This is a genomic window from Bartonella birtlesii IBS 325 (assembly GCF_000273375.1).
GTDB classification, from domain to species: Bacteria; Pseudomonadota; Alphaproteobacteria; order Rhizobiales; family Rhizobiaceae; genus Bartonella; species Bartonella birtlesii.
This window is the reverse complement of sequence record NZ_CM001557.1, coordinates 1,375,312-1,416,949: the sequence shown is the minus strand read 5'-3', so window position 1 is coordinate 1,416,949 and position 41,638 is coordinate 1,375,312. Positions and strand designations below refer to the sequence as shown.

Here is a 41,638-nt window from a genome sequence, read left to right as displayed (position 1 = left end):
TCCTATGCGCTTCATCACAAATAATCAGATCAAATTCGGGTAAACCATGGTCTTTTTGTGCATCCGAAATCACTTGAATAGAATGATAGGTTGAAAAGATGACCGTCATTGCATCTGTGAGGTTTCACAAGCTTCTTTGGCAAGGGCTTGTGCATCCGTGGTAGCAGGGAGAACAAGATCTGATGTTTCCATGCCAACAATATCATCTTGATTTTTACGACGCTTGCCTACTTTTGTATCCGAACACACAGCAAAAGAACGCAAGGGGACTTGTGCATCGGCTGTCCATTCACGGATCGTTTGCGAGACTAAAGCCAGAGAAGGCACCAGAAACAAAACACGCTTGCCTTTTCCTGCTATGGTCTCTGCTATCTTAAGGCTTGTGAAAGTTTTACCCGTTCCACATGCCATAATCAGCTTGCCACGGTCTGCTTCTTTTAAACCTTCACAGATTTTCTTGATGGCTTCTTCTTGATGGGGACGAGGCTCTTTTGTTGATTTCAGAACAATTTCTTTTTTCGTTGCAAATATTTTCCAGTCTATACGACTGTTTTCCATATGACGAAGGTCAATGCGATAAACGGGTATCGCTTGTCCTTTGATCATGGCATTCACATTGTCACTTAATTCCACTTCAGTGGTATCGACAAGAAGACGATATTTAAAGATGTCTTTTCCAGAGGCAGCGATAAAGCTATTAATATCCTTTTTACTGATCTGATGGTCAGCTTTATAAAACTTACATTGAATAGCCACATATCCCTCTTGATGACGAAGCTTTGCTACCAGATCAATGCCGATATCATTTTTATTCCAACCTTCGCGCTCTGTTGCCCATTCATAATAGCTCTCAACCGTTTCATATCGTCCAAAATGGAGAGGGTCATGCATAAGATAAGCCATGACAAGATTTTCAAACAATGTTCCCAATTCACGGGGTGATTTAGCTTGTTTGCGATAATATTCCAACAGAGAGCGTAAGGTGACATGTTCATTATCATAATGATGAAAGTGAGGCATATTACAACAGAGCTCCGTTTTCTTATTATTGGATTAATTCTTATCAAAAGAATCAAAACGCAGCTTATTAAATCCATTTTGAATGAATAGTGTGAAAAATGCGGAAAATGCTAAAAAGCGGATAAATTTTTTCAAAAGATTTTTTAAAGGCTGTTTATCCACAGCCCATGAGAGAGATCAGACCAGCAAAATAGTGAAATTTGCTGTTTATTTGATGTGTTCATCATGACAAATGTACCATGGGCTTTAAAATATCAGAATGAGTATTTTGATAAGTTTTATGAAGCATTGAAAGGGTAACTTTTGTCAGTTCAATTTACTGACACAAACTGACAAGTTTTAATCAATTCACATCATTGGTTATCTTTAAAGATTGTACTTTTGATATGAGTTATATTTTAAAGACATTAACCACTTGAAATATAATGTTTTTAATTTTTTTATCATTTAAAAAAATAATATAGGCCCTAAAAGGAACTGATTAAACTCTTTTCCCAAAGCAATTTCAATCAATTCTTTGTTTAATATGCTGTATTTTTCCAAATAAGAAGGTGTGCACGGGATAGCTAGCAATACGAATATCAATTTCTATGGACCAGTCTTTAATATTTTGGCTGTATCAGGTTTGATAAGCTATGTGAGTGATGGCAAACAAACCACTGTTGGTTTTGATGAGCATAGATATGATTTTTAAGCAGATGGATTGGTGGTAATGACTTTACCTATGAGGCAGTACTTGCTGGCAGCAAGATGTTGAGAGAAATATGATACATGTTCACCGATCTTTATAATCCTCGTACTTGTCTTGGAGATGCGGGGCCAAAACGTCAAGATGTATATGGATCTTCCCATTTTTTGGCAAGTCCTTTCAAGAAGTAAAAAATGAAACAAACCTTAAAATTATTGAGTTGCATAGCTTTATTCGTTATAATTGGGTGTCAGTTTAATAAACCTCCTGCAGGATACTTCACTGTGTGAGAGAAATCAGAAGCAGATTTTACTGAGGTAGGAAAAGCATTGCTAGAATGTGGTCTGCCGAGACTTAATTATCTTGAGAATGATGTTCAAAAGCTAAGCAAAAATGAGAATGCAACGATTGATGTTTGTATGATTCAGGCAGGATTCCATTATGAAGGGAGAAGTGGGTGGTGTGAAAATTTTAAAGAGAAAAACCTTCCCATTTGTCAGCCTGATGCTGTTATTCCTCAAAGAAGCGTTGAAAAGCGCTTAAATAACCTGTTTTGTAAAAGGTGTAAAATGCGGATAAATGCCTACCTTAAGCTTGCTGCTGGTGATGATAGACAATCCTCCATACTCGTTTTCGCTTGAAATGGCAGGATTGTTGCCTCAATCCACCATCTCAATATTATTTACTATTATTTTAAATGATGGTAACAAAAAATGTCAACAGACTTATGAACTTTTTTATCGTAAATCAATCCATTGAGAGAGGGGAGAAATGAAAAAAATTTTAAAATTATTGAGCTGCATGGCTCTGTTAAGTACAGCTGGATGTAAGCTAGGCAATCCTCCCCCATCGACTTTGGCTTTATGGGAAAAGCCTGAAACAGATCGGGTTGTAATTGAACAATCACTTTTAAAATGTGGCTGGAAACCGGTTTATGCTTCTTCTAGTGATATGAATTCGTATGCGAGTGAATTTTCCTCAGTTTATGAATGCATGAAAAAAGCAGGCTTCCGATATAAATTGCAGGATTCAAAGGGAATTTATTTTACACAACCTCCGAAAAGTGATTCGTTCCTAACCGATCTCATGATAGCTGGATATCAACAATTTATGGATAACGACACTTTTGGCCTAAGCAATACGAGCAAAAAGGAACGAGCTATGATAGCTCATTTTGAAAATGAAAGAAAACGTCAGCAAACAAAAAAAGCTTTACAAAAGCGACCATCAAAGCGTCCTAACCATTCTTAAAGAGGGAATTGGATAAAAGTACGAATGATGAAGGGTATCGAAATAATACCCTTCTTTATTTAAGCGGGTGACATGTTAAATCTAGTCGTTGATTAACTCACTAGCCAAACAGCGGAAGGTTTCATTACAGGGGAACGCACATTTTGAGATACAAGCCATTGGAGTGATTTCCATTGAAGGCTCGACGATGCTTATCTCTAGAAAAGATCTCAATGTTCTAGGCTCTGATGTTCAAACAAAGGATAATCTTCTCTTAAAAGCTGAGGGCAATGTTTCGATTGATGCTACCCGCAACAGCATGGACAATCATACGCAGGATGGGCAAACCTCCCATGTCGCCTTACACAATGGCTCTCATTTAAGCTCTGGAAAAGATACCACGGTCCTATCCGATCAAGATATCCATATTGCTGCTTCCGATATAGATGCCAAGGGCAATGTTGGCCTTGGCGCGAAAGGAGAAATAACAATAGGGGTAAGAGAAGATGAGATGGAATATCATCTTCAGGACAACAATCTTAAAGTGGATATGCAAGCCTCTCATGCAGTTGGCTCTTCGATAAAATCTGGGGGTGATACCACGGTTGTTGCGGGGCAGGATGGAAAGGCGCATGACCTTAGCATCACGGGCAGTTCCATTGCTGCTGAGGGCAAGGTGGGGTTGAAGTCCAGCAATGATATCCTGATCACCAATGCAGAAAATAGCTTACACTACGAGATGTCGTATCATAAAGAGGGTGGAACATTTAGTAGCAGCAAATCCGAGCATAACAAGATTGATGCGACAGAAGTTGAGAGTTCGCTCATCACTGGAGGCAAAGGTGTTGCCCTTGAATCGGAAAAAGATACAACAATCATTGGCTCGATGCTGCTTGCTGGCAAACAAGAGAAAACACTGGGAGAAAACGCACAGGCAGAAAAAACACCAGAAGAACAGGTAAAAGCGGATATTACCATTCACTCTGGTGGAAATATTCTCATAAAAGGCGCGCAAGAACACTACGATCAGCAACAACAATCTTCAGAAAGTGGCTTTTTACACGAGAAATCCTCCAATAGCTCTCAATCGCATAGCACAACGGTTTCTTCTATTTTGGGTGCAACGGGCAATGTTGATTTGCAAGCAGAAAAAGAGACCACAATTACTGCTTCTCATCTGCTTTCAGGTCAAAACATCAATGTGAGTGCAGAAAGCGTGACGATTGATGGCATGACAGATCATCATAAGAGCCATTCAGAAACCCATGAAACAGGTTTTGGTGTGGGTTCAGGCAAGGGCTTTGCATCGATATATGGGAGTGAGGGAAAAACAAAAAATGAAGAGAGTTTTGAACATCAAGGCTCTTCTCTGAATGCGGATGGCAATTTAACATTAATGCCACGCAAAAAGATGTGAATGTGGTGGGTTCTGATTTTTCTGCGTAAGAAAATATTCATGTTTCGATCGCCCATGATATCAATGTTTTACCTGGTCATAATAGCCATAAGTCAAACAGCCAAGAAGAGCGCTCAGGTTTTGGTTTTCAGTTTGAAAAGGGCACCAGCTCCGTTTATGATGTGTAAGAAAATTGTTTTGATTGATTCAACATAAACAGATTTTAAATGAGAGAAACTTATGATATTTGGGTGATTAATTCAATATAAAAAACAGTAAATTATTATAAATCAATGTGTTGCTAGTTTATAATAAGCCATTAGGATGGAAAATGAAAAGTATTTAACCATAAAAAGTTTGTTATGAACACTGTAGTAAAAAACACTTCCGTTATCTCTAACATTGCAAATAAAACCGCATCTGTTAATAAAGCAAGATCCTGTAAAAAAATACGAAATTATTGATGATTATGAATATATAGATGGTCATTTCTTAACTCGCATTCGTGCTTTTTAAGAAATTTTGATGATATGCAAAAAGTAACCTTGGTGGCTATATTGAAAATGGAAATAATTCATCTCATGAGGGGAGTTGTTGGGTTTATGATAATGCCTGTGTGTCTGTAACAATGCCCATGTTTATTATGATACTGTGGTGTTTAATTATACAAGGATTTATAGGCGTGCCAAGGTTTATAATTATGCCGTTATTAATGGTCGTGCAAGATTTATGGCAGGCTCTATGCCACTACTAGTGTGGATGACTCTTTTGAGGTTTATGGCTCTGTTTATGAGAATGCCAAGATCTCATATTGTGTCAAGATTTAGGGAAAGGCATATGGCAATGCAAAACTTAATAAAAAAAGCAAAGTAAGGTTGATTTTAAAAAGTTGTGAAGTTTATGAAAGCGATAATGTTATCAAGATTCTTGATTAAACAGAGTAAATGACAGACGAGAGAGGGAAGCGCTTTTCTTATGAATATAAACGCATCGTAAAAGAGAAAACCAAAAAAGAAAGCCGTGCCCAGTGATATAACGCAGCTTTCAAATATTGTTTCCGAAAGATTCAAGTGAAAATCATCTACAGTGGAGTAATGAACCATGTATATACAAAACGTATTAATATTACAAGAGCTCTATTGATTAAAACTTATCAAAAGGAACGTAAATGATGGGTACGATCTTGATAGCATTTATTTGAATAAGAGAGACTATAAACGCTTTTAATTGCTATCAAACATATTAAGAATAACGCACTTATTTTGAATTAGTTCATTTTAAACAAAGAACATGATCAAAATGCTTATTAAGTTCATATCAATACAATCAAAGTAAATGTGTATTAAGTGACAGCTTTTCATAACATTCTGCACTAAATGTAACTTATTTTGCAAATAAGCTGGTCTGTTTTTTGGTTGGCAAGGTCAACCATCCAACTTTAGAGGCGTTATCTTTAAACATTGTCGCTTTTGACTCAAAATTGAGTAAAATTCCGTACCTTTATGATATGATTACAATCCTTTTGAAATTTACTTACTTATCTATTGTCTCAATAGGTGTCCTAAAATTTAAGGGAATTAAAATCACTCAATCCAAATTTAGATTAACCTCATTTGGTTTCGTATTTTTAAACTATAATTTTTAAAACGTTTATTGATACTTGCTTGTATATAGCATTAAAAGGCTTTTAATTATCATAAGATATAACATTATGAATTCTTTTACATTTATTTTCTACTCTGGTAAAAAATACCGTGATTATAAAATCATCTTTTTTAAAATTCTTTTATGCGTTCTTAATGAATTAAAATCTATAACTCTTATGACAGTTTCAAACGATTATTTTTTTTCAAGATTTCATTCATTTAGCTTTGGAAGAAAATGGATGGCAGAGTTTAATCCCGACAAGCTTTTAGTAAGGATGAGACATGTTAGAAAAAAATTGTTTGATACAACGTTTTAAATTTATCACGGGAGCGTGGTATCGGGCTTTTTTATACGCCAGACAGTTTATTTTATTTAGATCCTCCTTATTCTTTACAAAAGAAATATTATAGCTCTGGGAATTTTGTTGAAGATGATTTTGTGGGTATGGCAAAAAAACATCCCGAACAGAAATTCTGATTCGTAATGATTGAGAAAGAAATTTGGAAATTTTTGTTAGAATAAAGATGAAATGATTATTTTTTCTAAAAGATTTTTTAGATGTTAACGCCGTTTGGTAAAGTCTTACACAAACGCACATTGATCGCTTAGAACGCCTTTTAGATATGGCTGAAAATTAGATATATCTAAGCTTTATAGCAGTTTTATCTCTATAGAGATTGGAAAAAAGCCTGTGCCGGTTGGCATGGAAGAAAAGATCATAGAACTATATGGTTTAGATGAAAAGATCGCTTTTCTTTCGAGAAAAGAAGCGAGAGTTTGTCGTAGGAATTTTGTAATAAACTCTTTTGATCACTTAGACTATGAAATTGTTGATATATTTATTAAAAATTCGCACAGTTTTTACAAAAGAAGATGCGCTTTGTAGAGAAATGTTAAAATCCTATTCCCTAACTTTTATCCACGTATCCCGTACTTTAAAAAAGATATATAAAATCAATATATTGTGTACACTAAAAAACAACATGGTACGCCCAAGGGGAATTGAACCCCTGTTTCCGCCGTGAAAGGGCGGCGTCCTAACCGCTAGACGATGGGCGCAAACCAATGATGAGGCTTATAGAGAGGATCTTTTTACTTCGCAAGCCCTCTATGCGATTTTTTTTAAAAAAATATATTTTATTGAATAATTTTTAGATACCTCTTTTTAAAAAGCAAAAATAAATAACGGCTTTTCTCCATTTTACATGAGTGAATTGAGAAATCTGATAAAAGAATGAAGGCTGACTATTTTATGCTTTGTTTGTTAAGTTTTTTATAAAAAGCTTTTATTTTGGCTAAAAAATAAGGCTATTTCTTTGATATAATTTGCTGATAACATCTACATCTGTAGCTTTGCAAGTCCCCATTGAGAGTGTCTATAACAGTTGAATTTATGTATAAATATTTTTTCTTTATATTGCTGTTGCTTGAAAGATATATAAAAAGGGATGTAGTGTTAGTGATTTGGAAGTTTTTGATGCCATGTTGTCTTCATTCTCTAAATTGATCATTTTATAGAGATTCCTAGCTTTTAAAAAAGGTAAATCTTTTTGTTCTTAGAAATTTTTTTAAATGAATGCTATTATTGTACAAAAGAAAGAATTGGTTTAAATAGAGTAAGGGAACTTCTTTAGATTTTATTCAAAATTATAAACAGTATTTGCTATTAGTTTGTAGGTTATTTTAATATTTTTCAGAGAAAACTTAAGGGTAAGTATTTAGATAATGGCAGAAGCTTTAAAAGTTGGCATTGCGGGTCTTGGTACGGTTGGTACTTCAGTTGTTAGAATTCTACGTGAAAAAGCTGATAGTTTGGCTTGCCAATGTGGACGTTTAATAGAAATTGTTGCTGTTAGTGCGCGTGATAAAGGCCGTAACCGTGGGATTGATCTAAGTAATGTAAAATGGTTTGATTCGCCTGTGGAAATGGCAGCTTCTGATGAGATTGATGTCTTTGTTGAATTAATTGGTGGCGAATTAGATGTCGTATATGCAGCTGTAAAAAAAGCGCTTGAGATGGGACATCATATTGTTACTGCCAATAAAGCGCTTCTCGCTCGGCATGGAGTAGCGCTTGCTATAAATGCAGAAAAAAAAGGCGTGTTTCTACATTTTGAAGCTGCTATAGCAGGAGGAATTCCTATCATCAAAGCGATGAGAGAATCACTTGTCAGTAATCAGATATCGCGGATTTATGGCATTCTCAATGGAACATGCAATTATATATTAACACGCATGTTTATGGAAGGTCTTTCATTTAAAGATTGTTTGGTAGATGCACAAAGGCTTGGTTATGCTGAAGCTGATCCAACTTTTGATATTGGAGGCAATGATACCGCTCATAAATTAGCTTTATTAACAAGTTTGGCATTTGGAACCGCGGTTTCGTTAGATGATGTTTATGTTGAGGGAATTAGCAATATTTCGCAGATTGATATTCGTGCGGCTGATGAACTGGGCTATCGGATTAAGCTTTTAGGGGTTGCATTAAAAACTGATACTGGAATAGAACAACGTGTTCACCCAACAATGGTACCATCATCATCAATGCTTGCACAAATTCATGGTGTAACGAATGCTCTTTCTATTCAAAGTGATTTGTTAGGTGAATTATTGTTTTCTGGTCCTGGCGCTGGGGGGGATGCAACAGCATCGGCAGTTATTGCTGATTTGGCTGATATAGCAAAAGCATGTCCTCATTTTCAATATGCACCTGTTTTAAGAAAACCAGCATTAGAGCTTATTCCTCACAAAAGGGCACGTATTTCTCACCATGCAGGTGGTTATTTTATTCGTTTGAATGTTCATGATCGCGCTGGTGTTTTTGCAGCAGTTGCAAGGCATATGGCTGATAATAATATTTCATTAGAGTCAATTGTTCAAAAGCCTTTTATAGAAAGTCAGGTTGTGAAAATAATCATTTTAATAACCCATGAAACAACAGAAGTGAATGTACGACAGGCGCTTGCCGCAATTGAAAAAGATGGCCATCTTGTTGCCAAATCACAATTCATTCGTATAGAACCTATAGCGTAGTTTTAATAATCTTGTTTTGGAATGGTAAGAAAAGCTTAAATATTTTTCTTTTGTGGAAAGTTTTCATCTTTACCAAAAGCTTGCTTCTTAATATTGAGCAATCAGTGCTAATATTCGTTGCTAGTGTTATTTCAGTAGGATTTTTATATGCTCGCAACTGAGAAGACTTTAAATGGACTTGATCGTATTCTAACGCTTGAGTTGGTACGCGTAACTGAACGTGCTGCTGTTGCAGCTGCACGCTGGCGTGGGCGTGGTGATGAAAAAGCTGCCGATCAAGCTGCTGTAGATGCAATGCGTCAGGAACTTAACCGGTTGCCTATCGATGGCACAGTGGTGATTGGTGAAGGTGAGCGCGATGAAGCTCCTATGCTTTATATTGGAGAGAAAGTAGGTTTTCAAAATGGATTGGCGATTGATATTGCACTGGATCCACTTGAAGGAACAACGATTTGTGCAAAAAATCTTGCTAATTCTTTGGCTGTGATTGCCATTGCTGAAAAAGGTAACCTCCTTTATGCTCCTGATGTTTATATGAAAAAAATTGCTATTGGTCCTGGTTATCCAAAGGGGATTGTTGATATAGATGCTTCTCCTGCTGACAATATTCATGCTCTTGCAAAGGCTAAAGGTGTGACTGTTAGTCAGATTGCTGTTTGTATGATGGATCGGCCACGCCATACAAAACTGATTGAGGAAGTGCGAGCAACAGGTGCATCAATTCGTTTAATTGGTGATGGCGATGTTGCGGCTGTTATTGATACAACTTATCCAGAAGAAACGGGTATTGATATCTATATGGGGATTGGTGGAGCACCAGAGGGTGTGTTAGCAGCTGCTGCCTTACGTTGTATTGGAGGACAGATGCAAGGGTGTTTGCAGCTTGATACGGATGAAAAAATTGCACGTGCGGCTAAAATGGGGATTGGTAATCCTAATAAAGTTTATACCATGGAAGAAATGGTAAAGGGTGATGTGTTATTTTCTGCAACAGGTGTAACGGACGGTAATATGCTTTCTGGTGTTAAGTTTACCTCCCGTTATATTCAGACAGAAACTCTAGTGATGCGTTCACATACAGGTACAATCCGTAATATTAAAGCACAGCATAGAGATTATTCAAAATTTTATTAATACGCTCTTTTTCTGTCGTTCTTAGAAAATAAAAAGCAAATTGAAAAAATACTTCCATGGAAATTCTAAAAGATACCCTCGTGGAAGGATTGGTGGTTTTTAAAAGATATATTTTTATTTTATAAGAGTTCTACAGAATGCATCCAACCATTTTTATCTTCTCTATTGCCTTTTTGAAGATCAACAAGATGGGTGCGAAGTTGTTTTGTTACCTCGCCAACCATCTCATTTCCAATAATGATCTCACCACTTTTGTATTTGAAACGACCGATTGATGTGATAACAGCTGCTGTTCCACAAGCAAAAACTTCTTTAAGATGGCCATTTTGTGCATCTTCTTTGAGTGATGCAAAAGAATAAGGGCGCTCTTCTATTGTTAACCCCATTTGTTGAGCTAACTGTAAAACAGAATGGCGTGTTATTCCAGGAAGGATGGTACCATTAAGTACAGGTGTTACAAGTGTATTATTTGCCATAATAAAACAAACATTCATACCACCAAGTTCTTCAATCCATTTATGTTCCACCATGTCCAAGAAAAGTACTTGGCTACAATTGTTTTCAGCTGCAATTTTTTGTGCAAGTAAGCTTGCTGCATAGTTCCCACCACATTTTGCAGCACCTGTGCCACCAGGACCAGCACGGCTATAATCTGTTTCAAGCCATACATTAACAGGCTTTTCTTCTCCTTTAAAATAGGATTCAACAGGAGATGCTATGATACAAAAAATATATTCTTTAGAAGGGCGAACTCCCAAAAAGTTTTCATTACCAAACATGAAAGGGCGTATGTAGAGGCTAGCAGTAGGATTTCCAGAAACCCATTTTTGATCAATTTTTACCAATTGATGAACAGCATTTAAAAAAATGTCTTTTGGTAATTCAGGCATGGCTAATCGTCTTGCTGATGTTATAAAACGCTCTGCATTGGCATCAGGACGGAATAACAAAATACGTCCATCTTTGGTACGATATGCTTTTAGACCTTCAAAAATCTCTTGCGCATAATGCAAAACAGCACTTGCAGGGCTAATTTCCAAAGGTTTGTATTGAGAGATGATAGCGTTATGCCAACCTTTGCTTTCAGTCCATTGGATGGTGCACATATGATCTGTAAAAAATTGACCAAAACCAGGATTTTTAAGAATTTCTTCACGTTTCTCATCTGACAGGGGCGATGTGTGTTGTTCGATTTTTAATGGAAGTGATAATGTAGGAGATTTCATCAGTAAAACCTTTGGAGTATGCTTTATTTTTGGATATTATTTATTATAAAAATAACGAGATGCTTTCATCATAACTTTATTATTAGCAAATCATTTATGTCAATGCCTTATTATAGGATTAAGAGAAAAGACTATTAAGATACCTTCTTGTTGTTGTTTTCATGCACCTTTTTCTCAATTATTATTAAATAACTCAGGAACTTTTATACATATTTGTCGTTTTTCAAGGGAACTGTCTGGATCATGTCATATATGCATATCTTATAACTTTAAGGCAGGGGAGTTGAGAAAAGGAATTTTTACTATGATTGATAGAAATTACCACACATACGAGGAACGTATGGCTGCAGAAAAAAAAGAGCGTGAACAGCGTAATTCGATTGGTAAAGGCATTCTTGCCATTCTTCTTGCACTCTTTATTATCTGGCTTATTTTTGGATTTTTTGGATCTTTTTTTGCGAAATCTCCTGAACGTCTATCTCATTATAATACAACAAAATCAGGTCAAATAATACCAAGTATAAAAACAGATCCTAATTCAACAATTACAGTCCCTTATAGCTATAAGGGACAGGGGGCTCCTTTATCTCATGAATAAAATCTTTGAAAAGGATCAATTCAACACTAGATAGACAACGATTTTCTCAGATCTATGGAAAAGAAGAATTTAAGAGAAGAGATGTTAACTTTTGAAGTTAATTGATAAATTAATTTTCATAAAAATAAATAAGGCAACGGTTTTAACAGCTGTTGCTTATTTATTTAGCGTGTGATGAAGCAACTTCCTCCAGAATTTTTAATGCTTTCACAAAGGTTTATAGCATCATTCCTGCTTTGTGTTTGAATACGAACACGATAATAGGTTCCTTTTCCTGGTATGAGAGCAGGCTGAATATTGAAAGGACGAGTACCAATAAGAGCTGCAAATTTCAATTGCATTTTCTTTAAAGAATCCCTAGCCAGCGCGTGAGTTGGCTGGGATGCAAGTTGCACGTAATAACCTTCTGAATTTTGTGAGGCTACTTGATTTGGTGATGTTGGGTGAGAATACGAAGGAAGAGGTATAACTTTTTCTTCCACATGAGAAGTAGAAGCGTTTTCCGCTATTATTTTATCAATATCATTCGTCAGGTCATTTTCTGTTTCTTTGTTACTTATATCGGATTCGTGTGAAGTAGCAGGAAAAGAATCTCCAAATTGCTCCACAGTTGTTTGATCAATTGCCTCTTTTTCTTTATCAGTGTTTTTCTTTTCTGGCTGATGCTTTGATTCTAATATAATTGTACCGTCTTGGTTTACAATAACAGTTTGTACTTCTCGCGTTGGAATGGTGTGATTGATGGCTTCAGTGACGGCATCTTCAACCTCAGCTTCACCAAAAGAAGGAGATGAAGAACTTGTAAATTCTTGTTGGTCTATTTCTGATAATTTTTCAGGCTGTTCAGAGTTATCAATAAGAAATTGCTGTGTATTGTCTTGTTTTTCATTTTGCTCAGTTGCTTGTTTATAAATATCTAAATTATGTGCAACATCATTTTTTGTTTCAGCTGTTTCTTGTTTAAATTTAAAAGGTGTATTGTCTGCATGGATAATGGGAGTGCCTTCATTTTTTTGTGGTGGTGTAAAAAAATGAGAATAACCAAAAAAACCAATCACTATTAAGATGAGAATAACAGCACTTCTAGTAAGAGTTTTACCAACCATAAAATTTTTCGAATGAGACGTGGTTGCGTGCGTAGGGATTTCGTCTATGCCTCTGTGTAATGAGTTTTCAGTCAAAGAGGAGGAATTATAATCCATATTGTCAGTGGGAAAATAGCTGGCGTTTTGAGTTTGCGAATTTGTATATGCACAATCTCTTGGATTGTACGTAGTTTGATGAAAAATTTCATTGAAGATTTCGTTTTGTTGCTGCTGCGAAAAACGTTCTTCTGAAATATGTCCAACATTTAGTATATCCGCAAATTCTTCTTTCAAACCATCGGTTGGTACATCATATTCTGGAGCTTCATAAGGAACTTCAGGAACCATAATTGGTCCGGTTTTTTCCACGGTTTCTTCTGAAAGTTTATAAGTATCAACTTTTGGAGGAGGAGTGCTTCGATGCGTATAGTTATGAGCAAAAAAATTGCCCGTTTGTTTTATTGTAGGAGTTGCTGATGAGACATGTGTATCATTCAAATTATTTTGTTTATAAGGCACTTCTTTTTTATTGTTTTGTTCAGAGTTATTCTTTGCGTTATTAATGTATTGGGTTTGAGCATTACGATATTTTTCTGAGGAGACTACATAGGCTTCTTGTTGTAAAGACTCTTCTTCATAAAACTGGGAATAATTGCTCGTACGGTGTTCTTGTGGATAGCCTTTTAAATCAGATTGTTTACCTCTTTCTGTTGAATCCAAAGCTGATGTGAAATCTTTCGTTATTTTATTTCTCTCAGTATCTTCTTTTTCTGAAATGAACTCAGAAGAAGAGAACAACATATCCGTAGAGGGGAGTAGGGGGGCTGTATGATATTCATAAGTCTGATTTTCTTGATCAACCGAAACTTTATAAGGATGGTTTACATAGGTGTCGTAAAAGCTTTGATTGTCGTCATAATCTTTTTGTATATGCGCAGTACTTTCCTCCTGAGAGACTGTTGGTGAAAAAGGGCTAATTTGTTCAGCGTTTTTTATCAGGGCTGTTTTTTGAGCGTGTTTATCAGTTTCATCAAAAAAGAAATCTTCCGATTGTATACTAAAATCATTTTTTTCAAAAAAAGAATCAGTATGGGTTGATGTTGTTTTATTTCGCTGTGATTGATTTTTTGGGATAGGTAAAGGAGAGAGTGCGTCTAAAATTTGTTCTTCATCGTGACACATCGGTGAAGAGTTTTCTTCTTCAGATAAAAAACGTTTTCTTTTTACATGAGAAGAAGTCGCTGTAGTATCTAAGGTTTGGTCAGGTGTGTGGGAGGGTAAATCCCACTGTTTCTTTTGATCATTAAGGGGAAAATCATCCGTTAAATCATTTTCAAGTTGTGCTTCTAGAAAGGACAAATCAAAATCATCATAGGATGAAATTTCAGGGGATAAAGCTTTAGAGGAATGAGATACCGACTGATCAGTCTGTGTGGGAGATTGATCATTTCGATTTTCGCTTTGTTTGTACGGGTTAAAAATTCGCGTAAGTCTTTCTAAAGGATCATGATGTTCATGATTTTGCTTTATTTCGTGCGGATTTTTGCGATCGTTATCGCTCATAGCTTTTCTCACATGATGAACTGCATCTGCGTGCAATAAATGGTTAATTTTGATTTTGTTATACTAAACTATCAATTTCCCCCCTCCTATGACACAGATATACGAAAAAGTTTATCAATAAAGTACCTATTTTATGTATTTATAGAACTTTTTCAACGCATTTCTATTGGCACTTCTACTCCTACAATTGTAAGCCCCGATGTTAAAATATTCATAACAGCTTGTATTAATCCTAGTCTAGCAAGTGAGAGTTCTTTATCATGAGGTTGAATAAAGCGTAAATTGAGATTATCACTGCCTTTATTCCAATGGGTATGAAAACTGGAGGCAAGGTCATAGAGATAAAAAGCTAATCGATGTGGTTCTTTATGAATAACTGCTTGTTCAATAATACGTGGATATTCAGAAAGTTTACGTATTAATAATATTTCATTGTCATCTGTTAATCGGTTAAGATATGCGGTCATTGTATCATTTGAAAGATTTTCAATATGAAGAGCTTCTTTCGCTTGACGAAAGACTGAATGACAACGTGCACTTGCGTATTGTACATAGAAAATAGGATTATCTTTTGATTGTTCTGTCACTTTTGCAAAATCAAAGTCAAGGGGAGCTTCACATTTACGATACAGCATCATGAACCGCACTGGATCACGACCGACTTCTTCTACAACGTCACGCAAAGTAACGAATGATCCTGCTCTTTTTGACATGCGTACAGGTTGACCGTTGCGAAAAAGTTTGACTAATTGGCATAAGAAAACACTTAATTTAGCTTTATTGCTAGAGATTGCTTTTGCCATCGCTTCTAACCGCTTTACATAACCAGCGTGATCTGCACCTAGAATATAAATCATTTCATCAAAATGGCGATTGAATTTATCATGGAAATAAGCAACATCGGCCGCAAAATAGGTGTAAGAACCATCAGACTTAATCAAGACACGGTCTTGATCATCTCCAGCATCCGTTGAACGGAATAAAGTTTGCTCATTTGGCTCCCAATCTTCTATATTTTGCCCTTTTGGCGGAGGAAGTTTTCCTTTGTAAATATAACCATTTAAAGTGAGATCATTAATGGTATTACGAATAGAACGTGCATTATCTGCATAAAGCATTCGTTCTGAGAAAAAGATATCATGATAAATATTAAGGGCAGCTAAATCTTCGCGAATCATTGTCATCATTGCATGAATTGCGCGTTCCTTCACAAGAGATAAAGCTTCATCGTTATCAATAGTGAGAAGTTTATCACCAAATTCTTGAGCAAGTGCTTGTCCCAATGGTATCAAATATTCACCAGGATAGAGACCTTCTGGAATTTCATTGATTTTTTCTCCGAGAGCTTCGCGATAGCGCAAGAGCACAGAATGAGCGAGTATTTCGATTTGTTGACCAGCATCATTGATGTAATATTCTTTTGTAATGCTATATCCGGCAAATTGCAACAAATTGGAGAGAACATCGCCAACAACAGCACCTCGGCAATGTCCCACATGCATTGGCCCTGTTGGATTTGCTGATACATACTCAACATTGATACGTTTCCCTTGTCCCATAGAGATACGACCGTAGGAAAGACCTAATTCAAGCATTGATTTTATGACATCTTGCCAAAATAATTTAGTAAGTTTTATGTTGATAAAACCAGGACCTGCAACTTCAATATTTTCAATAGAGAGATCATTTTTGAGGAGATTTATGATTTTTTCTGCAAGGGTGCGGGGATTTAATCCAATAGACTTTGCAAGAACCATCGCAGCATTGGTTGATAAATGGCCATGGGAAGAATCACGTGGAGGATCAACGGTAATTTTTGATAAATCTAAATCTTCTCCATTCTTTCCTTTTATATCAGATGATTCGAGTATTTTTTTAATTTTTTCTCGAAATTTTTAAAGACATTCATATTTAACTTCCATAACGGTATTCAAAAGTAATTAAATAAAATTATCTGTGTGGCCAAACAAACGGTTATATTCACGCAAAGCATAGTGATCGGTCATACCTGAGAGAAAATCCGCAATGAGACGTGCTAATGCATGATCTCTTAAGTGTATTGTTTTTTTGCACCAACTTTCAGGCATTATATTCGGATTTTTATAATAACAGTCGAATAATTTTTGTACAATGCATTTTGCTGCAGTGCGACGACTAAGAACTTGATCATGATAATAAAGATTTTTAAACAGAAAATCTTTTAGTTCTTTTTCGTAAATTGCCATTGTGGGTGAAAAGGTTACAATAGTTTGTCCTGCATGGTGAATATCATTGATGCTTGTTGGTTTGATTCGTGTTAAATTTTCTTGTGATTGTTTGATAACATCTTCAACCATGCTTGTTATTTGTCTTCGTACAAGTGTGTAGCCACATCGTGTTTGATCAAGCTGTGGATATTCATCTGTTATCTCTTTCAATATTGAAGCTGTCAGTGAAACCTGTTCTAACTGAGCAAGTGTTAAAAATTGCGAACGCAGTCCATCATCGACATCATGCGCATTGTAAGCAATGTCATCAGCAATAGCTGCACATTGTGCTTCTAGTCCGGCGAAGCAGTCTAACTCAAGATTTTGTTTTAAATTGTATTGTAGGATGTCGATAGGGATATTTTTATTTTTCGCATAAGGACCTAAAAGAGGACCATTATGTTTTACAAGTCCTTCGAGAGTTTCCCACGTGAGATTAAGTCCATCAAAATTCGCATAGCGCTGTTCTAATTTTGTGACAATACGTAATGCTCGTGCATTATGGTTAAAACCGCCATAAGATGCCATTGCTTCATTAAGGGCATCTTCTCCAGCGTGGCCAAAAGGCGTATGTCCAAAGTCATGAACAAGGGCAATGGCTTCAGCAAGATCTTCATCAAGAAAGAGTGCACGGGCTAATGTTCGGGCGATTTGAGAAACTTCTATTGAATGTGTCAGTCGTGTACGATAGTGATCGCTTTCATCAGCAATAAACACTTGCGTTTTGTGTTTAAGGCGTCGAAACGCATTAGAATGAATAATACGATCTCTGTCTCGTTGGAAAGGTGATCGCGTAGTATTCACAGTTTCATGGAATAATCTACCACGGCTTTTTTGTGGGTTGGCACTATAGACCGCTCGAGATTGGTAATTGATATTGTTTATATCCATTGCAAGCTGTCCATTCCCATTTTAAATTGAGGTTGGTTTATACAAATAAACTTCTTTTTTATTGTGGATACTCTTTCTTGATAGTTTAATGCAAGGATATATAGGAATGCATGTGAATATTTCAGATATTGCAGCCAAGCGGATTGCACAGATACTTGCGAATGAACCTGATAAAATAGGATTACGTGTTTCCATTGAGGGTGGTGGATGTTCGGGGTTTTCTTATAAATATAGTTTAGTTTCTGAAAAACGTGAGGATGATCTCGTTCTTAAAAAAGATGGGGCAATGGTTTTTATTGATTCTCTCTCTCTGCCTTTCATGGAGGGGGCTGAGATTGATTTTGTTGATGATCTTATGGGACAGTCTTTTCAAATTCATAATCCCAATGCTGTTTCATCTTGTGGGTGTGGTGTGAGTTTTTCAATTTGAAAGTGATAACTTTGCGATATTGTTTCTTGAAAAAATTATCACTTTGGTCAAGAATATAAAAATGGGTATTTTTGCAAAAATATTGCGTCGATGGTTGCATGTGGTGATTGCTTTGCTAGTCTCGATTAACGCTGTCTTTTCTGAAGAAAGAAAAGAGCAAGATCATCAACAAGAATACTCAACGCATTTTGTTATAAAGTCTCAAGATTACGAAAAAGCAAATGCCATTTCTCAAAGCCAACTCATCTTAAATGCTCGATTAAAAAACAGCAATGAAGATATTATGAAAGGGCTCGTATGGCGTGTCTATGCACCCATCCTAGGGATTGATAATAAATTACCACTCATTGCAACTTATGAAGGTGGAAGTGCACATTTTGATTTAGAGCCAGGGAATTATCTTGTTCATGTCTCATTTGGTCATGCAAGTGCCGTGCAGCATGTGAATTTAGAAACTGGACAAAATCTCATTAAGAAGTTTAACCTTGATGCTGGTGGTGTTATTTTAAATGCCACATTGTTAAATGGTATCATTAATGAAAAGGAACTGCGTTTTACTATTTATGAGGATGAAAAAGAAAATGATGAAACTGGTGTTATTTTATCTAATATTAAAGCTCAATCCGTTATACGTTTGAAAGCTGGTCATTATCATGTTGCTTCTCATTATGGCTCTATCAACGCAACTGTTCGTTCCGATATTGAAGTAGATGCAGGTAAAGTTACTGAAGTCACTCTTGAACATCAGGCAGCCCAAATTGTCTTAAAGTTGGTTCGGCAAGTAGGAGGAGAAGCCCTTGCAGATACAAGTTGGTCTATAACGAACGATTCTGGTGATATTGTTTATGAAACTGTTGGTGCTTATGTTTCGCTTGTATTAGCTGAGGGAGAGTATATTGCTATTGCTAAAAATAAAGATAAAATTTACCAGAAAGTTTTTTCTGTTGTTTCTGGTCATGATGATGAGGTAAGTGTGGTAGCAAATGCGCAAAATATGCAACAAATTGATGAAGAAATGGATTAATAGCAGTTTATAGCATAAAACAAAGATAGGTAGACAGTTTTGGCAATAGAAATTTCAACAATTGGTGTGTTTTTTGCTGGGGCTCTCTCTTTTTTATCACCATGCGTTTTGCCATTAGTTCCTCCTTATTTGTGTTATATGGCAGGTATTGGCATTGATGATTTTCGTTCAGAAAAATGTAATAGGAAAGCATTTATACACTGGGGGCTTTTATCCTCTGTTGTTACTTTTGTGCTTGGTTTTACAACCGTTTTTATTGCTTTAGGTGCCAGTGCTAGCACAGTTGGTAAGTTTATAGGTTTTTATCGTGATTGGTTTGCTATTGCTGCGGGTATTGTTATTATTATTTTTGGCTTAAATTTTTTGGGTCTTTTCAGAATTGCTTTGTTATTTCGTGAAGCGCGTTTTCAAACACAGGGAACGCCCGCTGGTCCTTTAGGGGCTTATGTTATTGGTTTAGCCTTTGCATTTGGTTGGACACCATGTATAGGTCCAATTCTGGGACCTGTTATAACTCTTGCTGGAACAAAAGAAACGGTAGGTGAAGGAGCATTCCTTTTAGGTGTTTACGCATTAGGTCTTGGTGTGCCATTTATATTAGCAGCTTTATTTTCATGCAGTTTTATGAAATTTTTGGGAGCTTTTCGTATTCATTTAGAAAAAGTTGAAAAAGTTATTGGAATTTTTTTGGTTATTACAGGTATTTTGTTTTTGACAGGTTCTATGCAGGCTCTTTCATTTTGGCTTTTGGAACATTATCCTTCATTGAGTGATGTTGAAGCTATTCGTTGGTACGATATTGTAAATTTTTTAGGTTTTCTCGTTAATTATGTGTTGTTATGATTAGAAATTGTCTTTCTATTATTCTTGCAGCAGGTGAAGGGACACGTATGAAATCGTCTCTTCCTAAAGTGCTGCATAAAATTGCTGGTTTGCCTCTTATATGCCATGTCATAAAGCAAATAGAAGCAGCAGGTGCTTCGCAGTTGGCAGTCGTTGTGGGAGAGGCTGCTAAAGATGTTAGCGAAACTGTTCAATCCTTTGCAAAAAATGCAATGATTTTTGAGCAAAAAGAACGTTTGGGAACTGCGCATGCTGCTCTTTCTGCTCGTGTAGCTTTGCAAAAAGAGATTGATGATGTGCTCATTATTTTTGCTGATACTCCTTTAATTGAGCAAAATTCATTACAACAAATTCGTACGCAACTTTCTGATGGAGCAGATATTGTTGTTGCTGGTTTTCACGCTCCAGAGTCAACGGGTTATGGGCGTCTTCTTGAAAAAAATGGTAAGCTTATCGCGATTGTAGAAGAAAAAGATGCAAGTGATGAAGAAAAAAGATTTCTTTTTGTAATGGTGGAGTATTTGCTCTTAACGGAAAATATGCACTTTCTCTTTTAGAAAAGGTTGGTAATCATAATGCAAAGCAGGAATACTATTTAACAGATATTGTTTCCATTGCAGCAAGTGAAGGATTAGATATTCGTATCGTTGAAGTACCTTTTGAAAATATTGTAGGGATTAATAACTGTTTTGAACTTTCTGAGGCTGATTCTTTGTGGCAAAAACGTAAAGCACGTGACCTGATGTTATCTGGTGTGACAATTCTTAAACCGGATAGTGTTTATTTTTCTTATGATACAGAGATTGAACCAGGAGTAGTGATTGAGCCAAATGTTTATTTTGGGCTTGGAGTAAAAGTACAATCTGGTGCAGTTATCCATGCTTTTAGTTATCTAGAAGGAGCGGTGGTTGGTGTAGATGCACAGATTGGACCTTATGCACGTTTGCGTCCTGGAACAGAGTTAGCACGATCAGTAAAGATTGGAAATTTTTGTGAAGTCAAAAAAGCTAAGGTAGGAGAAGCTTCTAAAATTAATCATTTAAGTTATATTGGCGATACAGAAATTGGTGTACATACCAATATCGGAGCCGGAACGATTACTTGTAATTATGATGGATTTCACAAACATAAAATCATGATTGGTGATCATGCTTTCATCGGATCTAATTCAGCGCTTGTTGCTCCATTGGTGATAGGGAATGGTTCTTATATCGCTTCCGGAAGTGTTATCACTGAAAATGTTCCTATAAATAGTATGGCTTTAGGACGTGCCCGGCAAGTGATAAAAGAGAATTATGCAACAAAGTTATGCGCACGCTTATCAGCGAATAAAAAGAAAAAGTGATTATTTTTGTTCATTTTTTTGCTTTATGTTGACCTAATAATTGTGTAGGCGGTTTATTCTTAAGTATTGCTTTACTCTATATTTGATTTATCTGATATCTTGATGCTTTGAATGAAGAGTTATCGGATTGTTTTGGTATATAAATCTGGGATGTGGGTTGGAGCTTTTAAATGTGTGGGATTATTGGAATTCTTGGCAATAGGTGTGTTACATCTTCTTTGATTGATGGTTTGAAGCGTCTTGAGTACAGAGGTTATGATTCTTCTGGTATTGCAACCATACATAATGGGCGCCTTTACCGCATGCGCGCTGCAGGAAAGCTTATTCATTTAGAAGAAAAATTAAAAAAACACCTCTGCAAGGAAATTTAGGAATTGGTCATACGCGCTGGGCAACCCATGGAGTTGCTGTGGAGCGAAATGCACATCCTCATGTAACGGAAAAACTTGCAATTGTTCATAATGGTATTATTGAGAATTTTGTAGAATTGCAAAGGGAACTTATTAAAGATGGTTACCGCTTTGAAACAGAAACAGATACGGAGGTTATAGCACATTTGATTACGCGTGCATTAAATAGTGGACTCTCTCCGCTGGAAGCCATGCGTGAAAGCTGGAAAAAATTGCAAGGTGCTTTTGCTATTGTCCTTATTTTCGAAGGTGAAGATAATCTTATGATTGCTGCACGCTTTGGGCCACCGTTGGCAATTGGCTATGGAAAAGATGAAGTTTTTGTCGGGTCTGACGCTATTGCTTTAGCTCCATTTGTAGACCGTATTAGTTATATGGAGGATGGAGATTGGGCTGTTTTGACACGAGAGAATGTAACAATTTATGATGCGACTAATCAACCAGTAAAACGTTCTATTACAGCATTGTTTGAAGGAAATTTATTGGTTTCTAAGGGTAATCACCGTCATTTCATGCATAAAGAAATGTTTGAACAACCTGAGGTAATTTCTCATAATTTAGCGTATTATCTTGATCTTGGAAATTATACGGTTCGCCTACTTAATAATTTGATTGATTGGAAAAATATTAATCGGATAGTGTTTGCAGGCTGTGGAACAGCTTATTATTCAACTTTAGTTGCTCGTTATTGGTTTGAAAAACTTGCTGCTTTGAGTGTCGATAATGACGTTGCTTCGGAGTTTCGTTATCGTGAACCACCGCTCACTTTTGATGTGTTATCAGTGTTTGTTTCTCAATCTGGTGAAACAGCCGATACATTGGCGTCGTTGCGTTATTGTCGTGAACGTAATGTGAAAGCGGCTACAATTGTTAATGTTGAGCAATCGACAATGGCAAGAGAAGCTGATTTTATTCTGCCAACACTTGCTGGGCCGGAAATTGGTGTTGCTTCAACAAAAGCTTTTACTTGTCAGTTGTCAACACTTGCTGTAATGGCGCTTGGTGCTGCTAAGCAACGGGGATATCTTTCAGAGGAATCAGAGCATCAGTTTGTTCAACAATTGGCAGAAGTTCCACGCATTTTAAATGAGGTTTTAAAGCTGGAAGATAAAATTGAACATATTTGTCGTAATTTGGCGCATGCAAAAAGTGTTCTTTATCTTGGTCGTGGTACTTCGTATCCTATTGCTTTGGAGGGAGCGCTTAAGCTAAAAGAGCTTTCTTATATTCATGCCGAAGGTTATGCTGCCGGTGAGTTAAAACATGGGCCAATTGCGCTGGTGGATGAAACTATTCCAGTGATCGTTGTCGCACCTTATGATCGGTGGTTTGAGAAGGCTTTTTCTAATATGCAAGAGGTGGCGGCGCGGAATGGTCGTATTATTTTGATAACTGATAAAAGAGGAGCAAAAGCCGTTCATTTTGAGACTTTATCAACGATTATTTTGCCTGATATTCCAGAATTTATTGCGCCTATTATTTATGCTTTACCTATTCAGTTAATTGCTTATCATACAGCTGTTTTATTAGGAACAGATGTTGATCAGCCCCGCAATTTGGCAAAATCAGTTACTGTTGAGTAAAAAATAGTTCTATATTTTTGAAATTTTGAAAGAATGAAGACAACACCATTCATTAAGAAGCATAATTTGTTTTTTACAGATTGGATAAGAATATTGCGTAAAGGAATATTTTCCCATTTTATTATTAGCCTGCTCGTAATAGACGTGTAGCATGATCTTGTCCGAAAAGATAAAGGAGTAAACGTAGAGCTTGTCCTCTTTCTGAAGAGAGGTAAGGATCACGTTGCAAGAATAAGCGTGCATCTCTTCTTGCCATTGATAAAAGATCACTATGTACAGCAAGATTTGCTATGTGAAACTCAGGCATACCAGATTGTCGTGTGCCTAAAAGTTCTCCTTCTCCTCGCAGACGCCAGTCTTCTTCAGCGATTTTAAAACCATCTTCTGTAGCGCGTATAATATTAAGGCGTGTTGCAGCCATTTTTGTTAAGGGATCTTTATAGAGTAAAATACAGGATGATTTTTTATCTCCTCGTCCCACCCGTCCACGCAATTGGTGCAGTTGTGAAAGACCAAAATGTTCTGCATGTTCGATGATAATGATCGAAGCATCTGGAATATCTACACCTACTTCGATGACTGTAGTTGCAAGCAAAATATTTATCTTTCCATCTTTAAAGGAAGCCATCGCTGCTGTTTTTTCATCTGTTGACATTTTGCCATGTATTATTCCAACACGCGCTCCAAATCGTTCTTGAAGAAAAGCAAAGCGGCTTTCGATTGATGTGAGCCCGAGAGCTATAGATTCTTCCACTAAAGGACAAATCCAATAGAGTTTTTCTTCTTTTTCTAATGCAATGGTAATTCGTTCTATGAGTTTATTAATGTATTTTAAAGAAAGTATTGCTGTTGTAATGGGCTGGCGTCCCACTGGTTTTTCCGTAAGTTGAGAGACATCCATATCGCCAAAAGCTGTTAAGACGAGTGTACGGGGAATTGGGGTGGCAGTCATGACAAGCATATCAGGCTTATGACCTTTTTCTGTAAGGGCAAGACGTTGATGCACACCAAAGCGGTGTTGTTCATCAATGATAGTTAGAGAAAGATTATGATAGGAAACATTTTCTTGTATGAGAGCATGAGTTCCAATAATAAGAGAAGCTTGGCCTGAGTGAATAGCGTTCAAAATATTTGTACGTATTTTTCCTTTTTCTCGTCCTGTCAAAAGAACTGTTTGTAAGCCAACTTTTTCGGCAAGTGGAGCAATTGTCGCAAAATGTTGCCTGGCAAGAACTTCTGTTGGGACCATTAAAGCTGATTGTCCTGAATTTTCAGCGATTTGTGCCATTGCCATGAGTGCCACGACGGTTTTTCCTGCTCCTACATCACCTTGTAGAAGCCTTAACATTGGTTCTGGTGAAGCAAGATCGTCAGCAATGTCATGTATTGCTTTTGTTTGTCCATTTGTCAGTTGAAAGGGAAGTACTTGTAGCAATTTTTTAGTATAAACACCCGTTGCTGGTCGAGATGTCCCGACAAGAGATTTTGTTTTTAAACGTACCAGTCCAAGCGCTAGTTGACAAGCGAGCAATTCATCATAGGCTAGACGTTTGCGTGCTGCACTCTCTAAGGCTAAATCATTAGGGTCGATGGGTGCATGAATACGGCGTAAAGCAATGGAAAAAGAGCAAAATTTTTGTTGCTTTTTGACGTTTTCTTCTATCCATTCTGGTAAAAGAGGAATATGATCAAGAGCATTTTGTATCGCACGCCTTAGTGTTTTTATTGAGAGTCCGGTGGTAGAAGGGTAAATAGGTTCGATCCAGGGCATTTTATAGGATTGTTCACCTGCTATGATATAGTCGGGATGTATCATTGAAAGATGTCCATTAAAACGTTCAGCTTTGCCTGATACGATGACTTTTTTCCCTTCTGGCAGTTGTTTTTTTAACCAAGCAGGTTGCGCATGAAAAAAACTAAATTCATTTTTCCTGTTGGATCATGCGCCATGATTCGATAGGGTAATCGGTTGCGGCCCATTGGTGATGGCTGATGCTGATCGATAACAATTTCAAGAGTAATGGTATTTCCTTCTTGTGCATCAGCAATAGTTGAACGTATTCTGCGGTCTATAACGGAATGGGGCATTAATTGAAGGAGATTAATAAGGGTAGGTTCGCATTGCGCGGGATTTATATTTAAGACTTTTGCTAATAAGCTATAAATTTTCGGTGTAATCCCAGAAAGAGTGCGAATAGAATGAAAAAGAGGGGCAATAAGGCTTGGAAGCATAAGCGAATTTAACTTGTACTTTTTGTTTTTTCTAGTGCTTTGAAAGAGCTTTTTGGGGATAAATTATAGAAAAAAAGTTATTTTATTTACATTTTGAATTTTAAGCAGAACAATCAGCATTTAAAGAATGCAAGAAAGAGTAGTAAGATTCGTAATATTTTCTACGGTTTTCTCCTTTTGTTTTATCTGTTTATTTGCTGTGAATAGAGATATTTTCTTGATAAAAGTCTTTTATAAATTTAACATTTATTTTGTAGTAGGACATTGTAAGAGTGGCAGAAGATAGAAGTAAGATAGGAGATACAAAGAATACTCTTCCTCGCTTTATTCATTTGAGAGTGCATTCTGCTTACTCACTGCTCGAGGGAGCTTTAAAGATCCCACAAATTATTCAACATGCAATTTTAGATCATACACCAGCAGTTGCTATTACCGATACAAATAATTTATTTGGCGCTTTAGAATTTTCGCAATATTGCTTTTCTCATGGAATACAACCTATTATTGGTTGCCAGCTTGCCGTTGATTTTGCTGACGAAAATGATAATTTACGTTCTTTTCAAGGGCACTATCCTGCTAATTTCTGCTCTCTTGTTTTGTTCGCTGCTAGTGAGATTGGCTATACGCATTTGGTACGTCTTGTTAGTCGTGCTTATCTTGATAAATCTGATACTGATCCACCTCATATTAAAATCGATTGGTTAGCATCACACAGTGAAGGAATAATCGCTTTAACGGGTGGACAGGGAGGGCCTATTAATTTTTCCTTAGCAGAAGGAAAAAAAGAACGTGCTATTAAACGTTTAACCTATTTAAAAAAAATTTTTACTGATCGTCTATATGTAGAATTACAGCGGCATGGTTTTTTTGATAGACAAGTAGAAGCTTTACTTATTGAATTGGCGTATAAATATGAAATTCCTCTTGTTGCAACCAATGAAGCTTTTTTTCTGAATAGGGAAGGGTATGAAGCGCATGATGCACTGATGGCGGTTGCAGAAGGGCAAATTGTCTCTAATTCAGAGCGTAAACGCGTGACACCAGATCATTATTTGAAATCACAGGATGAAATGGTAGCATTATTTTCTGATCTTCCGGAATCTTTAGAAAATAGTGTTGAAATCGCATTGCGTTGTCATATTGCTACGCCAGTTCGAAAACCAATATTGCCTCGTTTTATAGAACAATCTATTGATTCAAACTGTACTTTAAAAGTAGAAGATAGTGAATTGTTAAATCAAGCAAAAGCTGGTTTAAAAATACGCCTTGAGACAATTGGATTGGCTGAAGGATATACTGTTGCGGATTATGAACAACGGCTTGATTATGAAGTTTCTGTTATTACACGCATGCAATTTTCTGGCTACTTTCTTATCGTTTCGGATTTTATAAAATGGGCAAAGGCCCATGATATTCCTGTTGGTCCAGGGCGTGGTTCTGGTGCTGGTTCACTTGTGGCTTATGCATTGACTATTACTGATGTTGATCCTTTGCGTTTTTCTCTTCTTTTTGAACGTTTTCTGAATCCGGATCGTGTGTCGATGCCGGATTTTGATATCGATTTTTGTCAAGAGCGGCGCGAAGAAGTGATTCATTATGTTCAGAAAAAATATGGTCGTGATCAAGTTGCTCAAATTATTACATTTGGTAAGTTACAAGCACGTGCAGTGTTGCGGGATGTTGGGCGTGTTTTAGAAGTGCCTTATCGTCAGGTAGATTATCTTACAAAATTGGTTCCTGCTACACCTGGGAGTCAGGTTGAATTGGCTGATGCTATCAAGGATGAACCTAAATTTGAGGAAGAAAAGAAAAAAGATCCTCTCATTGGCCGCACATTAGATATAGCACTTCAATTGGAAGGACTTTATCGTCATGCATCAACTCATGCAGCAGGGATTGTGATTGGCGATAGGCCGCTTTCAGAGCTTGTTCCGATGTATCGTGATCCTCGTTCCGATATGCCTGTTACACAATTTAATATGAAATATGTGGAACAAGCAGGGTTGGTCAAATTTGATTTTCTTGGATTAAAAACGCTTACTGTTTTGAAAATGGCAGTAGATCTTGTTGCACGAAAAACAGTAAAAATAGATTTGTCGAATATTCCTCTCAATGATGAAAAAACTTATGCTATGATGGCACGTGGTGAAACAGTTGGTGTGTTTCAAGTGGAAAGTGCTGGTATGCGTAAGGCGCTGATTGGGATGAAGCCAGATCGTATTGAAGATATTATTGCTCTTGTTGCACTTTATCGTCCTGGACCAATGGAGAACATTCCAACCTATAACGCACGCAAACATGGGGAAGAGAAAATTGCTTCTATTCATCCCAAAATAGATCATCTGATTAAAGAAACACAAGGTGTTATTGTTTATCAGGAGCAAGTAATGCAGATTGCTCAAGTACTTGCTGGCTATTCGCTTGGAGAAGCGGATTTATTACGGCGCGCTATGGGTAAAAAGATTCATAAAGAAATGCAACAACAGCGTACGCGTTTTGTAAACGGAGCTGTTGCTGGTGGTGTTGATAAAGATCAAGCTGATATTATTTTTGATCTTTTAGCAAAATTTGCAGATTATGGCTTTAATAAATCACATGCCGCTGCTTATGCGATTGTTTCTTATCAAACTGCCTATATGAAAGCACATCATCCCGTTGAGTTTTTAGCTGCTTCAATGACCTATGATATGACAAATACAGATAAGTTAAATGATTTTCGGCGTGAAGCACTAAGATTAGGTATTAAAGTTATTGCTCCTTCTGTACAGACATCACATCGTGTTTTTGAGGTTGGCGATAACTGTATTTATTATTCTCTTGCTGCTATTAAAGGTGTAGGAGAAGCGGTCGTTGATCATATTGTTGCTTGTCGTGGAAATAAATTTTTTAAGAATCTAGAAGATTTTTGTGCGCGTATTGATCCGCGTATTGTTAATAAGCGTACGATGGAAAGTTTGATTTGTGCTGGTGCCTTTGATTGTTTTCATATTGCACGTGAGGTTTTATTGGCAAGTCTTGGAACGCTTCATGCGCGTGCACTTCGCATTCTCGAAAACAATTCTAGTGGACAAATTGATATATTTGGCATGACGGGAGGATTAAAAGAGCCTTTGATTTTATCGCAAACATCTCCTTGGTTACCAGATGAAAAACTGCATCGGGAATTTCAAGCAATAGGTTTTTACTTTTCTGCGCATCCTTTGGATGAGTATCAAGCTATTCTTGCTAAAAAGCGTGTACAAAGCTGGATTAATTTTGCCAATGCCGTTAAAGGAGGGGCGACTGCCGCAAGGTTAGCTGGAACTGTTGTGGCAAAACAAATCCGCAAGACAAAGTCTGGTAAGAAAATGGGGATCATTCATTTTTCTGATACGAGTGGGCAGTATGAAACTGTTCTCTTTTCTGAAGGACTCTCGGATTATGAAGCAATACTAGAGCCCGGAAAATCTTTTATTATTACGGTGAGTGCTGAAAATCGTTCTGAAGGTATAGGTTTGCGACTTGAGACCGTCCAGTCTTTGGAAAAGGAAGTATCACGGAATCATAAAATGATGCGCCTCTTTATAAAAACAGTTGATATGTTGCCGCAGATCGAACAAAATTTAAACCCTAGTGGGAATGGGGAAGTAGGGCTTATTTTGATTCAAGAAGATGGATTACGAGAGATCGAAATTACACTCCCAAAGCGATATAAGGTTAATTCACGTGTGGCAAGTTCTATGAAAGCTATTCAGGGTGTTATTGATGTGGAGTTGACTTAAAAAAATTGTAAAGTGAATGTTTATTTTGTATAGCGTTTTTAGTTTTTTATATTGAATTATAAATTCTAAAAATCTTTGCTTTTATTAAGGTAAATTATATAAAATTTCTTTCTCAATAAATATGTCTTTTGGTTTGTATAGCCAAAATTACTACAGGAATTTTATAAGTTTTTACTATATGCTTTTATGGAATGCATAGCATCATAGTTATAAAGCCAATTAAGGTTTGACATAATACTCTCTGGGGTACGAACTTTCATGATAAAATTACGTGCAATTGCTATGGGGCCAGTTGCATGGTAAGCTATTTTGTTGAAATCTCCCCGTTTTTTTACGGCTTTCAGTCGGGGTGTACGGATTTTTTGATAAAGCGAAAGCGCTTCAGTGAGTGAAAGATCTTTATAAGAGAGTATTTCTGCTAGTGTGGCCGCATCTTCTATTGCCATAGCGGCGCCTTGTGCGGCAAAGGGGAGGATTGCATGTGCACTATCCCCAACAAATACTTGTCTCTCTAAGCCTAAAAAACGATGTTGTTTCATTTGAAAAAGTGGCCAATAACTCCACGTATCAATATGGTCAAAGATTTGCAAAATTTGTATATGCCAATCTTTTAAAAGAGCTTTCAAATTTTCTTTATTTCCTTTATGTGTCCATCCTTCTTTTGAATTTTTTCCATTTGTGATAGCTACAAAATTAAATAGTTTTGTTGATGATTGAATGGGATAGACAACAAGATGATTTTGAGGCCCCATCCAAGCAGTAATGGTTTTCATATTTTGCAATAAAGAACGAAAGCCTTTAGGAAGATTTTTGAATTCTGCTGTAGCACGCCAAGCAATAAAGCCACTAAAATCTGCTCTTTCATGAAAAGGTGTTGATTGCCGTAATGTAGACCAAACTCCATCACATCCTATAAGAAGCGGTGTTGAATAGAACTGCTGTTGTTTTGTTTGATTTGATGTGTTTGTCTTTATCGTTTTTATATGAATGCTACCAGATTCCATTTGAGTAGCTGATATAACAGTTTCACCTGCTTTATATTTAATAAAAGTATTTCCTATAACAGCATCATATAAAATTTTTTGTAAGGCAGCGCGATGAATTATAATGTAAGGGAATTTCCAATTTTTTTTCACTAAATTGATAAGATTAACACGCAGCCGTGTTTTTAAAGATATTCCCTCTCTTAATTCCAGAAAGCGCGGTATTGTTCCCATTTCAATAAGTTTATTAAGAATTCCCCATTGCGCAAGAATACATGTTGCATTTGGGGTAAGCTGAATACCAGCACCTACAGCCTCAAGTTGTTGATATTTTTCGATAAGGATGCTTGTTATTCCTTTATGGGCGAGTGCTAAAGCGGTACTTAAACCTGCAATCCCTCCTCCAACGACGATTGGTGATTGATCCATGGGTTTTCTTCACATTGAAAAAGCTGAAAATGCCTTATAATGAATTATCTGGGTGATATAAACACCCTGTTGGGTTTGTCTGATTGTATGATAGTGAGGAAACATAGCGATAAAGTGTTGAACAATAAGGACAAATTTTTTCATCGGCAGCTCCCATGTCAATAAAAATATGGGGATGATCGAATGGTTGTGTAGCACCCACACACATAAATTCTTTTACACCGATTTCAATTGTTTTATAACCAAGATCATTTTGGAAGTGGGGAATGTTACAATCAGCCATGGTATCAAACTCCGGATAAAATTGTCTAAACAGGTATGATTTTTACTTTTTTATATAGATGAGTTTGTAATAAAGCTTATGATAATGCAAGAAGCTTTTTTAAAAACAGAAACGCACTATGCTTTTATGTTAATGGGCTTATTCTCTGTTTTTTAGCGCCTTGTGTATTAGCAATAATTTCAAATATTTAATGTAAATAATATTGAGAAAAATGAATTATGAAAGGGTAAGATATTGTAAAGTGTTCTATGAGATATTTAACCATAAGGATATTAGGAAGTATAAAGGAAGCTTAGCTAAACTATATGAAACAGAGGGTAGTAAGTAAAATTTCTCTATCGGATATAACAATGAAAAGTCCAATGCGGTTTGTGAATAGAGAATTTTCATGGTTACAATTTAATACACGTGTATTGATGGAGGCTACTAATCCAAGGCATCCTTTATTAGAACGGCTACAATTTCTTTCCATTTCAGCGGCAAATCTTGATGAGTTTTTTATGGTTCGTGTTGCTGGACTCGTTGCTCAAATTCGTTCTGGAGTTACAGCGTGTAGTGCAGATGGGTATACGCCGCAGGAGCAACTTGATGTTGTGTTAGCTGAGATTTCACGGTTGCAAACTCATCAATTACAGGAATTACGTGTTTTGCGCAATGAATTAAAACAGAGTGATATTGAAATTATTTGTCCTGATGGGCTTTCAGAAATTGAAAAATTATGGCTTGAAAAATATTTTCTTGATACAATTTTTCCTGTTCTAAAACCTTTATCTGTTGATTCTGCTCATTCTTTTCCATTTATTCCTAATTTAGGGCTTTTGCTTGCTCTCCAATTGTCTCGGGGGGCTGATCAACACGTGGTCATAGTGTTGTTGCCACTCCCAATGGCGTTGAAGCGTTTTATTCTTCTTCCCCAAGAGGATAATAATTTTCGTTTTATTGCCTGTGAAGATGTTGTTAGCCTGTTTATAAGTCATGTATTCCCTACTTATAAAGTTGATGGAATTGGTACATTTAGGGTTATCCGTGATAGTGATATTGAAGTAGAAGAAAAAGCAGAAGACCTTGTTCATTTTTTTGAAACTGCTCTTAAAAGACGTCGTCGTGGGCAGGTTATTCGAATTGAATTTGATGCGAAGATACCAAAGAATTTACGTCAATTTATAACAAATAGTCTTGCTGTTCCTGATAATTATATCAGCGTTCTTGATGGGCCTTTGGCGCTTAATATGGTATCAGAGATTGTTTCTATCCCACGTGATGACCTAAAATTTATTCCTTACACTCCTCGTTTTTCTGAATCTATTCGTGTACATAAGGGGGATTGTTTCGCGGCTATTGATGAAAATGATATGGTAATTCACCATCCTTATGAGTCCTTTGATGTTGTCGTGCAATTTTTATATCAAGCAGCTCGCGATCCTGATGTTGTAGAAATCAAGCAAACTCTTTATCGTACATCGAATGATAGCCCTATTGTTAGTGCTTTGATTGAGGCTGCTGAACAGGGGAAAATCTGTGATTGCTTTGGTGGAGCTTAAAGCACGTTTTGATGAAGAAGCGAATATTCGTTGGGCACGTGACCTTGAGCGTGCGGGTGTTCAAGTTATTTTTGGTTTTATTACCTTAAAAACACATGCTAAGATGTCACTTATTGTAAGGCGTGAAGGAAAGCGTTTTTGCTCTTACGTTCATCTTGGAACGGGGAATTATCATCCTATTAATGCTAAGGTTTATACCGATCTTTCTTTTTTTACTACTGATGATGATATTGCTCATGATGTTACATTATTGTTTAATTATATTGCTCAATATGAACGTCCAAATGAAGCAATGAAGATTGCTTTTTCACCCTTAACGTTGCGTAATCGTATTTTAGAACATATTGAAGGAGAAATTATTAATGCACAACAGGGACGGCTGGCAGCTATTTGGATAAAAGTCAATGCATTGGTAGATCCAGAAATTATTGATGCTTTGTATCGTGCTAGTCAAGCAGGTGTACAGATTGATTTGGTAGTGCGCGGCATATGTTGTTTGCGTCCTGGTATTCCAGGAATTTCGGATAATATTCGTGCAAAGTCAATTGTGGGGCGTTTTCTTGAACATAGTCGCATTTTTTGTTTTGGTAATGGGGAAGATTTGCCGAATGAAAACGCACTTGTTTACTTAGGATCTGCTGATATGATGCCTCGTAATTTGGATTATCGTATTGAAATATTGGTTCCCATTTTTAATAAAATGGTTCGTAAGCAGATTCTTTTACAAATTATGTTGGCTAATATTATTGATAATCAACAAAGCTTTGATATACTCAATAATGGAAAATCAAGACGTGTAGCACCGCAAAGAGGCGAAAATCCGTTTAATGCACAGGAGTATTTTATGGTCAATGCAGGTTCAGCGGGGTGGGAAAAATCTTTTGATTCTTCTACTTCGCGTTTGGTAGCGTTGCATCAGCGGCAAGCCAGAGTGCATAAAGACTGAAATTCAATGACATATATAAATGCTCAAGGACGGATTAAAGGGTGTAAGCCTATCGCTGTTATCGATATTGGCTCAAATTCTGTTCGGCTTGTTATTTATGAAGGTCTTGTCCGTTCTCCAGCAGTTTTATTTAATGAAAAAGTTCTCTGTGGTCTTGGTCAAGGAGTCGCAAAAACTGGTTTTTTAGAAGAAAAATCAATAAAAATGGCGCTGCAAACATTGAAACGGTTTCGTGCACTCTGTCAACAAATTGGAGCAGATGAGATCTATACACTCGCAACAGCAGCAGCGCGAGAAGCAGAAAACGGATCAATATTTATTCAAAATGCTGAAAATATCTTGCAAAATAAAATATGTCTTCTTTCAGGAAGTGAAGAAGCCGTTTATTCAGCATATGGGGTTATTTCTACTTTTTACAAACCCAAGGGAATTTCTGGAGATCTTGGTGGTGGAAGTCTGGAACTTATTGATATTGATGACTCTAAAGTAGGTGAGGGGATTACACTGCCATTGGGTGGTTTACGCCTACAATATATGTCCAATAATAATATTGCTATTGCTGCAAAAATTGCACATGAGCAGTTTGGTAAATCTACTGCTGTTCGTAAGGGTAGGGCACGTTGTTTTTATGCAGTAGGAGGAACTTGGCGCAATTTGGCGAAACTCCATATGGCAACCAAACATTATCGGCTACCTGTTATGCATGGCTATGAAGTTGATGCAGTTGAAATGGAAGATTTTTTGCATCTTATTGTGAGTGGAAATATTGATAATATGAAAGGGATTACGGCTATTTCAAAAAATCGCCGTCAGCTTTTATCTTATGGGGCCATCATTCTTATTGAGCTTATTCAGTATATGGGGTTTGAAAAAATAATATTTTCTGGAGCAGGCGTTCGTGAAGGTTTTCTTTATTCGCGATTACCACAAGAAATTCGTGTTTCTGATCCTCTCATTGCAGCATGTACAGAAATGGCTATTTTACGAGCACGCTCCCCAAAGCAGGCAGAAGAGCTCATTGATTTTACAACAAATGCTTTTAAAGCTTTTGGGATTACAGAAACTGAAAATGAATGTCGTTATCGCAAGGCGGCCTGTCTTCTTGCGGATATTGGTTGGCGCATACATCCAGATTATAGGGGGAATGAAGCGGCCAATCGGATAGCACTAGGATCGTATCCAGGAATTTCTCATGAGGGCCGTGCTTATGCTGCGCTCGCTGTTTTTTTTCGCAATACAGGTTTATTAATTGATGAAGAATCACTTCCTATCTTTCAACTTGCAACTCAAAATCTTATTGAGAAAGCAAGCATTCTTGGTGGAACTATGAGGATTGCTTATCTTTTTAGTGCTTCTACTGCAGGCATTTTACCCCATTTATCATGGCATAAAAAAACAGATCATGTTGTCTTATATATTCCGAAGCGTTACGCTGATTTATTAGGTGAACGTCCTCTCAATAGGTTGAAGAAATTATCAAAAATAATAAAAAAACCTCTCTTTTTTGAAATTTTTTAATTCTTTTTCTATTAAGATATAAAACTCGTTCCTCCATTGTGCGCCATTAAAGTTCTTATAAAATTCATCTTTTAGATTATTAAAAGCTCATGTTTATTCAAAAAAGCATTGATCAAAGTTAAATGTTAAAATTGTAACATGTCTTTTTTACTACATTTAAGTGATAATAAAGCATATTAAATTAACATGAAAACATAAATAATATGGCAGATACAATTTACCAGTCATTTTTGTACAAATGAAGCACACAAGTTTCTTTAGAAAATTTCTATTATGATAATTTTAGAATATAAATGTTTAAAAGTTTTTTATAAATTAAAGCTGTTTTGTGCTTATTTTTCCATTATCAAAATAAAATCCTATTTGTCCCTTTAGCACTTGTTCGGCTTTTTGCCCAAATATTTCATAGCGCCAACCATTCATAGCGGGGATGTTTTTCTTTATACAACTATTGGCAATTTTTTCTAAGTCATTAGAAGTTGCAATAACTTTGGGCGCAATGCCATTTTCGTTTGCAACAAGTTTTAATAATACTTTTAGAAGGTCAATAACAGCAGTTGATGTTTCATTTAAGGAATTATGTTTAGGAAGGGGAGGTAAAGTGGTAAGATCGACCTCTAAGCCTTCATGGATAGCTTGGATTAATGTTTGTGCTATTGAGAGTTTATTCCAGTTTTTGTTCAGACTGCGCAAATGTTTTAGGGCAGTTTCATCTTTTGGTTGTTGAGTTGCTATTTCGATAAGGCATTCATCTTTCATGATATGACGACGTGGAATATTATACTTTCGTGCTTTACGTTCACGCCAAGCTGCTATTTTTTGTAATATGGCAAGTTCACGCTGTTTTTTAACTTTGCCTTTTACCTTTTTCCATGCCTCATCTTCTGGCATATCATAGGTTTTAGGAGATAAAAGGATTGCTATTTCATCATCCATCCAGTGGGTGCGTTTATTTTTTTCTAGTTGTTTTTTTAATAGAAGGTAAACTTCTCTTAGATAGGTTACATCAGCAAGAGCATAGAGTAGCTGTTTTTCAGAAAGGGGGCGGCAACTCCAGTCTGTAAAACGAGATGATTTATCAAGTTTATGACCTGTACAACGTTGTACAATTTGATCATAGGAGATAGAATCACCAAATCCACAAATTGATCCTGCTATTTGTGTATCAAAGAGAGGAGAGGGAATAACGCCTCCAAGATGATAAATTGTTTCAATATCTTGACGTGCAGCATGAAAAACTTTAACAATTTTTTTATCTAGCATAAGATCAAAAAACGGTTGTAAATCAATCTCTTGTGACATTGGATCGATAAGAACTGTGGTATGTGGTGATGCCAGCTGAATGAGACACAGTTGTGGCCAGAAAGTTGTTTCGCGTATAAATTCAGTATCAACTGTTACAAAATCTGAGGTACGCAGAATAGCAAGAGCAGTTTCAAGGTCTGTTGTTTTTGTAATAAGATTCATCATGTCTTTTATTATAGCGAGATAAATTAAATTTGTCTTTTCTTGACTTTTTTTTGAGTTTTTATCCTCATATCTTGACAAGTGGTTCTTAAAAAGCGTTTGTAGCGCATGTGTAATATTATAATCAAAGGCAAAAACTATGCATCGTTATCGCAGTCATAATTGCGCTGCTCTTCGTAAATGTGATGTAGGAAAAAAAGCCCGTCTTTCTGGGTGGGTTCACCGTGTTCGTGATCATGGCGGTATCCTTTTTGTAGATTTGCGTGATCATTTTGGAATCATACAGATTGTTGTTGATCCTGCTACACCAGCTTTTAAAGTTATCGAAAAAGTACGTTCTGAATGGGTTATTCGTGTAGATGGGGAGGTGTGTGCACGTTCTGATGAAGCTATTAATACATCTCTTCCGACCGGCGAAATTGAAATTTTTGCGAAAGAAGTGGAAATTCTTTCAAAGTCTGATGAACTTCCTTTACCCGTTTTTGGTGAACCTGATTATCCAGAAGATATTCGATTAAAGTATCGTTTTCTTGATTTACGTCGTGAAACTATGCACAAAAATATCATGCGTCGTACCGAAATTATTGCTGCTATCAGACGCTCTATGCAAGAGAATGGTTTTATAGAATTCACCACACCACTTTTGACAGCTTCATCGCCAGAAGGGGCGCGTGATTTTTTGGTTCCAAGTCGTATTCATCAGGGAAAATTTTACGCGTTGCCACAAGCACCTCAGCAATACAAACAGTTGTTAATGATGTCGGGGTTTGATCGTTATTTTCAAATTGCTCCCTGTTTTAGAGATGAAGATCCAAGGGCTGATCGTCTTCCAGGAGAATTTTATCAATTAGATATTGAAATGAGTTTTGTTGAACAGGAGGATGTTTTTGCAACAATGGAACCCATTATGCGTTCTCTTTTTGAAGAGTTTGCAAATGGAAAATCTGTAACACAAAACTTTCCTCGCATTTCTTATGATGACGCAATGCGTAAATATGGTTCAGATAAGCCTGATTTACGTATTCCGATCATTATGGAAGATGTTTCACAGCATTTTTATGATTCCGGTTTTAAAGTTTTTGCTCATATTTTAGCAAATAATGAAAATGCACGGGTATGGGCTATCCCAGCTAAAACAGGTGGCAGCCGTGCTTTTTGTGATCGTATGAATGGATGGGCGCAAAGAGAGGGGCAAGCGGGGCTTGGTTATATTTTTTGGCGCGAAGAACAAGGGAATTTTGAAGGTGCTGGTCCTATAGCCAAAAATATTGGTGAGCAAAGGACTGAAGCAATTCGTGCACAGCTTAAACTTGAAAGTGGTGATGCTTGCTTTTTTGTGGCAGGAGATCCAAAGAAATTTGTATCTTTTGCTGGAGCAGCGCGAACACATATAGGGGAGGAATTAAATCTTGTTGATCGCGAGTGTTTTTCTTTGGCTTGGATCGTCGATTTTCCATTTTTTGAATGGAATGAAGATGAGAACAAGCTTGATTTTGCTCATAATCCTTTTTCTATGCCACAGGGGGGAGAAAAAGCTCTTGAAAGTCAAGATCCTCTAACTCTTAAAGCATTTCAGTATGATCTTGTTTGTAATGGTTATGAGATTGCGTCAGGTGGAATTCGTAATCATTCACCAGAAATGATGCTTAAAGTTTTTAATCTTGCTGGCCTTTCTAAAGAGGTAGTAGAGCGTCGTTTTGGTGCTCTTTACCGCGCGTTTCATTATGGAGCTCCACCACATGGTGGTATGGCGGCTGGTGTTGATCGTATTATTATGCTTTTGCAGGGTGTCAAAAATTTGCGGGAGGTTGCATTATTTCCTATGAATCAGCAAGCGCTTGATCTTTTGATGAGCGCTCCATCAGATGTTTCGTCTACACAATTGCGTGATTTAGCAATACGAATTACTTCCGTTACCAAAAATGGTTAATTGTGGATTATTGCTATTTTTCTGCCTGTAGTAAAATGTAAATGTTTTGAAATGACTCTGCTGTATATGTTGCTATAAAAGCTGAGCTGTATACTTTGTTTACATTTTAGACCTTGTAGGAAATTGATTCAAGATACACAGGTTTAAAATGAGAGAATCTTACGATATTCGGAACTCTCATTCAATATGAATAGCACTAGATATATCATTATAAATCAAAGTCTTGTAGGTTTGTTGAACAGGAGAAGTGAAACGCGCCCGATTAATGTATCGGTTGTCTTTGCGATAAAAACCTGAGGTAGAAATGTCAACAATTTATGATTGGTCGTTGACGGCGTTAGAGAATGCTGGTGCGGATGGCTTTATTAACTGGTTGGAAGGACAAGCACCTCATACAGTTAATGATAGTGCTCGTTGTATGATGCAAAGGATAAGAGAATATCTAACAGATACGGGTGGAGTACTTGAAGGGATTTTAAAGTTTGATGATAAACAACAAACGACGGCGATTATGCTTGAAACCAAGTCACAATTTAAAGAGTACAAGAATGGCATAGTTGTGTGGTTTAAAGCGAAGGGTAAGAATGTTGGGGCAACCACGGTTTCTCTCGATAGTCTCTCAAGCAAACCGGTTTATAAGGCAACAGAAGAGGGCATTTTTCCTCTTGTGGGGGGAGAGATACAAAAGGGTTCCATTTATAGCTTAGTGTATGATGAAGAGATTTCAGGTTGGCAACTTCTCAATCCTACGATGAGAAAAGTGCATTCTTTTAGACGATTACCCGCTGGTTTTATAGGTGCATTTGCTATGGAACTTCTCCCGGCAGGCTGGTTGTTATGTGATGGACAAGCTTATTCACGGTTGCTTTATAGCGATTTATTTGCGGCGATAGGGACCATGTGGGGACCAGGTAATGGTGAGAAGACATTTAATGTTCCTGATTTACGCGGGATGTTTTTGCGTGGTTTTGATTATTTTGGTTTTGTTGATGCTGGTCGCAGTTTTTCCAGCATGCAACAATGTTCATTGAGAGAGCATGAACACGGTCTTGTTTTTCCTTCAGCAACATACATTTCTACGCGGAGCAGGCGAGCGAGTTCTTCAGTTAAGGCCAGTTCGAGAAGACAGAGGAGTGTTTATGTAGATTATGAAGTTATTGGTGAAGATCATGTCACTGAAACGAGAAATAATTTACGAGGTAGAACTGGCCGAAGAAGATGTTTTTCATCTAGTCTTTGGGGTGAAGATAATGCTGATTGTTTTGGAGACGGTCAAGATGCATTGCCCTCACGTTCTCCTAGTTTGCAGAATGAGGAGTGTGTTGGTTTGACGGGAGATGCCTTACGAAAATGTAATGAGGCTTTTGAAGGTATCAGCCCTCCTACAGGAGAAGAAACACTGTCTCAAACGCGCAAGGCTTATACCACACATCCATTTTTTATTGAGCATGACAGTGCTATGCGTCCATATATTTTCCCCAAAGTTTTTGGCGAAGATTTAGGAGAGCATGATCATACAATCATGATGGGTCGTTTTGGTGGAGAAGAGACCCGCCCGATAAATGTGAGTGTAATTTATGGAATAAAGACATGAGGTTATAGAATGTTATCGAATCTATTTGCAATATCAGAGATTATCGACCCGTCTCAAGTACGGGTTGTTTTGTATTCTGGTGGAGGTTTTGTGCATGCGCCGCTTAATGGTGTTTTTGATTTAGTAACAACGAATTTGAAAACAGAAATTTATGGTTCTTTGCAAGATATAGAGAAGCGGTTAGAGGCGTTAAGCAAAGAGCTTAGAGATTTGAAAGAAAGTTCTTTAGATGAAGTACTCTGAATGATGTAGTGAGGAAAGCAAATGAAGATCCCCGATCATAGTCATGAATATCAAATACCAGTAGCGACGAGAGAAGAAATTCTAGAGGGTCTTTCGGAAGAAAGCTTTGTTGTGCCCAAATTGTTAGGAACCGCCTCTCTTTATGCTTATGAAGCCTTTTCGACAGCGGAGCAGGGGGTACAGGCCCATCAGGCATCGGAACGCGCTATAGGGTTAGCGACGACAGCCAAACAAACAGCGGATGCAGCGCAAAGAGTGGCAGATGATGCTAAGGAATTAGCACAGACAGCGTCTAATGCGTCAAGGATAGCGGTTTCTACAGCAAGTGAATGGCAAAAATCAGCAAATGATGCTTTCACGCAAGCGAGAGAAGCAAAAGAAAAAGCAGATAGAGCACACAAGACAGCCAATAATGCGCATGAGGCTGCGACAGAAGCGGTTAAGGCATCAAGTATTGCGACAAGCACGGCAACAGAAGCCAAGAGTGGATCTGAAGAAGCCAAGCAAACAGCAGGGGAAGCCAAGGAATTATCTCAATCTGCTACGACAGTCGCCAACCAAGCAGAGCAGATAGCAACTGAAGTTAGGCAAGAGGTAAGTAGAGCACTTAGTACAGCGAATGATGCGAAGTCACTGGCAGATGAGACAAAAGGGATTTTTGAGGCATCCAAGAGAGCGTTAGATGATCTAAAGGAAAGTGTTGAAGCTTTTAAGAGCGCTTCAGAAACAGCAACAACGAGCAGCGTGCAATCTCTTAGAACAGCGTCAGAAGCCAAGACGACAGCGTTAGAAGCAAGGCAAGCAAGTGAAACAGCAACGACGACAGCAAGCTCTGCGAAAACAACGGCAGATGAGGCCTTAACAGAGGCAAGAGAAGCCAAGAGCACGGCAAAAGAAGGAAAGGTTTTTTTAGAACAAACCAAGGATATTTTTGATGGCGTCAAATCTTCTGTTTCAACTGTTAAGATGGTTGCAGAAGCAGCAAAAGCCAGTGGTGAAGAAGCCTCTCAAGCAGCATCAGCAGCGAAGGATTTGGCGGAAACGGCGAAAAGTAGAGCCGATAGTGCAAGCACAAAAGCTGAACAGGCAGAACAGCAAGCAACAGAGGCATCTAGAATAGCGAATGAAGCGAAAGAAACATCAGAAACAGCGGCAAGCACGGCAACAGAAGCCAAGAGTGGATCTGAAGAAGCCAAGGAGATTGCCGAGCGAGCAAAGAGTGTAGCGGATCAATCAAAACAAGCTTTAGATATAACAAAGCAAGAGTTAGATGGAATTAAGAAGTCTCTAACAACAGCAACAACGACTTCGAATTC

At 37.1% G+C, this 41,638-nt stretch carries 19 protein-coding genes, 1 tRNA gene and 8 pseudogenes; 18 read left to right on the top strand and 10 right to left on the bottom strand.

All coding sequences use genetic code 11. The features are described from left to right. Window positions 1-1,020 (bottom strand): annotated as a pseudogene (locus QWU_RS09345) (restriction endonuclease); the annotation flags it as partial. A 1,017-nt stretch (window positions 1,021-2,037) separates the two neighbouring features. Here QWU_RS09345 and QWU_RS06780 point away from each other — a divergent pair. From QWU_RS06780 to QWU_RS06770, 3 genes and pseudogenes are all read left to right on the top strand, one after another. Further along, on the top strand, window positions 2,038-2,349 hold the full coding sequence (locus tag QWU_RS06780; protein ID WP_006589580.1) for a hypothetical protein: 312 nt from the start codon (window positions 2,038-2,040) through the stop codon (window positions 2,347-2,349). 130 nt (window positions 2,350-2,479) lie between these two features. Next, window positions 2,480-2,959: a hypothetical protein gene (locus tag QWU_RS06775; RefSeq protein WP_017196458.1), complete on the top strand. Its 480-nt coding sequence runs from the start codon at window positions 2,480-2,482 to the stop codon at window positions 2,957-2,959. A 178-nt stretch (window positions 2,960-3,137) separates the two neighbouring features. Then, window positions 3,138-4,504: pseudogene (locus QWU_RS06770) on the top strand (hemagglutinin repeat-containing protein); the annotation flags it as partial. Between the two features lie 2,461 nt (window positions 4,505-6,965). Here the strand turns inward: QWU_RS06770 and QWU_RS06755 are convergent. Continuing rightward, window positions 6,966-7,040 (bottom strand) — tRNA-Glu (locus tag QWU_RS06755). A gap of 666 nt (window positions 7,041-7,706) precedes the next feature. Between QWU_RS06755 and QWU_RS06750 the strand changes: the two genes are divergently transcribed. Further along, the gene (locus QWU_RS06750) at window positions 7,707-9,017 is read left to right on the top strand and encodes a homoserine dehydrogenase (RefSeq protein ID WP_006589583.1); all 1,311 of its coding nucleotides are present in this window, start codon (window positions 7,707-7,709) and stop codon (window positions 9,015-9,017) included. Between the two features lie 147 nt (window positions 9,018-9,164). After that, window positions 9,165-10,151, top strand: a complete 987-nt coding sequence (gene glpX, locus QWU_RS06745) for a class II fructose-bisphosphatase (protein WP_017196454.1) — start codon at window positions 9,165-9,167, stop codon at window positions 10,149-10,151. 119 nt (window positions 10,152-10,270) lie between these two features. Here glpX and QWU_RS06740 read toward each other — a convergent pair whose 3' ends face one another. Then, window positions 10,271-11,377, bottom strand: a complete 1,107-nt coding sequence (locus QWU_RS06740; RefSeq protein WP_006589585.1) for a branched-chain amino acid aminotransferase — start codon at window positions 11,375-11,377, stop codon at window positions 10,271-10,273. A gap of 304 nt (window positions 11,378-11,681) precedes the next feature. On the opposite strand from QWU_RS06740, the gene QWU_RS06735 reads away from it, so the two are divergent. Further along, a complete protein-coding gene (locus QWU_RS06735; RefSeq protein WP_006589586.1) occupies window positions 11,682-11,975 on the top strand; it encodes a hypothetical protein in 294 nt (97 codons plus the stop codon). Between the two features lie 164 nt (window positions 11,976-12,139). Here QWU_RS06735 and QWU_RS06730 read toward each other — a convergent pair whose 3' ends face one another. The 3 genes and pseudogenes from QWU_RS06730 to QWU_RS06720 all read right to left on the bottom strand — a co-directional run bounded on the left by QWU_RS06730 (window position 12,140) and on the right by QWU_RS06720 (window position 17,760). Then, entirely contained in the window at window positions 12,140-14,623 is a 2,484-nt protein-coding gene (locus QWU_RS06730) for an SPOR domain-containing protein (protein WP_017196453.1), read from the bottom strand. Between the two features lie 152 nt (window positions 14,624-14,775). Then, a pseudogene (gene argS, locus QWU_RS06725) lies at window positions 14,776-16,532 on the bottom strand (arginine--tRNA ligase). 31 nt (window positions 16,533-16,563) lie between these two features. Then, a complete protein-coding gene (locus tag QWU_RS06720) occupies window positions 16,564-17,760 on the bottom strand; it encodes a deoxyguanosinetriphosphate triphosphohydrolase (RefSeq protein ID WP_017196451.1) in 1,197 nt (398 codons plus the stop codon). A gap of 106 nt (window positions 17,761-17,866) precedes the next feature. Between QWU_RS06720 and erpA the strand changes: the two genes are divergently transcribed. The 5 genes and pseudogenes from erpA to glmS all read left to right on the top strand — a co-directional run bounded on the left by erpA (window position 17,867) and on the right by glmS (window position 23,395). Continuing rightward, entirely contained in the window at window positions 17,867-18,190 is a 324-nt protein-coding gene (gene erpA, locus QWU_RS06715; protein ID WP_006589590.1) for an iron-sulfur cluster insertion protein ErpA, read from the top strand. Window positions 18,191-18,251: 61 nt separating this feature from the next. Further along, window positions 18,252-19,214, top strand: a complete 963-nt coding sequence (locus QWU_RS06710) for a hypothetical protein (protein WP_017196450.1) — start codon at window positions 18,252-18,254, stop codon at window positions 19,212-19,214. 39 nt (window positions 19,215-19,253) lie between these two features. Then, window positions 19,254-20,057, top strand: coding sequence for a cytochrome c biogenesis CcdA family protein (locus QWU_RS06705; protein ID WP_017196449.1), 804 nt, complete (start codon window positions 19,254-19,256; stop codon window positions 20,055-20,057). Next, window positions 20,057-21,402 (top strand): annotated as a pseudogene (gene glmU, locus QWU_RS09335) (bifunctional UDP-N-acetylglucosamine diphosphorylase/glucosamine-1-phosphate N-acetyltransferase GlmU). The gene QWU_RS06705 and the pseudogene glmU overlap by 1 nt, the downstream one beginning before the upstream one ends. A gap of 170 nt (window positions 21,403-21,572) precedes the next feature. Continuing rightward, a pseudogene (gene glmS / locus QWU_RS09330) lies at window positions 21,573-23,395 on the top strand (glutamine--fructose-6-phosphate transaminase (isomerizing)). Between the two features lie 124 nt (window positions 23,396-23,519). Here glmS and recG read toward each other — a convergent pair. Then, window positions 23,520-25,627: pseudogene (recG, locus tag QWU_RS09325) on the bottom strand (ATP-dependent DNA helicase RecG). Window positions 25,628-25,899: 272 nt separating this feature from the next. On the opposite strand from recG, the gene dnaE reads away from it, so the two are divergent. Continuing rightward, window positions 25,900-29,388, top strand: coding sequence for a DNA polymerase III subunit alpha (gene dnaE / locus QWU_RS06685; RefSeq protein ID WP_006589596.1), 3,489 nt, complete (start codon window positions 25,900-25,902; stop codon window positions 29,386-29,388). Between the two features lie 161 nt (window positions 29,389-29,549). Here the strand turns inward: dnaE and QWU_RS06680 are convergent, their stop codons facing one another. Both QWU_RS06680 and QWU_RS06675 read right to left on the bottom strand, forming a co-directional pair. Further along, the gene (locus QWU_RS06680; RefSeq protein WP_006589597.1) at window positions 29,550-30,800 is read right to left on the bottom strand and encodes an FAD-binding protein; all 1,251 of its coding nucleotides are present in this window, start codon (window positions 30,798-30,800) and stop codon (window positions 29,550-29,552) included. 34 nt (window positions 30,801-30,834) lie between these two features. Further along, window positions 30,835-31,083: a zinc-finger domain-containing protein gene (locus QWU_RS06675; protein ID WP_006589598.1), complete on the bottom strand. Its 249-nt coding sequence runs from the start codon at window positions 31,081-31,083 to the stop codon at window positions 30,835-30,837. 305 nt (window positions 31,084-31,388) lie between these two features. Between QWU_RS06675 and QWU_RS09320 the strand changes: the two are divergent. Then, window positions 31,389-33,570: pseudogene (locus QWU_RS09320) on the top strand (RNA degradosome polyphosphate kinase). A gap of 6 nt (window positions 33,571-33,576) precedes the next feature. Further along, window positions 33,577-35,088 carry an exopolyphosphatase gene (gene ppx, locus QWU_RS06665; RefSeq protein ID WP_006589600.1) on the top strand — a complete coding sequence of 504 codons (1,512 nt, stop codon included), beginning with the start codon at window positions 33,577-33,579 and terminating at the stop codon, window positions 35,086-35,088. 315 nt (window positions 35,089-35,403) lie between these two features. On the opposite strand, the gene rnd is transcribed toward ppx, so the two are convergent. Further along, the gene (gene rnd / locus QWU_RS06660) at window positions 35,404-36,558 is read right to left on the bottom strand and encodes a ribonuclease D (RefSeq protein WP_026017324.1); all 1,155 of its coding nucleotides are present in this window, start codon (window positions 36,556-36,558) and stop codon (window positions 35,404-35,406) included. Window positions 36,559-36,694: 136 nt separating this feature from the next. Here rnd and aspS point away from each other — a divergent pair, with 136 nt between their 5' ends. From aspS to QWU_RS09315, 4 genes and pseudogenes are all read left to right on the top strand, one after another. Then, the gene (gene aspS / locus QWU_RS06655) at window positions 36,695-38,485 is read left to right on the top strand and encodes an aspartate--tRNA ligase (protein ID WP_006589602.1); all 1,791 of its coding nucleotides are present in this window, start codon (window positions 36,695-36,697) and stop codon (window positions 38,483-38,485) included. A gap of 304 nt (window positions 38,486-38,789) precedes the next feature. Then, window positions 38,790-40,079 (top strand): phage tail protein, encoded by a 1,290-nt coding sequence (locus tag QWU_RS06650; RefSeq protein ID WP_017196447.1) that lies wholly within the window; start codon window positions 38,790-38,792, stop codon window positions 40,077-40,079. Between the two features lie 9 nt (window positions 40,080-40,088). Next, on the top strand, window positions 40,089-40,322 hold the full coding sequence (locus tag QWU_RS06645; RefSeq protein ID WP_006589604.1) for a hypothetical protein: 234 nt from the start codon (window positions 40,089-40,091) through the stop codon (window positions 40,320-40,322). 21 nt (window positions 40,323-40,343) lie between these two features. Next, window positions 40,344-41,638 (top strand): annotated as a pseudogene (locus QWU_RS09315) (hypothetical protein); the annotation flags it as partial.

Bases quoted from the DNA above. Each gene is read 5' to 3' on its own strand.
- QWU_RS06675 (WP_006589598.1), bottom strand. From the start codon at position 31,083: ATGGCTGATTGTAACATTCCCCACTTCCAAAATGATCTTGGTTATAAA.
- QWU_RS06740 (WP_006589585.1), bottom strand. From the start codon at position 11,377: ATGAAATCTCCTACATTATCACTTCCATTAAAAATCGAACAACACACA.
- QWU_RS06720 (WP_017196451.1), bottom strand. From the start codon at position 17,760: ATGGATATAAACAATATCAATTACCAATCTCGAGCGGTCTATAGTGCC.
- QWU_RS06680 (WP_006589597.1), bottom strand. From the start codon at position 30,800: ATGGATCAATCACCAATCGTCGTTGGAGGAGGGATTGCAGGTTTAAGT.
- aspS (WP_006589602.1), top strand. From the start codon at position 36,695: ATGCATCGTTATCGCAGTCATAATTGCGCTGCTCTTCGTAAATGTGAT.
- QWU_RS06645 (WP_006589604.1), top strand. From the start codon at position 40,089: ATGTTATCGAATCTATTTGCAATATCAGAGATTATCGACCCGTCTCAA.
- QWU_RS06735 (WP_006589586.1), top strand. From the start codon at position 11,682: ATGATTGATAGAAATTACCACACATACGAGGAACGTATGGCTGCAGAA.
- QWU_RS06750 (WP_006589583.1), top strand. From the start codon at position 7,707: ATGGCAGAAGCTTTAAAAGTTGGCATTGCGGGTCTTGGTACGGTTGGT.
- QWU_RS06650 (WP_017196447.1), top strand. From the start codon at position 38,790: ATGTCAACAATTTATGATTGGTCGTTGACGGCGTTAGAGAATGCTGGT.
- ppx (WP_006589600.1), top strand. From the start codon at position 33,577: ATGACATATATAAATGCTCAAGGACGGATTAAAGGGTGTAAGCCTATC.
- QWU_RS06730 (WP_017196453.1), bottom strand. From the start codon at position 14,623: ATGAGCGATAACGATCGCAAAAATCCGCACGAAATAAAGCAAAATCAT.
- erpA (WP_006589590.1), top strand. From the start codon at position 17,867: ATGCATGTGAATATTTCAGATATTGCAGCCAAGCGGATTGCACAGATA.
- rnd (WP_026017324.1), bottom strand. From the start codon at position 36,558: ATGATGAATCTTATTACAAAAACAACAGACCTTGAAACTGCTCTTGCT.
- QWU_RS06775 (WP_017196458.1), top strand. From the start codon at position 2,480: ATGAAAAAAATTTTAAAATTATTGAGCTGCATGGCTCTGTTAAGTACA.
- QWU_RS06710 (WP_017196450.1), top strand. From the start codon at position 18,252: ATGGGTATTTTTGCAAAAATATTGCGTCGATGGTTGCATGTGGTGATT.
- glpX (WP_017196454.1), top strand. From the start codon at position 9,165: ATGCTCGCAACTGAGAAGACTTTAAATGGACTTGATCGTATTCTAACG.